Annotated in this window: 42 protein-coding genes and 1 pseudogene (2 of these 43 cut by a window edge); 5 read left to right on the forward strand and 38 right to left on the reverse strand. The window is 46.5% G+C overall.

Translation table 11 applies throughout. The annotated features are described in order from the left end of the window. The 3 genes from D829_RS0112735 to yicI all read right to left on the reverse strand — a co-directional run. Positions 1 to 111: the 5' portion of an MFS transporter gene (locus tag D829_RS0112735; protein ID WP_017689283.1), read on the reverse strand. The gene continues 1,191 nt to the left of window position 1, outside the view; 111 of the gene's 1,302 nt are visible here — the first part of the coding sequence; its start codon is at positions 109 to 111; its stop codon lies off the left edge, out of view. 162 nt (positions 112 to 273) lie between these two features. Beyond that, positions 274 to 1,284: an aminoglycoside phosphotransferase family protein gene (locus D829_RS0112740; protein WP_017689284.1), complete on the reverse strand. Its 1,011-nt coding sequence runs from the start codon at positions 1,282 to 1,284 to the stop codon at positions 274 to 276. Positions 1,285 to 1,359: 75 nt separating this feature from the next. Further along, positions 1,360 to 3,678, reverse strand: coding sequence for an alpha-xylosidase (yicI, locus tag D829_RS0112745; RefSeq protein WP_017689285.1), 2,319 nt, complete (start codon positions 3,676 to 3,678; stop codon positions 1,360 to 1,362). A gap of 172 nt (positions 3,679 to 3,850) precedes the next feature. On the opposite strand from yicI, the gene D829_RS0112750 reads away from it, so the two are divergent. Further along, positions 3,851 to 4,771: an AraC family transcriptional regulator gene (locus D829_RS0112750; protein WP_017689286.1), complete on the forward strand. Its 921-nt coding sequence runs from the start codon at positions 3,851 to 3,853 to the stop codon at positions 4,769 to 4,771. 166 nt (positions 4,772 to 4,937) lie between these two features. On the opposite strand, the gene D829_RS0112755 is transcribed toward D829_RS0112750, so the two are convergent. The 20 genes from D829_RS0112755 to D829_RS0112850 form a co-directional block, all read right to left on the reverse strand. Then, positions 4,938 to 5,858 carry a hypothetical protein gene (locus D829_RS0112755; protein ID WP_017689287.1) on the reverse strand — a complete coding sequence of 307 codons (921 nt, stop codon included), beginning with the start codon at positions 5,856 to 5,858 and terminating at the stop codon, positions 4,938 to 4,940. Between the two features lie 385 nt (positions 5,859 to 6,243). Beyond that, complete coding sequence (locus D829_RS0112760) at positions 6,244 to 8,103, reverse strand: adenine deaminase C-terminal domain-containing protein (RefSeq protein ID WP_017689288.1); 1,860 nt, start codon at positions 8,101 to 8,103, stop codon at positions 6,244 to 6,246. A 313-nt stretch (positions 8,104 to 8,416) separates the two neighbouring features. Beyond that, positions 8,417 to 10,792 (reverse strand): RNA polymerase recycling motor HelD, encoded by a 2,376-nt coding sequence (helD, locus tag D829_RS0112765; protein ID WP_017689289.1) that lies wholly within the window; start codon positions 10,790 to 10,792, stop codon positions 8,417 to 8,419. A gap of 244 nt (positions 10,793 to 11,036) precedes the next feature. Further along, a complete protein-coding gene (locus D829_RS0112770; RefSeq protein ID WP_017689290.1) occupies positions 11,037 to 11,528 on the reverse strand; it encodes a hypothetical protein in 492 nt (163 codons plus the stop codon). A gap of 288 nt (positions 11,529 to 11,816) precedes the next feature. Beyond that, on the reverse strand, positions 11,817 to 12,884 hold the full coding sequence (locus D829_RS0112775) for an aromatic acid exporter family protein (RefSeq protein WP_017689291.1): 1,068 nt from the start codon (positions 12,882 to 12,884) through the stop codon (positions 11,817 to 11,819). A gap of 301 nt (positions 12,885 to 13,185) precedes the next feature. Continuing rightward, positions 13,186 to 13,908: an HD domain-containing protein gene (locus D829_RS0112780; protein ID WP_017689292.1), complete on the reverse strand. Its 723-nt coding sequence runs from the start codon at positions 13,906 to 13,908 to the stop codon at positions 13,186 to 13,188. Between the two features lies 1 nt (position 13,909). Continuing rightward, positions 13,910 to 15,349 carry an NAD-dependent malic enzyme gene (locus tag D829_RS0112785; RefSeq protein WP_017689293.1) on the reverse strand — a complete coding sequence of 480 codons (1,440 nt, stop codon included), beginning with the start codon at positions 15,347 to 15,349 and terminating at the stop codon, positions 13,910 to 13,912. 207 nt (positions 15,350 to 15,556) lie between these two features. Next, a complete protein-coding gene (locus D829_RS0112790; RefSeq protein WP_017689294.1) occupies positions 15,557 to 17,629 on the reverse strand; it encodes a beta-galactosidase in 2,073 nt (690 codons plus the stop codon). Positions 17,630 to 17,715: 86 nt separating this feature from the next. Next, complete coding sequence (locus tag D829_RS0112795) at positions 17,716 to 18,801, reverse strand: arabinogalactan endo-1,4-beta-galactosidase (protein WP_017689295.1); 1,086 nt, start codon at positions 18,799 to 18,801, stop codon at positions 17,716 to 17,718. A gap of 32 nt (positions 18,802 to 18,833) precedes the next feature. Then, positions 18,834 to 19,712 (reverse strand): carbohydrate ABC transporter permease, encoded by an 879-nt coding sequence (locus D829_RS0112800; protein WP_017689296.1) that lies wholly within the window; start codon positions 19,710 to 19,712, stop codon positions 18,834 to 18,836. Between the two features lie 29 nt (positions 19,713 to 19,741). Continuing rightward, positions 19,742 to 20,632 (reverse strand): ABC transporter permease subunit, encoded by an 891-nt coding sequence (locus D829_RS0112805; protein WP_017689297.1) that lies wholly within the window; start codon positions 20,630 to 20,632, stop codon positions 19,742 to 19,744. Positions 20,633 to 20,822: 190 nt separating this feature from the next. After that, positions 20,823 to 22,508 (reverse strand): extracellular solute-binding protein, encoded by a 1,686-nt coding sequence (locus D829_RS0112810; protein WP_017689298.1) that lies wholly within the window; start codon positions 22,506 to 22,508, stop codon positions 20,823 to 20,825. A gap of 123 nt (positions 22,509 to 22,631) precedes the next feature. After that, a complete protein-coding gene (locus tag D829_RS0112815) occupies positions 22,632 to 24,260 on the reverse strand; it encodes a response regulator (RefSeq protein ID WP_017689299.1) in 1,629 nt (542 codons plus the stop codon). A 73-nt stretch (positions 24,261 to 24,333) separates the two neighbouring features. Then, a complete protein-coding gene (locus tag D829_RS0112820; protein ID WP_017689300.1) occupies positions 24,334 to 26,088 on the reverse strand; it encodes a sensor histidine kinase in 1,755 nt (584 codons plus the stop codon). A gap of 300 nt (positions 26,089 to 26,388) precedes the next feature. Continuing rightward, positions 26,389 to 27,087, reverse strand: a complete 699-nt coding sequence (locus tag D829_RS0112825; protein ID WP_017689301.1) for a hypothetical protein — start codon at positions 27,085 to 27,087, stop codon at positions 26,389 to 26,391. Between the two features lie 181 nt (positions 27,088 to 27,268). Further along, positions 27,269 to 28,801 carry an ABC transporter substrate-binding protein gene (locus D829_RS0112830; protein ID WP_017689302.1) on the reverse strand — a complete coding sequence of 511 codons (1,533 nt, stop codon included), beginning with the start codon at positions 28,799 to 28,801 and terminating at the stop codon, positions 27,269 to 27,271. A 133-nt stretch (positions 28,802 to 28,934) separates the two neighbouring features. Beyond that, entirely contained in the window at positions 28,935 to 29,843 is a 909-nt protein-coding gene (locus D829_RS0112835) for a carbohydrate ABC transporter permease (protein ID WP_017689303.1), read from the reverse strand. A gap of 17 nt (positions 29,844 to 29,860) precedes the next feature. Next, positions 29,861 to 30,847 (reverse strand): ABC transporter permease subunit, encoded by a 987-nt coding sequence (locus D829_RS0112840; protein WP_017689304.1) that lies wholly within the window; start codon positions 30,845 to 30,847, stop codon positions 29,861 to 29,863. A 180-nt stretch (positions 30,848 to 31,027) separates the two neighbouring features. Further along, positions 31,028 to 32,641 carry a helix-turn-helix domain-containing protein gene (locus D829_RS0112845; RefSeq protein WP_017689305.1) on the reverse strand — a complete coding sequence of 538 codons (1,614 nt, stop codon included), beginning with the start codon at positions 32,639 to 32,641 and terminating at the stop codon, positions 31,028 to 31,030. Next, positions 32,616 to 34,415: a sensor histidine kinase gene (locus tag D829_RS0112850; RefSeq protein WP_017689306.1), complete on the reverse strand. Its 1,800-nt coding sequence runs from the start codon at positions 34,413 to 34,415 to the stop codon at positions 32,616 to 32,618. Before D829_RS0112850 ends, D829_RS0112845 begins: the two co-directional genes overlap by 26 nt. A 343-nt stretch (positions 34,416 to 34,758) precedes the next feature. Between D829_RS0112850 and D829_RS0112855 the strand changes: the two genes are divergently transcribed. Then, positions 34,759 to 36,201 (forward strand): membrane protein, encoded by a 1,443-nt coding sequence (locus tag D829_RS0112855; protein WP_017689307.1) that lies wholly within the window; start codon positions 34,759 to 34,761, stop codon positions 36,199 to 36,201. 17 nt (positions 36,202 to 36,218) lie between these two features. Here D829_RS0112855 and D829_RS30960 read toward each other — a convergent pair whose 3' ends face one another. The 5 genes from D829_RS30960 to D829_RS0112880 form a co-directional block, all read right to left on the reverse strand. Beyond that, positions 36,219 to 36,818, reverse strand: a complete 600-nt coding sequence (locus D829_RS30960) for a DUF4269 domain-containing protein (RefSeq protein WP_017689308.1) — start codon at positions 36,816 to 36,818, stop codon at positions 36,219 to 36,221. A gap of 2 nt (positions 36,819 to 36,820) precedes the next feature. Continuing rightward, entirely contained in the window at positions 36,821 to 37,027 is a 207-nt protein-coding gene (locus D829_RS0112865) for a YwbE family protein (protein WP_026081155.1), read from the reverse strand. A 213-nt stretch (positions 37,028 to 37,240) separates the two neighbouring features. Then, positions 37,241 to 38,029 carry a polysaccharide deacetylase family protein gene (locus D829_RS0112870; RefSeq protein ID WP_017689310.1) on the reverse strand — a complete coding sequence of 263 codons (789 nt, stop codon included), beginning with the start codon at positions 38,027 to 38,029 and terminating at the stop codon, positions 37,241 to 37,243. Positions 38,030 to 38,095: 66 nt separating this feature from the next. Beyond that, the gene (locus D829_RS0112875) at positions 38,096 to 39,034 is read right to left on the reverse strand and encodes an aldo/keto reductase (RefSeq protein WP_017689311.1); all 939 of its coding nucleotides are present in this window, start codon (positions 39,032 to 39,034) and stop codon (positions 38,096 to 38,098) included. A 109-nt stretch (positions 39,035 to 39,143) separates the two neighbouring features. Further along, positions 39,144 to 41,168, reverse strand: coding sequence for a Na+/H+ antiporter (locus D829_RS0112880; protein WP_017689312.1), 2,025 nt, complete (start codon positions 41,166 to 41,168; stop codon positions 39,144 to 39,146). A 214-nt stretch (positions 41,169 to 41,382) separates the two neighbouring features. Here D829_RS0112880 and D829_RS0112885 point away from each other — a divergent pair, with 214 nt between their 5' ends. Beyond that, a complete protein-coding gene (locus tag D829_RS0112885) occupies positions 41,383 to 41,682 on the forward strand; it encodes a hypothetical protein (protein ID WP_017689313.1) in 300 nt (99 codons plus the stop codon). Positions 41,683 to 41,779: 97 nt separating this feature from the next. Here D829_RS0112885 and D829_RS0112890 read toward each other — a convergent pair whose 3' ends face one another. Beyond that, complete coding sequence (locus D829_RS0112890) at positions 41,780 to 42,262, reverse strand: MarR family transcriptional regulator (RefSeq protein ID WP_017689314.1); 483 nt, start codon at positions 42,260 to 42,262, stop codon at positions 41,780 to 41,782. A gap of 271 nt (positions 42,263 to 42,533) precedes the next feature. Here D829_RS0112890 and D829_RS0112895 point away from each other — a divergent pair, with 271 nt between their 5' ends. Then, positions 42,534 to 43,649, forward strand: coding sequence for an FAD-dependent monooxygenase (locus tag D829_RS0112895; protein ID WP_017689315.1), 1,116 nt, complete (start codon positions 42,534 to 42,536; stop codon positions 43,647 to 43,649). Between the two features lie 116 nt (positions 43,650 to 43,765). Here D829_RS0112895 and D829_RS30965 read toward each other — a convergent pair whose 3' ends face one another. The 8 genes from D829_RS30965 to D829_RS0112935 all read right to left on the reverse strand — a co-directional run bounded on the left by D829_RS30965 (position 43,766) and on the right by D829_RS0112935 (position 55,813). Continuing rightward, a complete protein-coding gene (locus D829_RS30965) occupies positions 43,766 to 43,996 on the reverse strand; it encodes a hypothetical protein (protein ID WP_017689316.1) in 231 nt (76 codons plus the stop codon). Positions 43,997 to 44,211: 215 nt separating this feature from the next. Then, positions 44,212 to 46,788, reverse strand: a complete 2,577-nt coding sequence (locus D829_RS0112905) for a glycoside hydrolase family 2 protein (protein ID WP_017689317.1) — start codon at positions 46,786 to 46,788, stop codon at positions 44,212 to 44,214. Positions 46,789 to 46,878: 90 nt separating this feature from the next. Beyond that, positions 46,879 to 48,465: a helix-turn-helix domain-containing protein gene (locus tag D829_RS0112910; RefSeq protein WP_017689318.1), complete on the reverse strand. Its 1,587-nt coding sequence runs from the start codon at positions 48,463 to 48,465 to the stop codon at positions 46,879 to 46,881. After that, positions 48,462 to 50,243, reverse strand: coding sequence for a sensor histidine kinase (locus tag D829_RS0112915; protein ID WP_017689319.1), 1,782 nt, complete (start codon positions 50,241 to 50,243; stop codon positions 48,462 to 48,464). Before D829_RS0112915 ends, D829_RS0112910 begins: the two co-directional genes overlap by 4 nt. Positions 50,244 to 50,273: 30 nt before the next feature. Further along, positions 50,274 to 51,128 (reverse strand): carbohydrate ABC transporter permease, encoded by an 855-nt coding sequence (locus tag D829_RS0112920; RefSeq protein WP_164783106.1) that lies wholly within the window; start codon positions 51,126 to 51,128, stop codon positions 50,274 to 50,276. Positions 51,129 to 51,164: 36 nt separating this feature from the next. Beyond that, complete coding sequence (locus D829_RS0112925) at positions 51,165 to 52,046, reverse strand: sugar ABC transporter permease (protein WP_017689321.1); 882 nt, start codon at positions 52,044 to 52,046, stop codon at positions 51,165 to 51,167. 101 nt (positions 52,047 to 52,147) lie between these two features. After that, positions 52,148 to 53,461: an extracellular solute-binding protein gene (locus D829_RS0112930; protein WP_017689322.1), complete on the reverse strand. Its 1,314-nt coding sequence runs from the start codon at positions 53,459 to 53,461 to the stop codon at positions 52,148 to 52,150. 258 nt (positions 53,462 to 53,719) lie between these two features. Then, positions 53,720 to 55,813 carry an acyltransferase family protein gene (locus D829_RS0112935; RefSeq protein WP_017689323.1) on the reverse strand — a complete coding sequence of 698 codons (2,094 nt, stop codon included), beginning with the start codon at positions 55,811 to 55,813 and terminating at the stop codon, positions 53,720 to 53,722. A gap of 525 nt (positions 55,814 to 56,338) precedes the next feature. On the opposite strand from D829_RS0112935, the pseudogene D829_RS30970 reads away from it, so the two are divergent. Next, positions 56,339 to 57,294: pseudogene (locus D829_RS30970) on the forward strand (IS30 family transposase). 113 nt (positions 57,295 to 57,407) lie between these two features. On the opposite strand, the gene D829_RS0112945 reads toward D829_RS30970, so the two are convergent. Next, positions 57,408 to 57,671: the final stretch of a flavin reductase family protein gene (locus D829_RS0112945; RefSeq protein WP_017689324.1), read on the reverse strand. Its footprint extends 297 nt past the window's final position; the window shows 264 of its 561 coding nt (coding positions 298-561); the start codon falls outside the window, past its right edge; its stop codon occupies positions 57,408 to 57,410.

A 57,671-nucleotide genomic window follows, 5' to 3' on the forward strand; every position in this document is an offset into this window, starting at 1 on the left:
CTTCAACTCACGTTCAATCTGTGGCAGGATCGGTATAAGCATGGAGTTACCCAAGGTCATAATTAAAGGGATGGAAGCAAGTGCGACGAGGTCCCACTTTTTATCGTTCATACCACAACCACCTTTACAGATTCTACACACAACAGCATTATTGTGCTTGTTTCGGAGGTTGATTATTCAGGACATGTTGGATGTTACCACTTGTTCACACAAAGAAGCTGCCTGCACAAATATGTGCAAGACAGCTCATTCACCTTATTAGGCGCCTACGAATTAGTTATATCCAAGTTGCTTCCATTGCTCCAGTAAATCCAGCGTGCGCTGGCGATACTTCTGACCATCTTCAGGTTGATTGACCTGATGTTCATGAACGTAGGCATTAAAATACGAAGACAGTATTCCGTACGCAAGCCTGCGTGTCTGTCCTTCAGCAGACGAGTCCAGAGGACGATCATATCCTTCATGAAAAGCCGCTGATTCTGTCGACAATATGGCTTCAAACTCCCTGTCGGCAAACATGGAACGATCTCCGTCAATGATGGCCGCAATGTTCAGCTCACCATTTACCTGATGAACAAGTACATTTGCTTCCCACAGGTCATTATGAACGAGTACCGGACGGGTCACTTGATCAAATAAGTCTTTATTTTTCATGAATATAGCTGCGATCTCTTCTCCCACACCTGACATATAATCGGCTCGTGCCGCTTTAAGTGCTGTTTCTTCTGCGAAAGAGTGCAGCACCTCGGACCATTGATCCGAGCCTTTAATCGTCCCATCTCCCTGCGGCCAGCCAAACGATGTACCCTCGATCTGATGCATGATGGCGGTATAGACGCCAAGCTGATGATACAATCGCTCTTTGTCTATGTCTGAAATTGATGCGTGATCCAGCTGCTTACTTGGGATAAACTCCATAAACATGTACGTTCTTGGGATGATTGATCCGCTGTCATCACAGGCGATAATGTTTGGAGCAGGAATGCCTGCCTTACGGTAATATTCATATACAATCGGTTCAGCCGCCATCATGGTGCGTTCGAACGAAAAAAGGGAATCACTCGCAGAACCAGTCGCCATCTCTCCCCGTTCTGGAGCCAAACGTAAAATCACATCCGTATAGGATGTATGTTCAAGTTGAATCCGATAGGTTGTATTAAAAAGTCCACCTTGCAGGAGACCAAACTCCTTTACTTTGGTATCGCTTCCAAAATTAATTTCTACCAGATGATGCAGCATCTCAGCTGATATCGAGCAGTGCAAACCGGAATTCATTGTACTCATTTCATTCAATCTCCTATCATCGTAGACAAACAGACGGCACCTTTCGGCACCGTCCTTTTCTTTTACTATATCATTTTACAGTTGGATTGTAAGCGAGGTTGCGCCTGTTGCTGCCGTAACAACAACACCATTTGCACCAGACAATTGGGAACCACCTTCAACGCTGGATACACTCTCAATGCCGCGAAGCACGATGTTCCAAGGTTTGCCTGCACCTTCAGCACGAACATCCAGCACTGATCCATTACGTGTAACGTTAACTGTCAGCTCCTGTTCAGCAGCTTGGTTCACAACTACAGCTTGAGTCGTTTGACCATCAGCCAGTTCGAACAAGTGCAAGGACACATCATTTGCAAAGTCATAATCCGGTTTGCTATCTACAGCACCCACAGCGATCAGACTGTTTGGCTTAATCATCATTGGCAGTGTTTTGAAGTCATGGTTTTCACTGATCCAGCGTCCACCTTGTACTTTCGCTCCTGTCAGATAGTTCGTCCAAGTTCCTTCAGGCAGGTAATAACGCACATCTCCCTCCTTGTTGAAGATTGGAGCCACCAGGATCGAGTCACCAAACATGTATTGCGTATCAAGGCTGTATGTTGTTGGGTCCTCTGGGAAGTCCAGCAGCATAGCGCGCATCATCGGAATACCTTTTACCGTCGACTCTACCGCAGAATTGTACAGGTACGGCATCAGGCTGATTTTGAGTTTGGTAAAGTCACGAACAACGTCCACGGATTCCTCGTCAAACAGCCAGGGCACACGATACGAAGTGCTTCCGTGCAGGCGACTGTGTGAAGATAAAAGTCCGAATTGTACCCAGCGTTTGTATACGTCAGGGCTAGCTGTGCTTTCAAAACCACTGATATCATGGCTCCAGAATCCGAAACCGGAAAGTCCGAGCGAGAGGCCACCGCGAAGCGATTCAGCCATGGATTCATACGTGGAAGAGCAGTCACCGCCCCAGTGAACCGGGAACTGTTGACCACCTGCTGTTGCAGAGCGTGCAAACAGGGCAGCTTCGTTTTTGCCAATTTTCTCTTCGAGCAATTCAAATACAGCTTTGTTATAGAGCTGTGTATAATAGTTGTGCATTTTAACGGGATCAGAACCATCGAAGTACACAACATCGGTCGGAATTCTTTCACCGAAGTCGGTCTTGAAGGAATCTACACCTTGATCCAGTAGGACTTCGAGCTTACTCTTATACCAATTCACAGCATCCGGATTCGTGAAGTCAACCAGAGCCATACCTGCTTGCCACATATCCCATTGCCATACACTGCCATCCGCTGTTTTGACCAGATAACCGTTCTCCATACCTTCATCGAACAAGTAGGATTTTTCTGCAATATATGGATTGATCCAAGCACAGATTTTAAGACCCTTTTCTTTCAGACGTGCAAGCATGCCTTTCGGATCCGGGAACATCGCTTCATCCCATACAAAATCAGACCATTGGTATTCCTTCATCCAGAAGCAGTCAAAATGGAATACAGACAGCGGAAGATCACGTTCAGCCATGCCATCTACGAAATGGTTAACCGTTGCTTCATCATAATCCGTTGTGAATGAAGTTGTCAGCCACAGACCAAAAGTCCATGCCGGTGGAAGCGCCGGTTTACCTGTTAATTTCGTATAATTATCAAGTACATCCTTAGGATTGTCACCGCCGATAATGAAGTACTCCAACGTCTCGCCTTCTACGCTGAACTGCACTTTAGATACATTCTCGGATGCAATCTCATACGATACGCGTTCAGGATGGTTTACAAATACGCCATATCCTTTATTGGACAGGTAGAACGGAATATTCTTATATGACTGCTCACTGCTTGTACCGCCGTCCTCATTCCAGGTATCGACGATTTGACCATTCTTAACAAACGGCGTGAAGCGCTCACCGAGTCCGTAAACATATTCACCAATACCGAGATCAAGCTGCTCGCGGAAGTACGCTTCCTTGCTTGGACCTGTAATATAACCAGCCGCTCTTTGACCACTACCTGTAATACGTTTTCCTCCATATAGGAAGCTAACGTCCCAACCGTTTGTTTTGTCGATTTGAACTTCCAGGTTGCCGCTTTTCAAAACTGCGCCTTGTTCATTTTTTGAGATCTCAACGTTCGCATCTTGCTTGTTAAGCTCAAATACAGGCCCTTTTTTCACTCCGCCTTTATGATGATTCAAGGTTACACGAATAACGTTAGGCATAGGTGAGCTGTATGTTGCTTTAAGCAATGTACCGTTCAACGTGTCGCCTTTGCTGCGAATATATTTAGTTGCCGCGTATACGGTCAAAGAATTATCTTTTTGCACAATATCACGAATGTCAGTCGGGTTTTGAATGTGGTACCCTTCACGAGTCATCCAGAATCCATCAGTAAATTTCATGTTTTCTTTCCCCCTTTAGTTATACTATAATAATATTGATATTAATAATGAATTTCTTCTCTTATTTTGACCAAATATATCACGATTTTGATATTAACCATCCGATTCTTGAACATCATCACCAATCTATGGAAACGATTACATTAATAATGATATAAAAGGAGAATCTGATATGGAACGTGAACGATTACGGGAAGACCGGATTCACGGCAATGCCATGTATCCCGTCAGTGTGTACCCGGATATTCAGCAACTGAACGGAGATAGCATTCTGGATTGCCACTGGCATGATGAGATGGAGTTCACCATGGTTACCAAAGGCTGCGCGGTCTTTCAGATTGATATGAACACCGTTGAAGTTCAAGCTGGAGAAGCGATTTTCATCAATCGAGGCGAGATTCATGCAGGGTATCTGAAGGGCGATGTGCCCTGCGTATTCTCTTCCATTGTATTTAATCCCGAGCTGCTTGGCAGCCGCACCTTTGATACGGTCCAAGAGAAATTCATCGGTCCACTGGTACACAAAACGGTGATTCCCCCTTGTCATATCAAGGCAGATGAGGATTGGGGACAAGAAATTCTGGATCTCCTGAAACGTATATTTGCAGTCCATGCTAGCCGAACCGAAACGTGTGAAATGTCAACGAAAGCCTACCTGTACCTCATATTTGCCCGAATGTTCGAACACATGAGACCTGCTCCGCTCAAAGGCGCCGTAGCTACAGGGAGTCATGACAAGGTAGAGCGCCTGAAATCCGTGCTCAGTTATATCCACAAACGTTATCCTGAACCATTAAAGCTGAAAGAACTTGCTGATGAGGCCAATATGAGTGAAGGGCACTTCTGTCGTTTCTTCAAACAGATGGTGCAGAAAACCCCAGTTGATTACATTAACTATTACCGTGTTCAACAGGCCTGTGTTCAGCTTGAGAATACGGATCACAAAATTGTAGATATCGCACTGGATGTAGGTTTCGAGCATCTAAGCTACTTCATCACTACATTTAAAAAGCATAAAGCCACCACACCTTCACAGTATCGCAAAATGTTCTATGAGAACGTAGGAATGGAGTCTGCCCTGGTTCAGGTGTAAAAGAAGAAGGTGCTCACAGCTATTCAGCTGCAAACACCTTCTTTATCTTCTTTATCAACTTTCCTGGGAACGAGTGGGGTAACGATCTGATCTGAGCCACATTGTCTCAGTTAGAACTCATTTCATTGGCTGCTATCAGCCTTACGCTTTGAAGCTTAACAGTATCTCACTTTTTCAGTGTCTTCCATGAAGTGTATTCATGCACGGAGAAACCGTTAAAGGACGTATGGGATGAAGCCATTTTTTCGACCAACTTTAATTGTGCTTCCATATAAGCAGATCCCTCTTCATAAAAAGTAATGAAGTCGCCTTCCTTACTTTGCTTTGTTTCCACGGCGATTGAGATCGTCTTGCCAAGCAGAGCTGCTTCTGCAAGTTCATCCTTCGCTACACTATAGATTGCAGCAGCTGTATCGCGGTAAGCCATAATAGTGATGGAATCAAACTTGCGAATCATCCAGCTGCTTACGGCCATCGTTGAACCCGGAATTTTGTAGTTATCGAGCCAGAAAGGCAGATCAGCCGCTACCGGCATCTTCATCCGTGATGCTCGCTCAACAATATACTCCACATTTCCTTGCCACTGGGTAATTACACTGGCCTGATTGATTTTCCACTGTGGGTGCACATGTGGCTCAATATCCAGATGAATACCAGCAAACTTCTCATTAAGCAACGCCTGCGCCTGATATGCCTCGATCCAGTCCAGGAAAGATGCAATCTGCTCCCGACTTTCCGTCAAGCCCCAGGCTGATCTTCCATCCATGACGTCAACCGCAATGTTCTTGGCTCTCGCCTGACGGATAAAACTTTTATACTCAGGAATTTTTATATCCCGGTTCATCTGCAGATAGATCGTATTGATCTTGTTCGCTGTAGCGTAATTTAACACCTCTTGAGGATTGCTTCGAATCTGGGTTGTGTCCCACACCCACGTCGCTCTTACCGGCACAACAAGTTTTCCATGAATCGTTGCATAGCTGTCGACTGAACCATCCGCTATGGCTTTGGAAGAACAGGCTGTACTTGCACACAGGATCAAACAACTCAGTAATACGATAAAACGGTAACCCCTTTTGCTTTTCATATTTGTACACTCCCTCTGAAGTTATCAGCTCTGACGTGCAAATCTGGATGAAATTGTGTCGTTTCATATTCATTTAATGGATACTTATTAGGTACGACGAATTTGGATTGCTTTTATATGCAATATCATCTTTAAGACTTACGACGAAAGAATCATATAACTATATTTCGGGAATTCGTAGTTCTGTATGTATAGTTCAAAAGTCGCAATTATTCATTATTTTCAAATTCAATCCTTATTCCAGCATGACTTCAGTCATTATGGCCATATGTACACCAAGCTCCAGAAGACCTAGAAAGCGTTTTCTCTCAAAATACACCAAAAAACCGCCCTAAGGCGGCTTTATATGGAACCCTATTTAATGATGTCTAGTCGACATTTCCGTTCATTCATTACCCGATGGAGCTACAGGTGTATTATCAACCACTTCATCGAAAAGAGACACCAGTTCAATACCTTCTGCCGAGATCCGCACAAGCCCCTTGTCGGACAAACGTAATTCTGGAATCACAACCAGCGCGAGCAACGAAAGCGTCATGAACGCATTATTCAACGTACATCCTGCGGACTGTAAAGCTTCACTGACTGCTGCCGATTGGGCTGCAACGACTTCAAAAGATTCGGTTGACATCAAACCTGCAATCCGCAGCGGGAATTCGGTTCCCCCTGCTGCCGTTACCACGGCCACCCCGCCCTGCATACGAATGACGCGATTACCGGCTTCAGCCATTAACGCATCATCATTACCGATAATCAACAGGTTGTGACTATCATGAGCAACTGTCATCGCAATCGCTGCAGGTGATGTGAAGCCGATGCCTCCAACAAGCGCTACCGCTCGATTCCCGGTTTGTTTGTGACGCTCCAATACCGCAATTTTGCATATTTCCCCTGAAGTTGAAACTACAACCTTGCCGTTCTCTACGGTAACAGGCAGATGTTTCTCCTTTGTATCCACATGGTTCTCTGTCACATGAATGATTTTGGCACCAATCGTTCCCTCTGCAATCGGTGCAGCCAATTCCAGATCTTCTGGCTGAATATTAGCTTCTAACTTCACCGTGTTCAGCGCTTCCTCCGGGTAGGTGAAGTTGTCCCAGACCGCCGTCATTTTCCCATTCTCCGCTACAACTTGCCCGGCAGCAATCGTCATGCCTACACGTACATCCGCCAACCGACCGTCCAGCAGAATAATATCGGCTATATTGCCCGGAATGACCGCACCAATGTCGCGCGCAACTCCGAAGCGCTCAGCCGTGTTAATGGTTGCCATCTGGAAAGCCGTGACCGGCTTCACCCCTTGGGAGATTGCTAGACGAACAACAAAATCCATATGTCCTTCTTTGAGCAGCGACTCAGAGCTTCGGTCATCGGTCACCAGCATCATCCGGCGTGTATCCAGACCAAGCTCAGTGCAGGCTTTGATCGTCTCAGCCACATCATGCCATGCCGAACCTTGGCGCATCTTCGCGTACATTCCGAGTCGCAGACGTTCAACCACATCTTCCTTGGTCACACATTCATGATCCCCTGTAACACCACTCGCTGCGTAGGCTGGCAGACGCCAGTCATCTGCTGCCCAGGTGAAATGACCGTCTGCCACTTTACCTGCCCGGAGCGTTGCCTGTATCTCACCAATCATCGTCTCGTCCCCATAGACTACCCCAGGGAAGTTCATCACTTCACCAAGACCAATCATGTCCGGACCCCAGGAAAGAGCCTCAGCTACCTCTTCAGGTCCGATATAAGCACCTGTTGTCTCCAATCCTGGATGCGTGGAAGGCACACAGGAAGCCACCTGCATATAAGCAGCCATCGGTGTGGTCCGCGCTTCATCCAGCATCATTCTCAGACCTTTGAGACCAAGCACGTTAGAGATCTCATGTGGGTCAAAGAAACCTCCGGTCGTGCCTGAAGGCAATACCGCTCTCGCAAACTCGGTTACTTTCATCTGTGTACTTTCGATATGGCAGTGTCCATCCAGCAGACCAGGAGCGATATACTTACCGTTTGCTTCAATGATCCGGGTATGTTCTCCGATGGTGTGGCTTACATCTTTACCGACATAAGCGATTCGAGCTCCCTGTACAGCTATGGACATCCCAGGCAAAATCTCACCCGATATCACGTTTACCAGCGTACCTCCCCGAATGACCAAAGTCGCTGGCAAATCTCCCCGTGCTGTAGCGACCAGATCCGGTACACAATCGGCCATAAGTGGCCGTTCAAAAGATGATTTGTTCATTTTGTTGCCTCCTTTAATAAACGATCCAAAAAAAATATATTGTTACGATTATATGAGTCCGGACCTCATGTGTAAAGAAAAATCACATCCATTGTCCTTGAATACAAATTATCAAGTAATTTTTATCCACGGGACTCAATCCTTACGAATTCACGTCAAGTTTTTTTGTTCAATCCGATCACCTATACCTGAATGCAACCTCATCACGTATACTTCCCTCGCTAAGCTAGCTTCTTCCTGATATATGTATCATATACAGAAAAACTCCCGTTCCATTGAACGGAAGCCTTCTTCATGCATATGAAGTGTTATGTCAGTCCACTTGCACAGTAGACACCTTGCCAAGATCATACTGTTCTTCCGACTGGGCGGTAATGAACGGACTCGGTGTGCCCACGCAGTAAACGTGCAGCAGATGCATCGCTCGTGTGCAAGCCGTATAGAACAACTTGCGTTCATGCTCCTGAGCATACTGCTCCGCAGAGCCGTCATAGATCAGGACAGCATCGAATTCCACACCTTTGGCCAGATACGCCGGAATGACATGAACACCCTGCTCAAAAGCCAGCGTCGTTTTCTTGATTAACTTCGGTGCTGTGGGCAGCGCCTTGCTCAATGCAGCATGTACGTCTCTGCTCTCTTCGGCGGTTTTGCAGATAACTGCAACCGATTCGTACCCTTCCTTAATCAAGTGCTTGAGGTCTGTCGTGATGACATTCATATGACGCTCTGAATCAGAAGAAACGATCACTTTAGGTTTCTCACCGCTGCGGTTAAATGGAATAATCTCTTCCCCACCAGGCACCATGCCACGTGTAAACTCTACGATCTCCCGGGTAGATCGATAACTTCTGGTAAGCTCAATGACCTCTGTATTGTCTGGACCGTACAGGTTAGTCAAAGGTCCTGTTCCACTAAGTACTGAAGAGTGGGCATAGATTGCCTGATTAAAGTCACCAAGTGCTGTTATTTTCGCCCGTGGGAACAATCTCTTCATAAATGCCAACTGAAACGCAGAATAGTCCTGGGCTTCATCAATGATGACATGACGAATATTCGAGTTAATATGGAATCCAAGCATAAGCTCACGCAAGTACAAGTATGGCGTAATATCTTCATATGCCAACTCCTGAAGCTTCAATCGGCGTAAGGTCATTTTACAGATTTCATCCCATTGAGCAGGCAGCGCTTCGTCACCCAGCAATCGCTCCATCTGAGCCTCATCGTTGAACAGATGTGCATATAATTGTCTTATATCAACAAATCGTAAGGACTTGATCCATTTCCGCAATGGTTTGAGTCGGTCACTGACCACCATACGTGCCAGAATTTCTCTTTCCTGCTCGAAGTCATTAAACGTATGGGTCTTTCCTTTTTGCTTGCGCTTCAACCGTTGATACGCACGTTGCAGATCCTCCGGCTCCATCAGATCAAGCTGCTGATCAACCCAAGGCGCATCCAGTTCACCTTTACCAAAGGCAGACAGTTCTTTCAGCATCCAGTCCCGTAACATCTCCAGTCGACTCACCAGCTTAACGGACGACTCGAAGCTGTAGAACTTCTCAGCCATAGCCTCTGACGTGACAATCGCTCGGCCCTGGAAGCGAACCGGCTTGAATTTCATACCACCTGATAACATACTTTCCTTATAACGTGTAATCACCTTGAGGAAAGTTTCGGAGGACTTGAAGCGAATGCTGGACATGCGAACATCGTAATCGGGATCTTCCGTCCCCGTAAGTACATATTCGAGTTGAATAAACGGATCTTCCAATTGATATTCACGACCCAACCGGCGCTCCAGATACTCCTGGAAGGTCGTTTGCAACATGTTCTCCTCCCCAAGCTCAGGCAGTACCGTGGAGACATAACTGTTGAACATTGGATTTGGTGAAAAAAGAACCATCTGATCCGCTTGCAGATGCTCGCGGTATTTATAGAGAAGATATGCCACACGCTGGAGCGCCGCGGATGTTTTGCCACTGCCGGCTGCGCCTTGCACAATGAGCATACGTGTCCGGTCATTACGGATAATCCGGTTTTGCTCCTTCTGTATAGTCGCTACAATACTCTTCATCTGTGCATCCGAAGTTCGGCTTAGCACGGCCTGCAACAACTCATCGCCAATCGTAACCCCCGTGTCAAACATAAACCGGATACGTCCGTCCCGAATGACAAACTGCCGCTTCATCTCTATGTCACCACTGATCTCCCCGCTTGGTGTCTGGTACGTAATTGGGCCTGGGGCTCCGTCATAATACAGGTTAGAGATCGGCGCACGCCAGTCGTAGACCAGAAAGGATTCTTCCTTCTCATCCAGCAACGATGCAATACCTAGATAAATGCGTTCTGCATTTGGATACCCGTCTTCCTTAAAATCAATGCGGCCAAAATACGGTGAATGATGCAGTCGTTTCATTTTGTCCAACGCAGCCGCTGTATTTAGATGGCTACGCTCCCGATCGGACAGTACCTGTGACTGCTGCCGCATGCTGGTTGATGTCTCTCCGACATCGTCCGCTTCACTGAAGTTCATCGTAACTTCGTCCCAGAAGTCTTTTCTCATGCCAACCACTTCGTCACGGAAGGAACCAACTTCATCTTCTAACGTTGTAATCTTGCGTTCAATCTGATCGGTCACCGTGTTGACCCGTTGTTGTTCTTCACTCCACTGCTGCTCTGTACTCATATGTTAATAGCCCCTCTTTCCCCGGATTGTGTCCTCAAAATCCCATTTGACAAGCCCGAAAAGGCAATGGTATAATTATTAGAAAGTAAACATTTTAATTATATGTTAATTAGTTCTAATTTTCTGAAAACCATTTTTTATTGTACCAGTGACAACGTCCCGATGCAAGCGGAGGCGTTTTTTGTTGTTTTCTTCTTCATTATTACCCAATCACCATGTCCTCAACTGACTTGGCTACTCCTGCCTACTTTCGTAATTCTTCAATCGTCTCTTTCCAGCGTGTAATTGCTCCAAGTTCATCTTTTAATTGAAAGGTTATTCCTGAAGTGATCTCCGCATATGGCGCGTGATCCACACGTACTTGGAGCACTTGTGCTTCAAAACGATCTCTTGGATGAACAGCCCCCTTCATCTCAGGCAGCCGTTCTACTTCTATACGGATATGCAACAATCGATGTCCTTGAACCGCAATCAAGGTAGCCTTGCCTGTTTTGCTCATGTTCATACTGGTCTGTGTACCTTGCCATAAAGCAAATCTAAGCTGATGCGGATTTATCGCAATCACTTCCCCCATACTGATCATCGCCTGATGCGGCCACTGATCCTCAGATACGGTCAGCAGTTGCATGGCTTCATGCTGTTTATGCTCCAGATTTGTCCCACTCAACCATTCCATTAGTTCAGCGTCCAATTCCTCTATAATCATGTCTCTATCCCTCAGTTCGTTAATATTCATTCATGCCCTTCAGCCATATGTATAACAAAACAACCCGGACACGATTGTCCGGGCTATGTTGTAACTACATTGTATATGATCGCCAATCAGGTGCGCAATCCGCACTTAGAGAGGTTGTTCAAAAAGTCTACTTTTGATTACGAATCATGCCTAACGGCATCATCAGCATCGAATATGAAATTCAGCCGAAATGTCCGTTGCTCACGTAGTTTTCCTACGCTCCGCTACTCCATTTCTATCTTCATTCCATCTTCTCGGTACTGAAAACCAGACTTTTTGAACTTGAATTTAAGGCCACTTAAGCCAATTCAAAATTTTGTCCTGTGATTCTTTGTCTTCACTGGCGCTATGCACATGTTCGGCAAGTCGATTTAGACGTTCCAACTGATATCCATAATCATAAATCGCAGCAGCCACGATGGACAATCGTAACATCCCTTCCTTGTCGATATCAAACTGGGTGATCGCCTGCTCCATGAAACGGTCATTATCCAATACAAACTGTGCGGCCTCTTCCCCATTAGGTTTCAGCTTATCCTCGAACTTGAGCAGTGCATGCTCATGGAATTTGATAACCAGTTCAAGATGTGAGTCAAAAAACTGATCCATGGCCGTTGTCCGCGGCGCCTGGAAATAGTGGCGTTCCACCGAATCCAGCACCTCATACCCTTTTTGCAGACTCAGCAGCATCTGTTTGTAAACCACCATCTGCCGGGTTTCGCTGAATTTTGAACGCTTCATCTTCTTCTGTTCCTCTTCGAACAAGTTATACTTGTCAGACAGAGACTTAATGGAACCGCCCAGGTTGCTTTTCTCCTCCCGGAATACAACTTCCTTGATCTCATCCGAGATTGAAGTTCGCAGAAGCAACGACATACCGCTGAATACACTATGGATCTGCTTCACGAACTGAACCTTTGGTTTCGGAGGAAATACCGTAATGTTGATGAGAAACGCCGATACAATACCCACCAGTGTCAACAGAAAACGATTGAGTGCAAAATGCCAGTCACCCGAGGCTTCCATAATGGATACGACCGTGACCAGTGTCAGGCCAACCGTCTCACCCATATTCAATTTAAGACAAATCATGATGACAAGTACAATAATTAATCCAACAGCGATTGGCTCATTGGACAACACCATGCCTCCCACCAGGGCCACAATAGCTCCGAGTGTGGTCGTTTGCAATTGATCCAGGAAGTATTTCCAGGAACGATAGATGGAAGGCTGCATGGCGAATATTGCCGCGATTGCGGCAGGCACGGGAGATTGCGGGTTCAAGAACAGGCTGCTAAGGTACAAGGCGAGCGTAACCGCGATCCCCGTCTTAAGTACACGTGCACCAAACGACATGGTGGTGACCCCTCCTCTTTACCGAACCTGAGATTTTACATTTGATAATCATGTTCATTATTACCCCATATTTCTTTTTTGCCTGAATTCATTCAGGAGAACGATTTATTGTACCATGTAAGGTCTTCCGTTGCCATGTCATAAGTCAGAGGTATTATGAAATTGATTTCTTTATGTATGTTAATACACATGATTAACCCAAAAAGAAGCAAATCTTCAAAATGGATTTTCGCCACTTCAAAGATTCGCCTCTGTTACTTATGATACCTCTGTGGAATGCTCATGCTTATTAACCCTGCCTCTAACGGTCTGTGCCCTCCCATTCCCTTTTGAACTGGTCCACAAACTGCACCATATAATCATGACGCTGCTCCGCCAGCTCCTTGCCATAGGAGGTATTCATCAGATCCTTGAGCTTGAACAACTTCTCGTAAAAGTGATTTATCGTTGTGCTGCGCCCATTGCGATATTCCTCACGGGTCATCTGCTCCCGTGGGGGAAGGGACGGATCGTACATCTCGCGCCCTCTGGCGCCTGAAAAGGCAAAGGTTCGCGCGATCCCAATCGCACCCAGTGCATCCAGACGATCTGCATCCTGTACAACCTGTGCTTCAAGCGAACTGACCGCAGGACGCTGGCCTCCCGCATATGAGATGGTGCTAATAATACCCACAACCTTGTTACGTATATTCGGGTCAAGAGGCTGGGTATCCAGCCAGTCATTCAGTTTGGCCATCCCGGCTTCCAAGCTCTCATTCAGCTTCTCATCCGGTACATCATGTAATAATGCAGCCAGTTCGCAGACAAATGGATCTGCACCCATGCGGTGAGCGAGTTCAACCGCAAGTGCGGTTACCCGTTCAATGTGCGGCCAGTCATGACCATCACTATGCTTGGATGAGTCCCCTTGAACAAAAGATCGGGCGGCGCGCAGAACAGCCTCTCCTGCCGTTATTCCATCTATATTATGCATGTGCCCTAATTCTTGCAGATTCCCACCAGGTTGAAGAGGGTTCTCTGACATCTTACGATTCCCCGCCTTCACGGGCCTGTTCACGAGGAATACGTCGAGCTACACCCGTCTTAATAGCTGCATCAATTACGCGACTGCGCATCGATTTGACTACTTTATCATTGAACACACTCGGAATAATATAATAGCGTGTACGCTCTTCGTCCGTAATGGCCGAAGCAATCGCTTGAGCGGCTGCCAGCTTCATTTCTTCATTAATTTCGGTGGCTCGGCAATCCAGAACTGCCCTGAAGATGCCCGGGAAACATAACACGTTGTTGATCTGATTCGGATAATCAGATCGTCCTGTTGCCATTACAGCCACAATGTCTTCCACCAAGGCAGGCATAATCTCAGGTACCGGGTTTGCCATTGCAAACACGATTGGATCTTCTGCCATGGTCTGTACATCTTCGCGAGTTAACAGATTCCCGCGGGACAGGCCAATGAATACATCGGCTCCACGAATGACATCACGCAGCGAGCCAGTCTCCAGTTCGGGATTAGTACGAGCTGCATAATCACTCCAGACTTCATTCTCATAGGTTTGTGTCCGTACAATTGCACCCTCACGATCGACACCTATAAGCCGGCTGGCTCCAGCGGACAATAATATATTGCTGCATGCTACACCTGCTGCACCGATACCACAGACCACAATCTTCACATCTTCAATGGACTTGCCCACCAGTTTGAGCGCATTGATCAGACCTGCATATAACACAACCGCTGTGCCATGCTGGTCATCATGAAATACAGGAATGTCCAATTCCTCATTCAGACGACGTTCAATTTCAAAACAACGCGGTGACGAGATATCCTCCAGATTAATGCCGCCAAAACCAGGTGATATCGCTTTCACAGTACGTATGATTTCCTCGGTATCCTGTGTGTCCAGGCAGATTGGGAAAGCATCCACACCAGCAAACTGTTTGAATAACATCGCTTTACCTTCCATGACAGGCATCGCTGCACGAGGCCCAATATTACCAAGCCCAAGCACCGCACTACCATCAGATACGACGGCCACTGTATTCCGTTTAATTGTCAATGAGAAGGCTTTGCCGGGTTCTTCTGCAATGGCCGAACATACCCGAGCCACATCCGGGGTATACACACGCGACAGGTCTTCCCGATTCTGAATCGGGGTCTTCGGTGTAACTTCGATCTTGCCGCCCAGATGAAGCAGGAAAGTCCGATCCGATACATTAATAATGGACACACCTTTAAGCTGGCGCACCCCTTCTATAATTTTACTGTTATCTTGTGCATCTGTAACTGCGACCGTCAAGTCGCGCACGCTTACATCCTGATTGGTGGAAATCACGTCGATGGCAATGATGTCTCCCCCAGCTTCCGAGATGGCCGAAGCCACTTCGCCAAACTTGATATCCTTAGTTGTCATTTCCAGTCGAATAATAATGCTGTTACCATCCAGATTTCTTTGATTCATTTCCATTCCTCCCAGACTGAAAGTCTTGAGTTACATGTTACGTGTTTGTCTTCGCTACGCGGACACGTTTATCCTTTATCTTGTCCAGAAAAAGTGGTTCAACAGCCAACTGCATAAATTAAAAAAGATGCCCTGAACACCAATGCAGGCGTTCAGGGCACTCTTTGTCTATCCTAACTCCGTTTATAAAGTAAGGATGAACCTATATTATTTCCGGGCAGCCGGTCTGCGCAGAACACAAATGTCGTATGGCTTCAAGCTGAGACTTGCTTCCACAGCATCACCACTGAGCAGATCGGTATAGGATTGTCCATCTAGTTCAACCAGCTTCTCATCTGGTGTGTAGTTCTGTACAAACACATAATCAGCCGTACCATCTGTACGCGTATGTGCCGTTGTTCCGGCAGGCAGCTCGGTTTCAAGTCCACGCTCAATGTTCAGGTCAGCGATTAGTTTCGCATAGAAATCATCATAGAATGGTGCTTTCAGCCGTGTCGCTAGATAATATGCTTTTCCTGAACCTAACTGGTTAACCGTCAATGCCGGGCGTCCAGCATAGAAGTCAGAACGGTACGTAGCCAGGGACTTCGCGCCTTCCAGATGAATCAGATCACACAGTTCAATTGCATCATATGCTGTATTGAGCTGAAGCTCATTGCCCTTCTCCGGAATGATTCCGTTCAGATCACGATCATGCAACCCGTCAATTTCCTCGGACCAGATCCCAAGTGTTTTACGCAGTGGGCCTGGGAATCCACCCAGGAAACACAGATCGTTTTCGTTAACAATACCAGACCAGTAAGTTGCTACAAACGTACCACCTTGTTCTACAAACTTCTCAATACGTTCCCCGACACCTTCACGTACCAGATAGAGCATTGGCGCAATCAGCAGCTTGTACTTGGACAGATCTGCATCCATATCAATAACGTCTACAGCGACTCCCTTTTTCCAAAACGCTTCATAATGCTCTTCCACCGTCTGCTCATACTTCACACCGATATTGCGTGGACCTTGGGAATCATTAACGGCCCAGCGGTTTTCCCAATCAAAAATGATTGCAACTTCTGCCGGAACCGCTGTTCCTACTATGGCTTCCATGCCTTCAAGAGCCGTTCCTACGTCGGTGACATCTTGGAACACTCGAGTGTGTTCCGTTCCTACGTGGTCTACCACCGCACCATGAAGTTTCTCACTGGACCCCCGGCTTTTTCTCCACTGGAAGTACTGAACACTATCGGAACCGTGTGCCACAGCCTGGAGAGAAGAGAGCAGATGCATGCCCGGTTTTTTCAGCTTGCTGACATCTTGCCAATTCGTCGAACTTGGAGTACTCTCCATCAGCAAGAACGGCTGACCGCCTTTGATGGAACGAACGATATCATGCATCATTGCGATCCGGGATGCCTGTTTCGCGTCGTCATCTGCATCATGCCAAGTCGGATAACTGTCCCAAGAGAGGAAATCCAGAATATCAGCGAACTTCCAATAGTTCAGACCGCCATAAAATTCCATCAGGTTCGTTGTGACTGGCAGATCAGGATTCTGAGCTTTCAATGGTTTTGTTTCATGCACGATAAAATCAGCTGTCTGATCCGTAACGAAACGGCGCCAGTCGAGATTCATTGCGTGTACCTGTGTCTCACCGTGTGGAGCCGGAGATTCCACTTGACTCCAGTCTGTAACCGTATGGCTCCAGAATGTGGTCCACCACGAATGATTCAGTTCATCGAGTGTTTTATACTTCTTCTGAACCCAACCACGGAATGCTTCCTGACAATAATCACAATGACAGTCTCCGCCGAACTCGTTCGAGATATGCCAGCCGATTACAGCCGGATGATCCGAATAACGTTCTGCCAGTTTTGTGTTAATCGCAGTAACCTTCTCACGGTATACCGGGGAAGTATAACAATGGTTGTGACGGAAACCATGCAGATTGCGGACACGCTTCTCGGATACACGGAGCACTTCCGGGTACTTCGCGGACATCCAAGCAGGTCTGGCACCACTTGGTGTAGCGAGGAATGCATAGATACCGTTTGCTGCAAAACGATCCAAAACCTGATCCAGCCATTCAAACGTGTATACACCCTCTTCCGGCTCAAGGGACACCCACGAGAAGATACCAATGGACATCACGTTACACTTGGCAAGCTTCATCAAGCGAATATCTTCTTCCAGAACTTCAGGATAGCGGAGCCATTGCTCCGGGTTATAGTCTGCGCCATGCAACATGTGCGGGGCTTTGGAACTTACAGGTGGAAATTTGTATGTCATAAGGACAACTCCCTTGCTTTAATTACTGTTTTTTTAGTTTATATACGATAACAACGACTTCACAGAACGATACGTATTACGCTAGATTACACATATGTCACGACATCTGATTCTTCAACAGCAGCAAGTGCTGTAAACGATTCCAACTTGCGACCTTTAAAATCAAACATGGTGAGGTTGCCCCAGTTATTCGGATGACCGACGGACCATTCTTCTTTACTTGGTATCCAGGCAGGTTCCCAATAATAGAATCCGTGCCCCAAACCACTAGGAACTTCGCGAATAATCTGCAATAGATCCTTCAGATATTTGGTCTGTCCCTCTACACTTGCAGGGTATCCTGGTAACAACATATCTTCCTGATTCAAAATCCATTCAATGCCTTCCGGCTGCTCCAGCGTCCATGGATAAGCGGTTTCAACTACATTGATAGGTTTGCCATAACGCTCAGCCAGATCATGAAGATTGTCACGTAACGCATCGAGTGTTCCATGCCACCAAGGGTAATACGAGAGACCAATGATATCAAACTCCACACCCAGTGCTTCAAAGCGATCGTAAAACTTGCGGCTCTCGGCGTTATCTCCACCACGATCAATATGTATCATAATCTGAATATCCGCGTCAACGGATTTGACCGCAGCAATTCCGTACTTCACAAGGCCTGCAAAACGCTCCCACTGTTCATCCGTATCATGCTCTTCTCCACCTACACGTCCCTCATTCCATAACATGCCTGGTGTAATCTCGTTGCCCACCTGCACCATGTCCGGAAGCGCATCGTGTTCCTTCAACGTTCTCAGAACGTCAGCCGTATACATGCATACCGCACGTTGAAGCTCTTCATAGGACAGGTGCTCCCATGCTTTCGGCTTCCATTGATTGGCTGGATCAGCCCAGCGATCAGAATAATGGAAATCAAGCAAAAATTTCAAGCCCTGTTCCTTGATCCGTTTGGCTACCTCCACCGTCCGCTCCAGATTGCAGAATCCACCAACAGGATCATTCCAGATTCGAAGTCTTATCGCGTTAGCGTCATTAATCTTCAGGATGGACAGCAAGTCTTGTTCCTTGCCATCCACATCACTATAACTCCCGCCATGCTGTTCGATTTCATCCATAAAGGACACATCCATTCCCAGAATGAATGTCTTTTCCGTCAAGTTGCTCACTGTATCAACCTCCATTAATTTGGGGTACAGGCTCAGCCTTTAACTGAGCCCAACGTCATACCTTTGACAAAGAAACGTTGCAGGAAAGGATACACAATCAAGATTGGTGCACTTCCGATGAAGATCTGAGCTGCCCTTACCGTAGTTTGAGAGAGAGCTTCCATTTCTTTTGGATTCATGCTCATGCTACTCATATCACGTCCAATAATGACCGTTTGCATAAATGTAGCAAGTGGGTAATCCTTGGCGTTATTCATGTAGAGCAATCCATCAAACCAGGAATTCCAGTGGAACACCATACTGAACAATGCAATTGTTGCAATGGACGGCATCGAAATGGGAAGGAAAATCCTGAACAATGTTCTGAAATGGTTAGCTCCATCCATGAGGGCCGCTTCCTCCAGCTCTTTTGGAATACCGCGGAAGAAGTTCAGCATCAGAATGACAAGGAATGTGTTAACTGCTCCTGGGAGTACCAGTACCCAGAAGGAATCCATCAACCCGATCTTCTGGATAACCATGTAGAACGGCACCAGTCCCCCGTTGAAAATCATACTGAATACAAAAATCCAGGAGTAGATCGTTCTGCCTTTGAATTCACTATTCTCTTTGGACAACGGATACGCCGCCAGGAACGTAATCAGCAATGTAATAGCTGTACCAATTACTGTACGTAGAAGTGAAATCCATAGCGAGTTCAAGAAAATTGGATTGTTCATCGTCTTTTTGTAAGCCTCAAGTGAAAATCCTACAGGCCAGAGATTGACCAGATTGGCGTCGGCAGCAGCCTTTGTACTAAAGGATACAGCCAGTACATGAACCATCGGTATGATACACATAATGGCGATCAAAATCAGAAAGCAGGTATTGACTATATTAAACACGCGATAAGGCAATGATTTATGATACATCGTGGTCCCTTCTTTCTCTGTTCATTCGTTTAGAATATGCGATATCCAGCGTACTTTTTGGCTAAGCTGTACGATACAAGAATCAAGATCATACTAATAACCGATTTGAACAATCCGATCGCGGTTGCAAAGCCCATCTCACCATTTTGCATTGCGGAACGATATACAAATGTATCAATGATGTCACCCGTTTGATATACGAGCGGGTTATACAAGTTGAATATCTGGTCAAATCCGGCATTCAGTACGTTACCAAGCGCCAGTGTTCCTACAACCATCAGCATCGGCACAAGCGAAGGAATTGTAATGTGCAGCGTCTGTTTCCAGCGTCCTGCTCCGTCAATTTCCGCTGCTTCGTACAATGCTGGATTAATTCCGGCAAGGGCAGCCAGAAAGACAATCATGTTATAGCCAAATTCTTTCCACACATCTGTCAGAATGACCGTAGATCGGAACCAACTGTTGTCTCCAAGGAAGAAATATGGCCCGAGTCCGAAGGTTCCCAGAACCCGGTTAACCAAGCCGCCTGTTGACAACAGATCTATCAAAATCCCGCCCAGAATGACCCAGGACAAGAAGTGAGGTAAATATACGAGTGTTTGAATCGTTCGCTGTACAGCCATCTTGCGAACCTCATTCAAAAGAATGGCAAAAACAAATGGAACAAATAAATTGAAAATCAGTTTAAGTACAGCAATAATCAATGTGTTCCAGATGACCTGTAAGCTGTCTTCACGTTCAAACAGATATCTAAAGTTGTCCAGCCCAACCCATTCAGAACCGCTAATCCCAAGCCATGGCTTGTAGTTCTGGAACGCCATAATGATTCCGCCCATAGGCACATAACTGAAGATAATCAGAAAGATAATGGCTGGCAACAGCATAACGTGGAATGGCCAAGTGCGTTTCAAAGTTCTCATGATTGCTCCCCCTGTATTTCTTCCTACTCAAGTACTCCCTGAGTGGCTTATAATGCGATTATATCAACCTTTTACGGGGTCCAAACAGCACATAAAAGCAATATAAATGGCACAAATTCAACCACTTTGCCTCAGCTTGAATAAACAAAAAAAAGCGCCCAGACGTTAGTCGTCTGGGCGCTGCTTGTAACTATTTTTTCACACTATCATACCATTCGTTAACCTCTTGCGTAATTTGGTCACCGCCACCGGATTTCCACGTTTGTACAAAAGTATCAAACGCATCAACCGGATTTTTGCCATAGATAATTTCGTTAAATGCCTGATTCTCGATTTTGTTCAGATAGTCCAGCTTGGATTTCATCGTCTTTGTTGTCGGACCTGTGAACATGTTCTTGAAGGAAATTTCTTCTTGGCTCAGCAACACTTTCGCTGCTGCTGGAGTTTCTTTACCGTAGTTGACAGCAACATCTTTTTCAAGCTTGGTTTCAGGCTCTTTGCCATTGGCCAAGTTCATCAGAGCTTTCATCTGTGCATCTGGAATACGAGCACCGTCACGAACAAGCAAATAACGTACAACGTTCACGTATCCGCCCTCGATCTCGTCAATCGGCATTTGTTTTCCATTTGCATCCAATTGATAGTCATAGCCTGCAAACAGACCGTTATCATAAGGGCTACCTGGTGCCGGGTCTGCATAATTGTCGAACAGGTAGTTCTGGTACGTAAAGAATGCTTCTGGGTGCGCCATATCTTTTTTGATCAACGTAACACCATTAACGAACTGTGTTCCGTGACGCATCGCTTTGCCTTCAGGGCCAGTTGGAATTTCAATCGGTTTCCAAACCGCACTCGGTACATTTTTCACTGTATCGAGAAGTGGCCATCCACTCATCCAGTAAGGTCCTGGAATAATACCTGCAGTTCCTGCAACTGCTGGCTCTGCTGTTTTGTTCTCATCCCATAGAGCTGCTTCCTGCGGGATATATCCTTTTTTGAGCCATTCGCTCAATTTGGTCAGACCTTGTTTCATACCCGGATTGATGGAGCCATACTCCAGCTTGCCGTCTTCCCCCAGATTCCATTGGAACGGCAATGTTCCATATGCTCCGAAGATCCAAGATGGGTCTCCCATCCATGTATTCATGGAAGTTTTGAAACCAATGCTGAGCGGAGTGACTTTATCAGGAGCCAAGCCGTCCGGATTATTGTTTTTGAATGCTTCCATAACAGTTTCTAGTTCGTCGATGGTTTTTGGTGCCTTCATGTTCAGCTTATCCAGCCAATCCTGACGAATCCACAATAGATAATCATTGTTGTAGGCATAGTCCAGAACAGGGATACCCATTCTTTTGCCATCACGACTATATTGGTTCCAGACGTTTGGATCTTGTTCAATTGCTTTTTTCCATGTATCCGAAGCATACTTATCGAATAGTGGACCTACTTCTTGATACATTCCAGAATCAATCAGATCCTGAGCAAGCAGATTATCACCCACGTTTACAATATCAGGCATTTCCTGTCCTGATGACATGGCAAGACGAAGCTTGGTTGCAAATGCTCCATTTGTGTCTGTTACTGACCACAACGATTTGATTTCAATCCCGAATTGATCCTTGGCCCACTTGGTTGCCACGTTATTTTCCATGGATTCGCCATTTTTGAATTTCAGCTCTGGATCAATTCCCCAGGCTGTTGTAATCGTAACTGGCGGATCATACTTTTCTTTGTATTCGTTTTGGGTTCCAGATGTACTTGGTGTTGCACTATCTCCGCCCCCACTGCCTCCTGAACATCCTGCAAGAACGACAGTTAGACTCAGCGTTGTAGCGAGAAGCGACAAGAATCTCTTTTTTGTTGATTGCGCTCTCATGTTGTTCCCCCTTAAATCGTTTTGGTTACCCTTTCATTATAGGCTGACCAGGCCTTTGAGCCTATGATACGAAATCAAGATTTCTGCACCTTTGCCAACCTATATTCTGGAATGTTGTTGTAATTATGCCTGATCCCGAAATTCATTTGGTGTCATACCATAATGCTTTTTGAACATTTTGCTGAAATATTGCGGATTTTGATAGCCAAGCTCACTCGTAATCTCGTATATTTTTTTATTGCTATTCTTAAGCAGATACAGAGCACGCTCCATGCGCATACGAATCATGTAGTCCCCAAGACCTTCCCCAGTCTCTGCCTTGTAAATTTTCGATAGATATACAGGATGCAGATATACCTTGTCCGCAATCATCTTCACCGACAGATCCTGTCCTGTATCTCTTGTCACCAGCTCCTGAACCTGCTTGATTACATGCCTACGGCTCTGCACACCTTCCTGATCGGACAACTCTTCCTGAAGCTTCGCCAGCATCTCGGTTGCCCAGCGCCGCAGCTTCTCGGGGGATTGAATCAACTGATGAGCAAGGAGCAGATCGAATCCCGCATGATCAATCTCATGCACCAGATGCCCCTGTTTATGGGCGATATACATAAATGCATTGGTTACCGACAGATACATCTCATACACATGTTCTCTGGACAATCGAACCTGTTCTGCCGCGTCAAAGACCGCGTTCAGCTTACGCGCTGCCGCTTCCCATTGCTTGGTCTCAAGCAATTGCGGAAGTACAGGCGGTTTGTACAGCTCTTCGAGCGCCTGTGTCGCATCATTCTCCGGTCTTTTGCTGAGTGCCTGATCCATGTCCATATATATAATCTTGTGTTCTTCCGGTCCTGAAAGGACAAGCGAACCCAGACTTTTCCGATAAGCTGCTGTCAGCTCATTAAAGGGAAATGACGGTGTAACTACCATGGACAGATCTCCCTGCAAATATCGAATGACATGTTCACGGAAAGTTTCAGCTGAGATTCTCAACGTCTCCAAGTTCATCTGCGGAGCTTCGATCTGTTCTTGATTCTGCAAAAACATTACCAGACACTCATGGGGCCCGCGACCAAACCACACGTTAAATTGCTCTCCGAGTACTTCCTCTGCAATATTACCTACCGCAAAATCCATCAGATCCAAAGACTGCTGGTCCATTGATGAGAAGCGTCCTGTAAGGCGAATCAGCATCATTACAGCCGGTTGTTCCGGGTCAATATGAATCTCATATTGTTGCAGTTGTTCCCGAAGTGCCCGCGCCGTGATCTCACGTCCCAGCAGCAGATCATGCATGAGATTTTCCCGTAAAATTTTATAGTCAGACTTCCGACTGTATAAAAGCCGGTGATATTTATCGAATTCATCCCACTCATCGCGAAGAGACGTAATGGCTGCCGACACCGATCCCATAAACTCATCATCGTTTACGGGTTTCAGGATATAATCCGCTGCCTGCAATTGAATGGCTTTTTTAGCATAATCAAAATCGCTGTGACCGGTCAGTAAAATACAGCGAATATGAGACCAGCGCTTGCTTACCTCTGCAATGAGATCCAGTCCGGACATGCCAGGCATGCGAATATCGGTAACCACGATGTCTACTGCATTTTCCTCCATAATCTCCAGCGCTTCTTTACCGGAAGCGGCACGAAGCACGGTCGTTACTCCAAGCTCTCCCCAAGGGATTGTAAGTTCCAGACTTTCTGTTACATACGTTTCATCATCTACCAGCAGTATATCAATCAAGTGATTCACTCCCTATTTCGTTCATTCTGCAATTGGATTCCATCCTGCATCATGCGCTACACATTCCAAGTGCTTATCCTTCGTTCTCCAGAAGAAACTCCTGCTCGGCAGGCCATGACAGTGTAACCCGTAATCCACCAAGTTCCGATTCCGTTACATCCAGCCCTGCCTGCTCCCCATATCGAAGCTGGAGTCTCTGATTCACATTCCACAGGCCACAGCCCATCTCCTGATCCATCGTTCCCCTGAGCTTATTCAGAAGCGCCTCACGTGCCTCCTGCGTCATGCCTTGCCCATCATCTTCAACCACAAGAACCATGACACCGCCCTGTTTTTCCCCGGATACTCTTATTTCTCCGGCTTCCGCGTCCGCTTCGATACCGTGAATCACCGCATTCTCCACTAGTGGTTGCACGATGAGTGGCGGTACCTCCTGTCTTAACATCTCATCAGACAGATCAATCTTGTAATGAATGCGGTCCATACGCATCCGTTGGATCTCCAGATAACAGCTGACAAATTCAATCTCTTCTGTCAACGGTACCACGTCCCGCTCCTGTCTTGTCGTATACCGATAATATCGCGATAGATTATGTGACATCGCTACAACAGCGTCCATACGCTTCAGCTTCGCCATACTTGTAATGAAGGAGAAACAATTATAGAAGAAGTGCGGGTTAATCTGCGATTGCAGCTGCTTCAACCGAGCTTCACGTACATGAATCTGTTCCAGGTAAACGTGTTCAAATAACTGCTGGATCTGCTCCACCATCAAGTTGAAACGTTCGGACAGGAAACTGAATTCATTGCGGCCCTTTGGCTTAATCCTCACGGAATAATCTTCCTGCTTCAATCGCTGGAACCCACGAATGAGTTGTTTCACTGGTACCTGCACCTGAACATATAACAAGTACGCCACACCAAAACTCATCAGTAACAAACAAATCATGGAAGAATAGAACAGCATATTGGATTGATGAATAGGCTTCAGAATATCTGACAGGGGCATGTAGTCCACCAAATACCAGCCTGTTGTACTGGATTTTACGGTGTTAACCATGTAAGGCTCGTCCCCGATCACCACTGTACGATTATCAACGTCCTGAAGTTTATGGATGGACAGTTCTTCCATCAACTGATTCGTTAATGAACGATCTGAAGTCCGGTTATAGATAACCCCCGATTCTTCACGGAAATAGAAGGGGTCATGCCTGCCATCGTCTTTGAATTTGTCGAGCATATCCCGAATGTTGTCACTATCAAACTCCAGTTTAATAATCGTTTCCGCATTATTAGCCGGGTCTTTAATACCGTATGGAGATACCGTAATCCAGCTAAACATGAACCGATCATCTTCCCCATCCTGAATTTTGCGTACATCCCAGCCGGAAATGATATTTTCCCTTAGCGCTTCTTTATCGTAAGAACGTGCGTCCCTTTCGGAAACCACCCTGCCCAGCGAAGGAGAATACAGATATAATTTCGTGGCCCAATTGGATGAGCTTTCCTGAATACTCAGCTTATTCTGAATACGTTTGACCAGGTTGATCGCATCCAGATCAAAGTAGTTACTGTCCGCATAGATTCGCCGGAAGCTGCCAATATCAGGATCATGTATGAGCAGATTCGGCCATGAGGATAACAGTTCGATGTGTGTGTTCACTTGATTTTGGAAAAATTCAAGCTGGTTACTATTCGATCGATTCAACTCATCTCTGAGAACAGCTGTTGTTTTGTGATTGGAGTACCAGTACAAAAGCACTACAGGAATCAGCATAATCAGAATAAGAATGACCATTTTGGAAAACAGGTTTGTCCGATATGACATCTTTTCATCTCACCTTGTCTTAATTTGTCGTGACATTAATTGTAATGATGTAAGCGCTAAAGACAAACTATTTTTTTTGAGACAAACTGATTCATTATCTAGCGTAAGCGTTACCAATCCAAGGGGAAAGGAGATAAAACCAATATTTCTGCACTAAATGCAACTTCCACGCACAAAAAGAGCCAGCGATTAGCCAGCTCTCTATCTAATTTCAGTATATATCTTTAATCTTTCTATTCAACTCAAACCTTATTCCACTTCTGTTTATGTAATTATTCTTTTTTCCTATAAAAATATCAACTATGGAATATCATAATCAAATACCGTATTCGCTCCATCCACGCCTACATCCAGCACAATATCCATAAGTTTCCCATTGACGAACAGAGGGGATTCCGCTTTCCCGTAAAACTCCAACTTGCCTGTAAACGTTCCATGGCGTTCAATCTCAACATGTACGGGCCTTAATTGGACAGACTGCAAGGCTTCCAATAATGGATCGTCCTTAAACTTATAACTACGTGCGAGATCAGGCAATAACACGGCGGATACGGAATCTCTGCCGTAATTTTTGAGTGTCAGGTCACAGGTTGCTCGGGTCTCACCCGTCTTCAGCACATTAAAGGTACAAGAGCTTGCATTCTGTACATAGGATACCCCATCAATGCCTGTAGCTCCCCACTTGGCTATATACATGAATTTATCTGTCATGTACGAATAACTGAGAACGATAGCGATAACTACGATCCATAACCCTTTTGCAAGACCGGGGAACGATTTCCCGATTTCTTTGCGTGTAAGGTAGAAGCCGCAAGCGAAGATCCCCAATCCTAGGAAAAGTGTGATATGTACACCACTTAAATAAGACGTAGTATACGGTGATATACCTATTGCTGACAGCATGGTATCCCCAACAGAAAAACCAAGATGATGGTTAACTGTAAAGATGATAGCAAAAAGCAATAAAGCCCCAGAGAACACAAGTCTGGTTCTCGACACACGAACACCCCCTAATCAACCACCTGATTATATCATATTTTTCCTAATTATAGTTAAAAATCCAAATCAAAAAAACAACAATAAAAAGAACGCCTTCGGTTGTTTACCGAAAACGTCCTCCATATTTGCCACCGACAAGAGCTTGTAGAACACAAGTCTCTCTATCATAGCTGATAATTATTTACTTCTGGGCAAGGAATGCATCAAGTTGTTTCTGTTTGGCTGCAATAATTTTATCAATTCCCGCTGCTTTCAATTTCTCCAGATATTTCGGAATCATCTCATTTGGATCAACGGCGCCCGATGTCATACCCGGCTTGAACTGTTTGTTCACGTTGTTGACCGCAGCAATTTCATTTTTGACAGATTGACTGTTGAATGTAAAGCCCAGTGCTGGAGACTTCACACCTTTGGCGTTAAATTCTTTGAACTTTTCCCACTTCTGCGGATCTTCATTATCCCATAGGAAGTTCAGGAACTGATTACCAAGCTGCCATTGGGCACCTGGGTTATAGGTACGACTGTTGGCATCAACGCCTTCAGGGAGAGTAATGATATTATCCTGTCCGTCTTTTTTCACATAATGAGTACCTTCAATTCCGAAGTTCAGCAAGTTGTTAATTTCCTTGTCGGAATGCAGCAGGTTAATGACCTGCATCGCTTTCTCCGGTTGCTCGGAAGAACGGGAGATTGCAAGCATCGCTCCAGACGCATCACCCGTCGTGATTGTCGGCTGTGTCATCTCAATCTGAGTCAGTGGGAAACCCACATATCCTTCTTCTTCTTTATCCTTGCCTGGCTTCATGCCATCTGTCCAGAGAAACGCTTTTCCAGCCTTCGCCTGGTCTTTCGGGAACACATTAGAAGTAGCAGCATCACTGTTGATATATCCCGCTTGATACCACTTGCGAGCGAGTTCAGCCGCTTCTTTGAATTCTGGGGTCTCCACTTCATTCAGCACCGTTGTTCCGCCTGCTGTTTTGGAGATGACTCCAGGTACGGAAGCATCACCGAGATAATCCCAATCCAGATTCTCCAGCAGTCCGTTACCATTGGTGTTGGACATATAGAATGGTGTGATGGCTGGCTCGTTTTCCTTAATGGTTTTGAGCAGTGGTTCCAGATCAGCCCAAGTCTTAACAGCCGTCAGGTCCAGCTTATACTTGTCAGCCAGATCTTTGCGCACCAGCACACCACGTGTGGCAGCGAGTTCCTTATTCGTAGGAACCCCGTAATTCACGCCGTCCACCTGGGAACCTTCCAGAAAGGCAGGGTCAAGGTTTTTCTTGATATCCTGACCATGTGCATCAAGCAGATCATTCAATGGCAAGAATGCGCCTTTAGCTACATTCACCGTGTAGTTCTGCCAAGCTGCTGTGAAGATAATGTCTGATTTTTCACCCGAGGAGATCATGAGATTCAGCTTGTTATCCCACTGACCCCAGTCAATCGCATTGATCTTAATCGTGGCCCCGATCTTCGGTTCCATCTTCTTGTTAATCTCGGCTTCCACCAGAGCGACATCCTTCTGTGGTGTCCCTGGATAGAACAGTGTCACTTCATAGGGTTTGCCCCCGCCTTCACTTGCTCCTCCGCCTTCTGCGCCAGGTGTTGTCGTTGTTCCACCTTTGTCTGATGAGCAAGCTGCCAGCACCAGGCTCAGCGCCATAACCGTTGCCATCATGCGTGACCATACCTTTAATGATCTAACCAATTGAACCCCTCCTGTCATGTGTTGAACCATACAACCGAATTCCCCAATTCACAATTAAACCGATAACTACTTCTGTATATGCCCTTTCAGTCCATCTTCATTTACCTTGCCCACTCCGCTAACCGGTTCAGAGTTATCCCTTCACAGCGCCAACCGTAAGACCTTTGATGAAATAACGCTGGAAGAATGGATATGCCAGTACAATTGGACCAATACCGACCACAGCCATCGCCATTTGCAGAGTTTTGTTAGGCAGATTCAGCAATCCACCCTGCGACGAAATCTGTGAAGAGACGTTGGAGTTGGTTGTTAAATATTGAATATCGAGCAGCGTCCGGTACATAAGGTACTGAAGGCTGATCGTCCGGTTATCTGATATAAAAATCATGCTAAGGTACCAGTCATTCCAGTAATTCAATGTACTGAACAACGCGACGGTTGCCATTACGGGAAGAGAGAGCGGAAGCACGATACGTGCAAACGTTCTCAATTCTCCCGCACCATCAATCCGAGCCGATTCCAGAATAGACACCGGAATGGAGTTCGCGAAGAATGTACGCATGACCAGTACAAAGAATGGGGATAGCAGTAGCGGCATAATGAGTGCCAGTAAGGAGTTTTTCAGATCCAACACGTTGACATAGACCAGGTACCAAGGTACCAGACCCCCATTGAACAACATCGTGAAGAAGATGAAAAAGGCGAACCAGCCCCGGTAAGGCAGATCTCTCCGTGAGAGCGGATACGCATACAATGCGGTCAGCGCAACACTTGTAATGGTACCTACAACGGTAACGATAAAGGATATACCATACGAGTGAATGATCTGATCCATATCTCTGAACAGAAACTCATAAGCCGTCAGGCTGAATTTCTCTGGAATAAGCTTATATCCATTGGCAATTACTGTTGTCTCGTCCGAAAATGAGATGGCGAAGACAAGCAGGATCGGCACGATACAGGCAATGGCATAGAATAGAAACATCGCATGAATAACGGATGCGGAACGCTTCGATACGGCTAGTGGATCACGTGATTTCACAGCTGACTTGCCTCCTCTCAAAATAATGCATTATCTTTATCTATTCGCCTTACGATGGTATTGGATACAAGCACCAGCACAAATCCAACGATTGCTTGGTATAGACCGGCTGCTGATGACATCCCGATATCTCCACCGATAAGGAACGTACGATATACGTAGGTATCCAGTACATTCGTTACAGGGAACAGCGCCCCCGATTCCAATGGAACCTGGTAGAACAGACTGAAGTCTGCATAGAATATACGGCCAATTTGCAATAACGTCATAATGACGATTAATGGGATGAGAAACGGAATGGTAATGAAGCGTATCTGATGCCATTTGGTTGCGCCATCGAGCACAGCTGCTTCATAATATTCTTCATCGATACCCACGACAGCTGCCAGATAAATGACGGCATAATATCCAATATTTTTCCATGTGTTCACCAGTGGTAAAATATACGGCCAATACTTCGGCTCTGAATACCAGTCGATCGGCTGACCGCCGAACATCTGCAGTATAGTTGAGTTCATGAAGCCTGAATCCTTGCCCAGGAAAGCCAGTACCAGATAACTGACCACAATCATGGACAGGAAATACGGTAATAGCATAAGTGATTGATATAACTTGGACATTGCCTTGTTCTTCACTTCATTGAGCAGAATAGCAAGCCCGACACCTACTAAGAGGTTTAGTGCAATAAACACCGTGTTATACGCGAGTGTATTTCGGGTAATTTCCCATGCATCACTGGTTGAGAACAAATATTTAAAATTGTCCCATCCACTCCATGGGCTACCCCAAATACCATCAGCATAGTTTACATTTTTGAATGCGATCAGAACGCCGAACATGGGCATATAGTTGTTCACCAGCAGAAACAGGACCCCTGGCAAGAACATGAGATACAGCACCTTGAATTTGCCAAGATTGTGCCACACAGACTTGCGCTTTCGGACTGTTTCTCCCGGTATTTCCGATATCCGTACTCCCTTACCCGCCTGGGGTTGTGTCTTCATAACTTGTTCTCCCTCACTCCTCTTGAATTCTTCCTCAGGATGAAGCTCCGTTGCGGCTCCTGTGGTTCAAGTATACGGCGGGGCGAGTAAGACCTCTATCTGCTGTGGTGACCTATTGACTTATCAAATTATGACTTTAGTACCAAAAAAAACAAAAGACGCAGCATGCTGCGCCCTGAACTATACGGTACGTGACTGTTTTCGAAACTCCTGTGGCGTTATACCCGTGCACTTTTTGAACATTTTGGTGAAATGCGAGTAATTGTAGTACCCCACCTTGCCAGCTATATCCGTCACTTTGACGGTGGACTGGGACAACAATGTCTTCGCTTTGGCTACTCTGCCTTGCAGGATAAACTCAGATAGGGACATCCCCTTCTCTTTCCGAAACAGACGTGATAGATAAGCGGGATTGAATCCGGCAAAAGCTGCAAGTTCCTCTCGCATAAGTTCTTCACCAATATGAGTTTCAATATAAACGCACAACTGATCCACAATGGTCATAGGGCTATGATCGTCCGGGTACAACACCGGGATAACACGATCAATCAGATCAGACGTCCATTGCTTCAACTGCGGCAACGACCTTGTCACCATACCCTCTTCCGGCTCCCGTTCACCCGGATAAAGACTCCGTATTGACACGTTTTTCTGATGAAGCAACGGATAGACCACATGCAGCATGGCATGATAGTAGAGATGAAGCATTTCAGGAGACAATCCCTCCTGGGCAGCAAGCAACTCAAAAATCTCATCCACACGTTCTCGCAAATCCCCTACTTTACCTGTCTCAAAAAGAATGGATAATTCCGAAAACCATGGAATAGGCAAAAAGCGATCTTCCTGATCTCTTCCCCGCTCATCATAGACAAATACTTCTTCAAGCTCCTTAATATTGCGCCGCTCCATATCCATCAGTTCATTTAACATGCCTTGCAGCTCAGTTACAGCAACCGGGGCACCAACATAACAGGACAACCGACAGTAGAAATACGTACCACATTCCTGAATATACCCCTGACAACGTTGTGCCACTTCGCTCGCACTCGGAATGATGCCATCTTGCTCATAAGCAAGCACAATATTTAATCCACTTTGATCCTGAAACACCTCACCGGGCTTGTCGCCAAGCAGCATCTCTTTGGCTGCATTACGAAGGGCATATTCCAATACCTCTTCGTCACGCAAATCAAAATCACGTACCCATTCCTCTACCGAGATCACAATGGGTAACACACGAGCCTGCGGATCAATCTCGGCACCATACAATTCTGCGAGCTCTTGCAACCGTTGTTCGGTTAACGTGATACGCTGAGAGATGGCATCTTTCCAGAAGCGTTCCGTCAGTAGCGGTTTATGGGTTTTCCAACGTTTGTATACGGTCTCATAAACTTCGTTGGTACGGGTACGCTGCTCTCCATCCTTGATCTTCTCCACCGCCTGGGTTACTACCTTAATCAATTGATCCGCTGGAGCCGGCTTCAACACATAATCAAAGCTGCTTAGCTTAATGGCTGTCTGAGCATAATCGAATAAAGCATGCCCTGTCAGGAAAATGGTCAGTATGCCTGGATCATGTTTCAACACCCAACTTTGCAGGTCAAGCCCTGTTTCACCAGGCATCTCGATATCACAGATCATGATATCAATAGCATTTCCCCTTAAAATCTTCCGTGCCTCTTCGGCATCACCAGCACTGTATACCTGGTCAATGCCTGCTGCTTGCCAATCGACTCCTTGCACCATTGCTTGTAATGCATACACTTCATCATCCACGATCAACAGGTTCCGCATAGGCTCCCCCTTCTTCCTCTTCGGTCTGAGCGGGTAAATCGATGATGACTCTGGCGCCATGATCCACCTCATTGCCAAACTGCAAACTGGCTTGATCACCATACTTCACTAAAAGCCGATGAGCCACGTTCCATATACCGATATGCTGTCCACTCGGATCTTCAGCGTAGTGTCCATGTTGCAGACGCCCCAACAATTCCTCTTCAAATCCGACACCATTGTCCACAATCATCAGTTGAAGCACCGTCCCATCGATCTGAACGGACGACTTCTCACCGAGGCGCGCCACGATCCGAATGACAAAGGCTTGTGTCCGGCGCTGAAATCCATGAATAATGGCATTCTCCACAAAAGGCTGAATGGTTAATGGCGGAATCACATAATGTCCCAGATTCGGTTCGACATCCAGTTCAAAATCGAATCTGCTTGGAAACCTCAGCTTTTGAATTTCTAAGTAATGACGAATGTGCTCAAGCTCTTCATCCAGACGAATAACACGTTTGCCTGCACGCAGACTGAATCGAAAATAATCGGCCAGATGACCAGCCATCTGCTGCACCAACTCATGTTTTTGCAAGGAAGCCAGACTATGAATAATATTGAGTGAATTCAGGTAAAAGTGAGGATTGATCTGCATCTGCAGTTGTTTGAACTCTGCCTCTCGCGTCCGCAACTGTTCCTCATACACATCAATCTTCAGATGCCTGATCTCACTGGTCATTTGATTGAAACTTCGTGTCATAAATTCAAGCTCCGAAGAAGATGGCGGGTCCAGCTTCACATCGAGATCTCCACGGCTCACCCTTCTCATGCCTCGGATTAACGCATTCATTGGGCGGAATAACAGATGCCGCAAAAAGATCAGTGCAGTAACCAGAATTACTGCAGCACCAATGGGAAGCAGACGAATGATCTGCTGGAAAAACGGGAGGTTACGCATCATGTCTTCCTCAGGCAGCAGCACGATATAATTCATCTCGGACATGGCCGAAGCAATACCCAACATCAAATATTGACGCGCTTCGCCCTTGTTCACAACTTCAGAGATAACCTGATACGGATTCTTCAGGCCGGGAAGATGCGCTGCAGCCAGCTGAATCTGTGCAGTATTTAATGTGGAATCCGATAGTGCACCACCGTCTGTTCCAACAATGACTGCGCCTCCCCGATCTCCGGATTCAGTGAATTGTTGTGTATGATTCAGTGCATTCATATCAACAAGTGCACCTGCATAGAACTGCTGGTTGATTCGCACCGTTTTCACCAGCGCATTCCACGTCCCGCCACGCACGATGCTCCATTCCGGCTTCTGGATATCCCCTTCCAATTGCTGCATCTGGACTGGCATACTCTCCTGCACAACCGACTTTTTGACATCATAATTGCCTGAAGTGGCGAGCAGCAGATCATCATTCACAGCATCATATAGAAAAAAAGAATCGATTAGATTATAAAAACCGATATCTGTCATGAATTTGTTCATAATCCGTTGCTTTGCAATGATATAATCGCCACTACCGTATTTCAGAAAAAACAGAGAGATAATATCCGGGTCCCGCTCGCCCAAACTATATAAATACCGATTCGTCTCCTGTAATACACGTTCATTCTGCTCCACACTCTTGGCGAGATGATTCATATTGGTGAGGGATACTTTGTCACGTACAACTTTCATGGCGTAGACATTGTTGTAATAAAGCAGCATGAATAATGGCAGCATGATCAATGTAAGACCCACTATAAATTTAAAACGAAGTGAACGGATCAAATTCATGGATTATGGATTCCCGCCCTTTTAGTTCAACATAGTTTTTTCTATTTTCTTCCTTATGATGGCATGTTTATTGTAATCACCCCTGCTTGCCATTGTCTATGGGGTCCCGTGACCTTCACATATCAATTCTGGTGACTTCCATCCGCTCCAATTTCAAGAGTAACAAGCTTCATGTTGTAATAAATTCTCCAGTTGTAAAAAAAATCCTTCATTTATAACTCAGAAGCTTCTCCCTAAAAATAAATGCTGCGGCAAGCCCCGGACTCCACGAACGCCCGATCTTGACATGCATACGATATATCACTCCTCGGGTTAGTCACCAGGATGTAGGGAGGCCTGTTCGATGAATATTCAACTCACTGCGTTACACTATGTCTATCTGGCATTTATCGTCTTGATCATCGCCGTTATGATCCGGCGCAGGGACACCACCATCATCTGTGTCGCGGGTATTATGACCATTGGACTTCTGGCAACCGAAACCTTAAGCGGGTCAGCTGCTGGGATCTTCAGCAGTTTTATCTATGCAACAAAAGAATTGTTAAGTACAATCTTCATCATCTCGATTATTGTGGCGATGAGCCGTGTTCTGATCAGAACCGGCATTAATGAGGTCATGGTAACACCTGTCACCCGGTTTATCCGTTCTCCTCAGGTCGCATATTGGGGTATCGGATTGATCATGATGGTAGTATCGCTATTTTTCTGGCCATCCCCAGCAGTAGCTTTGGTCGGTGCTGTACTGCTTCCTGTAGCCGTGCGTGTAGGCCTTCCTCCGATTGGAGCTGCTATTGCCATGAACCTGTTCGGACATGGGATTGCACTGTCGGGAGATTACATTATTCAGGGGGCTCCCAAACTTACGGCTGATGCAGCCGGTCTACCCGTTACTTCTGTCATGACGGCCAGCATACCTCTGGTCATTGTCATGGGCACCGTATCTACACTTACAGCCTTCTGGATGCTGCGCAAAGAGATGAAATCAGGTTCACCTGTTCATTCCCCAAACGTTATATCAGGCACCGTGAGCACGGAACCTTCTTCCTCATCAGAGGCTGTGTCCACCTCCCTACCCACTGATCAGCCTGTTCAACATCAAGTCATGTCACCCCGTTTGCAAAAGGTGTTCGCTCTGCTTATCCCTCTGTTATTCGCAGTTGATGTGATTCTGATGTTTGTATTGAAGTTGCAAGGTGGTGACGCAACAGCTCTGATTGGCGGAACCGCTGTGGTCATACTGATCGCTGTTACCCTTGCCGCACATCGACATGCGGGACCAGAGGAAACGACCAACTATTTAATAGAAGGATTTCAGTTCGGTTTCAAGGTGTTTGGACCGGTTATTCCTATAGCCGCATTTTTTTATCTGGGAGATGCTGCGATTACGGAGTTGTTCATCAACCCTCTTCCTGAAGGTTCACACGGGATTGTGAATGATCTCGGGGTCGCACTTGCTGGACTGGTGCCATTAAATGATACGGTGGGCGCCATTACAATGACGGTGACCGGAGCAGTGACCGGAATGGATGGTTCGGGGTTCTCGGGGATTTCCCTGGTTGGCTCGATTGCGTCCATGTTTGCAGGTTCGGCAGATTCCGCACCTGTACTGACAGCACTCGGTCAGGTTGCAGCCATATGGGTAGGTGGCGGAACCCTAATACCATGGGCATTGATCCCTGCTGCTGCAATCTGCGGAGTCAGCCCTTTTGAACTTGCAAGACGCAACCTGAAGCCTGTACTGCTGGGACTTACGGTAACAACAATTGTAGCCATCTTTCTGATCTGACCAAAGGTCTAGACATTTTAAAAAGACGTGCGTGAACGCGCCCAGTTCCAGAGATCTTCACGTTTCATCTCGGCCAGATGCAGCATGTCCACATATGGATCTCCCTGTAATCCAAGTACAGAAGCAAAAGCAGGCTCCGTCTTCCACCCTGCCTGTTTCAGTCTGCGGATCTCACGGTGTCCCGCGTCTCCCCACAGTTGCAACAATCTCCACTCTACGATCATATGTAGGTATGCATTCTGCCTGTTAACTGGCACGGATTGGGCAAAAATCTCCACAGGCCAATGTCCCACTGGCAAATTACAAGTCACATAAGGACGTTGGTCTGGAAGATCCCCGCCACGAACACATTGAAACTCACCAACGGCTCCGATCTGACCATACATCTCAGCTTCAAAGGCATCCAGATCCGCTGCATAACACAGCAGATCCAGATCACTACCCGGAATATCAATATCAATCGGTACCGTTCCTGCTGGAAATGGGTGATAGTCAGCTAATATATCGAGCAATCCACTGCTCTGTAACACATGATACGCGTTCTGCTGACGTGCATTACCCGAAGCCAGATGTGCCATTACTTCTGCGGTAGTAATCATCTCCCCGTCTTGGGCCACAGTTAGTTTGAGCCTCCTGTAATGACCTGTTTCACACGTCCCACTTGACCGCTCGTCAGTCTTACTTTGATTCCATGTGGATGTGTCGGTGACTTGGTTAACAGATCCTTCACAATGCCACGTGTCAACTTGCCTGTAGCTTGGTCCTGCTTCAGCACAATGTCCACTTCAAGACCCGGTTTAATATTCACTCGTTGTTGTCCATTCATCATATTCACTCTCCTCTATGTTGTAATTCATATCTTGTATCAAGTAGCTCTTCATCACAAAGCTCCATCTATTGTAGACGTTTTGGTTTCAAAACAAAAGGGATACACACAACAACCTTCACTCGTGGTTTCATGTTTCATATCGTGATCAATATAAAGAAACCGCAGGTCTCTACATACCGAGGCCTGCGGTTTCTAATTGAATCGCAATCTTTAGGGCTTCACGTGCTTCAACGAAGAAGAAGGTGAAGTCCCATCTTTCGCAGCTTCACGTGCCTTCACAGCAAGCAGCTCGGACACCGTCACGAATCGATATCCCTGCTGCTGTAACTTCGGCAGGATTGTTTTGAGTGCAGTTACCGTATGGGACTTGCCTTCCACCTTATCGTGGAAGAGTACAATATCCCCATTGCGTGCGTTATTCAGTACTTTTTTAACAATGACCGATACACCTGGAGAAGCCCAGTCCCGTGTATCCTGATGCCAGGACCAGAGTACAATGGTATACCCTTTTTGTTTGGCAGCCTGAATGACCATGTCATTGTAATAACCGCCCGGTGGCCTGAACAACAAGGGGCGCTCCGCACCCGCTTCAATGATGGAACTTTCCGCTGCATTCATATCCTTCATGTACTTGTCCGCACTAGTTGATCGAACTGCATACGTGTGCGCATACGTATGATTGGCGATTTCATGCCCTTCGAGCTGTTCCTGCTTAATCAGTTCAGGAAATTTATCTGCCCATTTGCCAAGTACAAAAAAGGTTCCTTTGGCTTGGTATTGCTGAAGCAACGCCAGAATCTGCGGAGTCTGAATCGGATCTGGTCCATCATCAAAGGTCAGGGCGATGAGTTTATCCTGTGTGGGAACCTCCCACACGATCTCTCCTCGTTCCTCATAATACTGTCGGTTCTTCTGTACAGGCTTCGCATAGGCAGAACTGCTGCCCAGCGCAATAATTAGCGTGAACAATCCGATGAATCGGGCTGCCTTCAGGTTCATGTTGTGTCCTCACTTTGTCTTCATACGTAAACTCCCTGTTAGCATTTCCCGATTCACCCGAACTCATTAACGAAAGATCTGATCCACGACTGCAATTTCCTCAGCAGTTAATTCCACATTTAATGTTTGCAGATTGTTAATGACCTGCTCCGGTCGCTTGGCACCCGGAATCAATGCATCAATAGAAGGCTGAGTCAAGTACCAGGCCAGAACCAGATGAGCAACCTCAACATCTTTGGATTGAGCTATGCTGCGCAGTTGCTCAACTTTATCGAGATTGTCAATAAAAGCTTCACCTGTGAACAGCGGGTTCTTCGCCCGTCCATCCTGAAAGGTTGTATTGCGATTATATTTACCGCCCAGCAGTCCCGCAGCCAGTGGGAAGTAGGGCACAAAAGAAATGTTATGCTCAGCCGTATACGGCAACAGCTCTTTCTCCGCTTCTCTTTTGAACAGATTATATTCAGATTGCAGTACGTCTACATGCCCGTCCTTGTTGGCTTCACGCAACTGATCAATGGAGAAATTAGATACGCCAATGGCACGAATTTTGCCAGCGTCTTTCAATTGTTTTAACGTATCTACCGCTTCATCCTTAGGCGTATGTTCATCCGGAAAGTGGATGTAGAACAGATCAATGTAATCGGTTTGCAGACGTTTCAACGCCTCATCAACGGATGTTTTCAGAAAAGCAGGAGAGTTATCTATGACAATCTTGCCATCCACTAATTTGTGAGCTGCCTTGGTTGCAATGATGGTATTCTGCCGCTGACCAGTTTCCTTCAATACTTCGCCGATCAGTCGTTCGGAATGCTCCGGTCCATAGATGTATGCCGTATCCACAAAGTTAATACCTTGTTTCAAAGCTGTACGAACTACTTCCTTACCTGTCTCATCATTCAGCATGTCCGGATAGATATTATGTCCGCCTACTGCATTCGCACCCAGTCCAATAGGATTCACGATCAGATCTGTCTTGCCCAACCGAATTTGTTGTTCTGCCATGTCTCATCTCTCCTTCACTGATCTAATAAGTACAATTTAGTTGTAACGTCTTTCTTGTCCCATATTATATCAAACCGTTTAGCACATTTAAAATATCGGATTTATCGGGTTAGGTGTTTTTCAGCGCAGTCGCTTCAACGTCGTTAATAAACCGGCGCAATTTGGCAGCCACATCACGGGTGATTTCACCGTTTTCATACAGTTGTTGCACTGTATTACGCTGTTCCTGAATCGCCACCATCTGCAACTCCAATTTCTCCTGATTAAACGGATCTTCCGTTTTCCCTTGGTTCAAGGTTCGCAATTTGGCAATCACACGCTCATACTTGGCGATGACCGACAGAGCTACAATTCGATTCCCATCGTTCATATGGGCACGTATAGACTTAATTGCCGCTTCAGAGGTACGTAGCTTCACCTGACGGAACAGTTCTGCATTTTCAAGCATGAATGGTTGACTCGGCTTCTGGGATCGATTGGCGAACAGATGACCCAGCACACGCCCGATCTCGCTGATTGATGTCATAATCTGAGTGTCTGCGCGATTGGCCAGCATCATTTCCTTGCGATCCAGCCAGCTGTCACATTTGAAGGCCGCATCAGAAGCAATTGCATTTTCGTCCAGCATCACTTCGATTTCTTTACGCTCCGCACGAGTGGCAATCAGGTTAATAGCCGTTTCTTGTTTCTGAATATCTTTGCGTTTACCGGCGGTAAGCTGACCTGCGGCCTGCCTGATGTATTTGGACAAGTCGGAGACAACCGCGAGAGCCGCAGCTTTGTTCTCATCGTTCATTTCGGATTTGACAGCCCGTATTGCCGCATTCAGCATAATGTCATGTGCTTTTCGTTCTGACTTCTGCGGTGTTTCTTCTATGGATTTCCCATCGTCCTTGGCCAGAACCGGAAGAAACACGCTCGCAGCAATCAGGGAAAAGAGGATAACCCCTGCCGCTAGGAAAATAATCAGATCCCGCTCAGGGAAAGGTGATCCATCCTGAAGCACATAAGGAATGGAGAAGGCACCCGCCAATGTTACAGCCCCCCGCACCCCAGAGAGGGAAATGATCGTAATATCCTTGAATCTGGGCCTGCCAATTGAGGATTTGGTACGCAGCAATTCATTCCCTTGCCAGAACAGATAGATCCAGAGAAAGCGCAGAACCAGCAGTAACACCGAGATCAAGCCCACATATCCCAACACCTGCAGATTATTAAACGAAACATTTTCAAAAATGGTACTCAGCACATCCGGGACCTGTACACCCAGAATAACGAACACCAGACCATTTAGTATAAATAAAATGACTGACCATGTGCTCGCAGATACCACCTGCATTTTCAACTGAACCGATTCAGCACGGTCACGCTCAATGGCGTGGATAATACCGCCTGCCACTACCGCAAGAATACCTGATACCCCAATTTCTTCACTCACCAGATAGATGATAAATGGCGTCAGGATTTGCAGCAGCATGTGAATAGTTACATCTTCCATGCCCAGCCTGCGAATCCACATCCCAAGCCTGATTAACAGAAAAGATAACAATGCCCCGACGAGAAGTCCGCCAATAGCAATGAGAATAAAACTGAAGGTTGCCTGCGCCAGGGAAAACACACCTGTAACCGTGGCTGCAATGGCGAATTTGAAGGCGACCAAGCCGGATGCATCATTCATTAATGCTTCACCTTCAAGAAGCCTATGTATTCCTTTGGGCAAATGTACCCGCCCTGCCATGGCACCAACAGCCACAGCGTCTGTCGGGGACAATATGGCTGCAAGAGCAAAAGCAGCAGGTAACGGAATCGAAGGAATCAGCCAGTGAATGGCATATCCCGCCACGACCACCGTCACGAACACAAGTCCCAGCGCAAGCAGAAGTATCGGTGCACGGAGATTCCATAATTCATTCCTTGGTGTTCGTTTACCGTCGTTGTATAACAAAGGTGCGATGAACAGCACAAAGAACAATTCCGGATTCAACGGCAGGTGAACACCTGCGGGAAGCAAAGCTATAGCTACACCAAGCACGATTTGAATGAGCGGAATGGGAATAAAGGGTACAAACCGGTTCAGGATGTTCGATAAACCGATCAGTACCAGTAAGACAAGTACGGCAATAAATATTTCCATGATGACAATCCCTTTCCGCTATAGAGGTGGTGAAACCTTTGTTGTATAGGTTTATTTTAACATAATCCAACCTTTATTATAAAAATGTTGTCATATACATATACCCATTCAACTGGTCTCAGACCAGTCTGAATGAAAGAATTCTGATGAATTCTGTATATAAGATGTTACAATATGCTCAGGACAATACCCGTTTGGAAAGGAACTTGCATCTATGGCATTTGGAATTAAACGACAAGAGCTTGCTGCGTGGAAGGAACAAGTGGCTCGTGGTGAGATTGCGTACCTCACTCATTTCTGGATTGACAACCGATTCCCCGGTATCACCAGTGTCACCAAAGTTGGCTGCGCAGATCTGGAACGTCTCGAACGTTGGTGCAACCATCATGGGCTGGACCCGCGATACATTCATCGGCGGCAGCCATTTCCCCACTTTGACCTGATGGGCAGCAAACAAAAAGAAGTTTTGATCCAGAAAGGCTTGACGGATCATGTGGTTCGCTTTCATTTATAAACAAACTCAAAAACGCCAGTCTTCAAGGCTCACCCCTCCGCAATTAGGGACGAACTCATGAGGACTGACGTCTTCAAGGAATCAAGTCATATATGGACTACCGGTGGATCTGCTCAAACGACTTCATGTTCTCCAGCAGTTTCAGTTCAATTTTCTTCAGCATGCCAAACATCTGCTGTTGCTCCTCTTCGGAAAGTGCTTGCAACAATTCCCACGTCATTCGGCCGCGATTCGCATTAAGTGTCTTGGCAAGCTGCGCGCCTTCATCCGTTAAGGACAGCCACACAATTCTCCGATCTTCTTCACTGCGCACACGCTGGATCAACCCTTCCGTCTCCAGTTGATTCAGTACAATGGTGGTTGCGCCGGAAGACAAACTGAGTTGTCTGGCCACATCAACCGCCATGCAGCGTTTTTCACGTAAAATCATGCCCAATATATGACTTTTTGTCGGATTCAGTTTACAGTTGGTTTCGTTCTTCTGCTGCTGATCCAATACTTTATTTTTATATCTGAAGAAGGCCTCCAACAATTGATCTACATTTGCCAATTGAGAGTTTCGCTCCGTATCCGGGCTCATAAACGTTCCTCCTGCCTTTCATCATAACCTACCTTATATTGTAACATATTTACACTATGATGTTTGTGAAAAATACGCTTGCATTAGACACCCTTTACTCGACCGGAAGACTTGTGTTTTATTTTAGGTTTCACCTATTGCATTATGGCAACGGGTTTGTTTATAATAACCTATATCTTTAAAGTTACTTTTAGTTACTTAATGATTTTAATAAATCTGTTGTTATAAAGTAAATAAAGCGTCACCATTATAATGCAAGGGACTTATGCACATGAATCAGAATACACAATCACAATTAAAAACGGATGTTTGCATCGTCGGCGCTGGACCTGGCGGTGCTTTGCTTTCTTATTTACTGAATCAAAAAGGAATCTCCACGATGCTCATTGAGCGGCAGCCCCACCTGCACAAGTCGTTTCGCGGGGAGTTGCTCAATGTGGACGGCGAATCCATTTTAAATAAACACGGCCTCTATTCCCTCATCCAGGAACGCGGAGCGTTACTCTTGGAACAGATTCAGTATTGGGAGAACGGGCACATTATTTATACGGTATCACCGGGCAATGGAGAATCTCATGTTGGTATTCATGTACCCCAAGATCATCTCCTGGAAGCCATCGTATCGCATGCTCAGCAGCACAACTCAAATGAACAAGTACTGTTTAATACCATCATGACCGGTTTGCTACGAGACAAGAAAGGCCAGATCGTTGGTATTAACATTCGGCAGAGCGGCGTTCCTGCCTCCATTGAAGCATCTGTTATTGTCGGTGCTGATGGCAGATACTCTGCTGTACGCAAACATTCCGGTTTGACACCGGAGATTCGCAAGCACGGGTATGATCTGCTGTGGGCGCGCATTCCGGCACCTGTAGGTTGGGAACCCGCTGTTCGAATGGCCAGCATGGATGGGCAACAGCTCGCACTGTTCTCACAATTCGGCGGTTATGTTCAGATTGGATGGAACATCCCCGAAGGAGCTTACTCCAAGCTGCGAGAGCAACCGATAGCTCCATTTGTAGATAAACTTGTATCCGCATTTCCTTGCCTGTCTGATTCTGTAGCTGCCAACATTCAGAGCTGGAGTGATTTTGTTCTGTTATCTGTCGAAAGCAGCTATTGCCAGTCGTGGGCACAAGACAATGTTGTTCTCATCGGTGATGCCGCTCATACCATGACCCCAACCGGTGCGTTTGGACTTAATGCCGCGCTCGAAGATGCGGATGTGCTCTCGGAATTGCTTGTTCAAATGGCTGCAGATCAATTCAGTTCCACTGCACAACTTCAGAAACTTAAGACGATTCGCGGTGCAAAGGTACAGCAGCAACTTGCACGACAAGTGGAGATGGAATCCTCTTTCCAACAGCGTTATGAATCTTTTCTTTAAAACCCATTAAACCGGATATATGCCTACATGCCCAAACAGCCGATCACTTCATCATAGAGAAGAATCGGCTGTTTGGTTTGTTGGTTTATCTTTTTTATGTAATTCTGTATCCTTCTTCATTTTCGTTTGCGTGGAGCAAACGTGTCTTCTTTGGGTGCTCCTTCTTGTACAGTATCAACGTCCTTCGGATAGGATGAGATGTTATCTTTTTCATATAATGCTTTCTCCAGATTGCTTAAGCGGCGCAATACTTGTTTGCTTTTACGAACGATATATACAATACCAATAATCAGCAGGATCAACATCAGAATGAATATAACCATCTCCGGATAAAAGACAAATGACATGAATCCACCTCCTTTTGAAAACGATTTCTTTATCATTCTAACCCGAATGTGCCAAGATGTGAACCCGATTGGAAGTTCCGCTTGTGGAATAAGGACAAGATCACCTGACACAACGACATGATCTCAACTGCTCCAAAAGCAAAAAAAAGGTGGCCTCCCTGATCAGGATGACCACCTTAAACCTCGAATAAGAATCGAAGTCTGTTATTAATATCTTATCCTTCTCTGCCGTTCATGGCACTAACTCGAAGTTCCGTCAGAGGCAGAGACGACTGCTCTGGATGACGAAGTCTCACTGTTCGGCTCTCACCGGGGAGCAGATCGAAATAATTGTCACTGAATCGGACACGTCCAAGGGGAAGCTCCAGCTTCACCAATCGTGCAATCGCACCACTGGCCGTAACCGTAACAGACTGCTCCTCCTCGTTCACATGTACACTCAATTGAGACTCCGGCAATGTCACGTCTTTAGGATCACGTAAGAAGTACCGATTGATCGGCGCTGCAAACCCTTCGGATACCAACTCAACCATTACTTCCTCCGCATGTCTGCCCTGTAGCACCTCTGCCTCAGTTAATTCAGCAATACACAGTGAGGTTTGAGATGTTACTTCAACAGCATGTGTGCTCGAATAGATCTTCTCTCCATGCAATTCGTAGACATTGATCCGCAGCTGGCCTTTCATGACGTCCCGAGTATCATTCACAACCCACAACGCAAGCGGCTCCCCCGGCTCATGCTCCAGTGACAACAGAACAGGATGAAAGAATATTTTCCCATAATAAAAAGATGCCTTCGGCAGCAGTTCATAATCAATCATGGACCAGCTTGTTCCTGGCCAACTATCGTTCAATTGCCATACAAGCGCACCGCTGTTACGGTGATTGATGCGCCGGAAATGCTCAATTCCATATCGCAGCCCTTCCGCTTGAGTCAGCATGGAGTAGTTCATATACTCTTCTATATTTTGGGGAATGCCTGTGTAACCCTCCATTAGCAGAATACCTTTCTGGTGATTGGTATCTTTGTTACGATAGGCCATCTCCGGACTGCCCCAGTAAAACTGACCAGCGGGCATATTTTTCTCCAGTGTGTAACGATTGGCCGAGGCGTGCATACCAAATTCACTGCTGAACAGCGCATGATCCTTTTTATAATTTTTGAACGCTACACCTTCAATGCTGTAGTCCAGCAGCGGCGGCTCTCCATGCTTCCTTGGATAGACCGAACCATGCCATACCTGCCAGTTGTGGCGATCCCCGACATCGGGATCATTGGCGTCCTGACCGTTGCTGTCCCCGAACGGCGAAGAAGGCCAGTATGGACGAGACAGATCCAGTCGTTCCAGCACCTCAGGGATCAGCTCATGATAGATAAGTTCGCCGTAGAACGGGCTGGTAATATCTCCACTTGCCAACTTCATATCATAGAGCCAATCTATTTCATTATTCCCACACCAGATGGCAAGCGAGGCACGGTTACGCAGGCGCAGGACATTGTTTTCTACCTCTTGCCGTACATTATCCATGAAATCACGATTGAAATCCGGGAACAATGCGTTCGCGAATGCAAAATCCTGCCACACCAACACCCCTTGCCGATCACACTCATCGTAGAAGACATCCTTCTCATATATACCACCAGCCCAGACACGCAGCATGTTCATATGCCCTTCCACCGACAGCTCGACAAGCTCACGATACCGGGAGTTCGGGATGGCGCCAATCAGATGATCAGCCGGAATCCAGTTGGCACCCTTGGCATATACTTTGACTCCGTTCAGAATAAAAGTAAATGTATCTTCACCCCGTTCATTGTGAAGAGCCAGCTCAATCGTTCGTAACCCATAAGGCTCGCTATAACGATCCACCTCAACGCCATCTGCGTATAATGTAACCTCCAGCGTATACAGATACGGCTCACCCAGATCATGAGTCCACCATAACTGCGGTGACGTAACGTTTAATGTGGTATCCGCTTTCCCACCCTCTACGGGTAGTTCAGTGACACCTGCCACCTCGTGTCCGCTGCGATCCAACAGACGAACATTACAGGTCGCAACCACAGCCTGCTCACGTTTCTGTCTGCTACGGTAAGACAAGACCGACTTCACATCCGCCGTGACATGTAAGACAACCAGCTCTGAACTGACTGATTCCGTACAAGCATACACATTTTCCAGCTTGGCGATTGTTCGTTTTTCCAGCCGTACAGCACCCCAGATCCCCACCGTAACCATGCGTGGACCCCAGTCCCAGCCAAAGTTCATCGCTGCTTTGCGCAACCATGGCCGTTCCTTCGTATACGAGGACCAGTCAAAGGTTTCTTTGTCCCGGTGATGCAGGTGAAGCGGGTCAAACTTGACAGCAATCGCATTCCAGCCGCTGCGTACCAGAGACGTTACATTAAACGTATGTGACATAAGCATATTGGCCGTTTTCCCAACCTCATGGCCGTTGACATATACCGTTGCAAACGTATCCAATCCTTCGAACACCAATTCAAAGTGCTCCTCCGTCTCTGCATCTATCACCAGATTGAAGGTTGTGCGGTACCACCATTCCTTTTGCTCAATCCAGCGACTTTTGGCATCATTATGTCCGTAATAGGGCGGATCAATGATACTGCGCTCAACTAGTGCAGCGTGTACATCGCCAGGCACTTCAGCCCCAATCCAGAAACGGTCATCCAGTGCAGCAGCTGCCACATCCATTGCCCGCTTCTCTCCAACTTCAAAATGCTGTATCTTCCATTGTCCCGATAAATCCTGACTTGAACTATGGATCTTCATCAGTACGCCCTCACTCTCCAGGAAACCTGAGTAATACCATATCGAAAACGTTTGCAGAAATGCAAGGCCTGCTTCCTAATCTGCTCATTTCTAACTTCCCGAAGGCTTGAACGACAACGCCTCTTCGCGATATTCACTCGGGGTCTTGCCCGTATGTTTTTTGAACAGCCTGCTAAAATATTTCACGTCTTCGTAGCCGCTGATGGCAGCGACTTCACTGACCTTCGCTGGAGACACCGCGAGCATATCCATCGCTCTTCGTATACGCATATCGGTGACAAAATCTCCGAAGGTCACACCCATTTCTTTTTTAAACAGTTCACTGAGGTGACCGGGATGCAAATGAACATGTCCAGCTACCAGCTGCAAATTAATATCGTGTGCCAATGATGATTCAATATAACCAATAGCCTTTTGCACATGGGCAGCCTGTCCCTGACCCATTCGGCTATGATAGACATGCATCAGACCATACAGATGCTGGAACAACATATCCCCAAGATCTACAGGTTCGGCATCCGGTTCGGGCATCCAGGGTTCGAGCCTTGCGGTTTCTTCACGCCCTGTAGCTCGCATTGTGCGGGTAAGCCAGCGATGACCTGCAATGACCGCTGAGTGCAGACAAGCACTGAACGATTCTGGTGTGACCTCCGGTTCTGTAATCAGATTAGCCACAAGTTCTCGCGTCCATGTCGTTAACGTGACTGAATCATTATCCAGCAATAATGTGCCAAGTGTGGTCTCCTCTTCGTGTGTAAGTACAGTTTTACCACCTTGGCGATCCTGAACGTGCTCATAATGCCATACTTTATAATCCATCAAACCCCGATATCGGAATGCAGTTGAAGCAGTTCTGTAGCTTTCGTGCAGATCTGCATATCCACGCACAGGCAGACCTACCGCTGCGCGCAGGGTGCACTTCAGTAATTGCTCCAGCCGACGTAATGCACTCTCCAGCCTGAACGGATATTCCTGATCCACAGACGGCCATGAAACTACACAGATAATTTGCTGTTTCTCTACATGAGCAATGGCACCAGGTAGCATATCCTCCAGGGTATTCTGCATCGCAAATCGTAATAGCGCGTCCGAGGATTGATCCCAACCCTCTGCTCGAAGAACAATGACTTGTCTGAGAATCTGTTCATCATCAAGGCCATCAACCGCTGCCTCTAGTCCAGCATCAGATCGCAAAAATGAAGGAAAATGACCCGAAGCGGTGTCACCATCAATGATCCACCCGGCAAATAACCGCTCCCGATTCTCCCGCATAAGCTGTCCCTCTCTGGACTTCTCTGCCCAACGTTCCGTGATTCGCTGTTTGGCCTGTAATACGGTCTTGATGATCTCTTCCGGCTTACTTGTTTTGAGCAGATAATCTGTAACACCTTGGCGAATCGCCTGTTGGGCATAAGAAAAGTCATCGTATCCGGACAAAATAATGACCTCCAGCTCAGGTAACAATCGCAGTCCCTCTTCTGCCAGTTCCAGCCCTGATCTGCCTGTCATCCGAATATCCGTCATCAGGATATGCGGACGTTCCTCGGCCATGCGTGTTAACGCCTCCTCTGCCGAGGCAGCAGGTTGAAGAAGTTCAATTCCGAGTTCATGCCAAGCGATAACGCTGGCAAGCCCTGTACGGATAATCACTTCATCATCAACAATTAATAGTCTCATGGCGAACCCTCCAAGATTGGAATGGAAAACGAAATCCGGGTACCTCCTCCAACCCTGCTGTCTACTTCAAGCTGTGCATCCGCTCCATAATGGAGCAGCAGTCTCTCATTCACATTGCAGAGCCCATAACCGCCTTGGTTTAGCTTTTTTTTCGGCTGTTTTCCCTTCCATTCCCTAATACTTATCCTTAATTGTTCCAGCCTGTCCGGCTCCATGCCGACACCATCATCCAGCACCAGCACATTCATCTGTTCATTATCCGGGTCCTTGCGAATCATTATGGTGATAGTACCCATGCCTGCTTTGGGCTGAATACCATGAATCATGGCGTTCTCAACAAGCGGTTGCAGCAATAGCTTCAGCATCATTCGCTTCTCAAGCGCTGGATCTACGATATAATGCAACACAAATTGATCAGGGAAACGAATCGACTGCACACGCACATAATGGCGAATATGAGCAATCTCCTGTTCCACAGGGCAGTAATCCTGACCATTATTCAAGCTGATACGCAGAAAATCACTCAGGCCCTCAACCATATCCGCGATCCGCTTCTCTTCAGACATCAAGGCAATCCAATGAATTGAAGAGAGTGTGTTATACAGAAAGTGCGGGTTAATCTGCGCCTGAAGCACCCGAAGATCCGCTTCTTTTTTGCGAGCTTCACCGCGAATAACCTCTTCCTTCAATAACTGAATATGTGCACCAAGCAGATTATAACTCTCCCCAAGCCTGCCAATCTCGTCATCACTTTCGGACCGGAACAGCGGAAGAGGACGTTCCGGATCAATTCGGGACAGATGCCGGGTAAGCACGCGAAGCGGCCTCGTCACACGCCGTACCGTAAACCAGACCAAGCCAGCACTGATCGCAGCAGACATGGCAACGGCGCAACCGGTCAGAATAAGAATGTACCGATTCTCGGACTTGTACTGGTCGTAAGGGACTGTTCCAACCAACGTCCACCCCGTCAATTCTTCCGGATAATAGAGCAATGTCCGTTTATCGTCACCACTGCCATATGTGGTTGTTCCGCTACCGCCATCCTGAATTAACGTTGTGACTCCTGGTTCGACCTGCTCCAACTTAAGTCCAAGCCGGGATTTGTCCATTGAAGACAGAATCTCTCCAGAACTGCCGATGAGCTCCAGTCTGCCTTGCCCTCTGCCTAATCCCAGAGCGGCCCATCCCTTAGATATGGCCTTCTCATCCAGACTAATGGCTAACCAGCCGATGGGTCGATAATCATGGATACTGCGGATTGGCCGAACCAATGTGATCACATTTTGTATACCCGCATAATTCTGGACCAGATATACCCCCGTCCATTTTTTCACTGCTTCTCCGTTCGGTACCAGTGGATAAGATAAGCTTGAATTATTGTATTCATACCAGGTAGCCGTAGACAATGTAGCATCGAATCGGCTTGGATATATGGCGATGTTCGCAATATATTTCTTGGAAGCAGCCAGATTGGTCATCCTGCCCAGGATATCCACCCGGTCCAGCTCATGATCTTCATTGTGGCTAAGATACTGCTGGATGTCCCGTTCTCCAATCAGAAAAATCGATAGGTTCTCGGCATCTTGCAGCATATAACGAAGATTTGCTTCCACCTGTTTTAGCGTATCCATGCCGGACAGTTTTGTTTTTTGCTCTGTAATGCGGGAAGAGATCAGAAAGGCGAACAGACCCAAGGCCAGCAATGGCACAATCATTGAAGCAGTCACGACGACCGATAGCTTCCTTTGTAACGAAGATGTGAGCCAGCGTGCCAAACGTTTCTCCTCCTCTGGATGCGCTTTCGCTTATCCTTTGACCGCTCCGGCTGTCATGCCTTTCATAACCTGTTCCTGGAATATGAGATACAAGATAATGGTTGGAATGACCGAAAGTGTCATGGCGGCAAGTGTTAAGCCGTAATCGGTTTGATACCCATCCGCAAAGTTCGCAATGGCCAGCGGTAACGTTTTCAATCCGGTTTTGTTGATGAATACAAGCGCAAATGAAAAGTCATTCCACGCATGCAAGAAACTCAGGATCGTAACCGTAGACAACGCAGGGACGGACATCGGTAACATGATCCGGGTAAACAGCCCCCAAAGTCCTGTTCCATCAATGAAAGCTGCCTCTTCAATATCACGTGGAACACTTGTCAGATAAGCAGTAAGCACAAAAATAGCCGTAGGCAATGCAAAAGCCGTATAAGGTAATATTAATGCCCAGTACGTATTTAGCAGGGACATCTGTTTCATTAAAATAAATAAGGGGACAAGTGTACTATGGATCGGAATGAGCATACCAACAACAAAAAAGGTCATGATTAACCCTTTCCAGCGAAACTGGAAACGAGCCAGGATGAATGAAGCAAGCGCTGCAATGAACAGCGTCAGAATAAGTGACCCCACCGATACGATTAGTGAATTGCCAAAAGCAGTCCCTAGCCTGGAGCTTTCCCATGCATTGCTGAAATTGGCAACATTCCAGTTTTCCGGCAGACCAAAGGGCCTGCTATAGAAATCTTCATTTGTTTTGAATGCACTAATCACGAGCCAGTAGAACGGATACAATGTTAAAATACCATAGACCGTTAGCAGCGTCCAAACAATTCCGCTACGTAGGCGGCGAATCGGATGGCCCGAGCTGCTTCGTGGTGATGGCATGGATACAGGTGTCACGCGCATGATAGCTCCTCCTCTCTACTGATTCTCTTTTCGTTTGCGACTGGTCGCCCACTGGCTTGTTCCGATCAGCAGCAGGGAGATCAGTACGATGGTTGTGGAGATCGCACTACCAAAACCATATCGATATGTTGTAAAGGTTGAATTGTACATATACGTTGCAAGCAGTTCCGTCGCATGTGCCGGACCACCCTTGGTCATGATGTAGACCAGATCGAATGATTTCAGACTACCCGAAATACATAGAATGATTGCAACCTGAACTGTACCCCAGATTATGGGCAAAGAGACCGATACCAGTTTCCGGATTCCTGAAGCACCGTCTATTTTGGCAGCATCATGAATCTCGCCTGGAATATTCTGTAGTGCCGAGATAAAGATAATCAGATACAACCCGACAAAGCTCCAGAGCAGCGGCGGTACCAATGAGAAAATGGCAATCTTGTCATCGGAAAGCCATTGCAGCTTCCAACTTTCCAGCCCCAGAGCGTCCAGCAGAAAGTTCAATATCCCGATCTGCGGATGATAGATATACTGCCAGATCATACCGATAACTACAGTGGATAACACCATCGGCAGAAATACGGCTGAGCGCAGAAACCGCTGTAATGGATTACTTTTGTGTAATATGACCGCCAACATCAACGCTAACGGAATTTGTCCAAACACAGATGCCAACACAAAAATAACGTTATTTTTCAGTGCCCGCCAAAACACAGGATCATGCCAGATCTCCACGTAATTATCCACACCAATATATTTGGATGCGCCAATGCCGGACCAGTTGAAGAAACCGTAGTATGCCGACCACACGACCGGTACAAATACAAACAATGCATAAATGATGACTGCCGGGGCCAGCCCCAGCATAATAAAACGCCGACTGCGCAGTGCGTTCATCTGTTCACTTCCCCTCCATAAATACCTTTACCAAATTGCAACTGACTATCCCATCCATACTTAAAACCCCTCCCCTGCCGGGAAGGGGTTTTAACGAATCGTTACTGACTAACTGCATTGGCTTGAGCCGCCTGAATTTTGGCTGCGATCTCTTCGGCCTTGCCGCCCATAAGCAACTCTTGCAACGCATTGTTAATAACCTCAACCGTTGCCGATCCCAGCTTGGAATCGTATACTGGCGTAATCTTCACTTCCTGCATCAGATCATATAATTCTACGAACAATGGATGTGCTTTGGTTTTGTCCAGATCAATCTTGTAACTCACCAATGTGCTGCTATCCAATGTGGCCTTCTGACCATCAGGTCCTGCCAGCGCGTAGAACAGCTCCATCGCTGCCTCTTTTTGCGCACCGCTCAGCTTTTTACTTACACCCAACCCGGTTCCTACAACACCGGATGTTGTTCTTGGTTCACCCTGACCTCCGTCCACTGGAGGAAGAATCGTAATATGTGTGTTGTTCAACACCTCTTCAGGTGCATTGTTCACCAGATTAGCCAAGGCCCATCCGCCGTTCATGACCATCGCTGCCTTACCTTGGAAATAAAGCTGCATCATCTGTGTCTCGTCGATACTATTGAATCCATCTTGGAATGCTTTGGTGTTGCCAAGCTCCTGCATCTTGTTCAAGGCTTCAATAAATTGTGGATCGGTAAAGCTTGCACCCTCTTGTGCTGCCGCTTTCAGGAACCAGTCTGTGCCGGTAATCCGATCAGCCAGTGTACTGAATATCGTTGATTGAGCTACCCAGTTGGCCTTGTTGCCAAGTGCCATGGGAATGACTTTATTTTGATTAAAAGTAGCAATCGCTTGTTCCAGTTCCGCCCATGTCTCAGGCACTTTTACGTTGTACTGCTTGAAAAGAGCTTCATTATAATAAATGAAGGAACTCGGCGCCAGATTCATGGGCACGGAGTAGATATTCCCGTCTACGGTGTATCCGTCCAATGCATTCGGGATAAAGTTATCTTCCCACTCCGGCTTTGCGTCCAGCTCTGCATTAATGGGCTGTAACAGATCCCCTTTTACAAATTCCTTAGTCATAGCATCCGGCCACATCACGAACAGGTCTGGCATCTCGTTGGCAGCTGCCACCGTGCGAAGCCGTGTTTTGAGACCATCTGTTGGCAAGCCTTCATCCACAACTTCAATATCTGGATGCGCAGCGCGAAAATCTTCAATAATTTGGCGCATCGCAACCGCCTTTGCATCCTGTCCGGTCCAGTTGTGCCAGAGAGTGACGGTTACTTTGTCATTGCCGCTGCCTCCTTCTGAAGTGTCCCCACCAGCACAGCCAGCAAGAATAATGGAGAACAATGCTATTACCAGGAAACCCGAAAGCCATTTTTTCAACATCTCTATATTCCCCCTCGGCGATTTGAATACACTTATTGTAAATGGTAACGCTATCATACCGTAAGGTGACGATCCACGGATGCAGGGGTGAAAAATATCGGTTCCCCTGTTTGGAACTTACTTTGCTGACTTATTTGTTCATAACAACTAAAAAGAGCCCTCACAATGAGAGCTCTTTCTTGTTGCAGCCGTCGGCAGCTTCACCCCAGGCTATATATAATGAATAAGTGCTAAATCGTATTAAATATGGATTGCGTATTATTGGATACTGTTTTTCACCAGATCTGCAAAAGCTTCGGACCCTTGCGTAGTGAGATGTACGCCATCTTTTTCAAAATATTCGTCATGTCCCTCACTTGCACTGTTCCAGTCAATCAACGAGACATTGCTGTATTTGGATGCTGCCTCATTCAACGCCCTGTTCACCGTTCGTTCCCACGGACGAGGTACTCGCACAGTAACCAGATATACCCGATCCTCATCCTTCAGATAATCAAGCACAGCATTCAAGTTTTTGGAGTTAAAGGAACCATTCGTCCCGAGCTCCAGCACCACCTTGCTGCCCATTTGGTTGTTTCGCTTCAGACCTTCCAATACATCACCAGCCTGCCACATCTGACGACCGACATGTCCGTCCACGTACACACCAGATATACTTTGCTCCAGATACGGTTTTGCATCCAAAATCACCGAATCTCCAATGACGGTATAATGAATCTTGCCATCCTGGGCAGGAGGCGCTGTTTCTTCATTGTCCTGAGATGAATCAGGTGCATCATCCGTATGATCTGTATCATCGGATTGATTCGCTCCAGCGTCATCCGATGTATCATTCTCGTTAGTCACGGAGTCATCAGCCGGCTTATCTTCAGACTGACCATCCTTGCCAGGATTCACTGAATTGTCTTGGTCACCAGGTTTCGAGTCTGGAGCAGACTCTCCTGTTGGCTTCTCATTTTTCCCCAGATCATCTTTTGTTCCTGCTTCCGGTTTATGGGTATGAGCATCGTTCTTTTGCCCAGAGCCTGACGTCGCTGTAATAGCTGGCAACACATCCTGCCCCTGTTCCTCTGCTACGGAATTCTCTCCATTCAATGTGTTGGACATCGATACCGAATGGGAGTCGGAGTTCGCTGCATGGGAGACCATCATCTGAGATACCGTATAGGACAACAGCAGAATTGTCATCAACAGACCTGCACGCTTCCACCATACGTTACGTATACCGATCGATGACCGTCCTCTTCCCCATAATCGGGACCAAGAATCACGGAATCCATTGTACCGAATCGGATTTTCAATATATTTAAGGGACAATGAGGCCAGCACAACCGTTGCAGCAACCTGTAAAATGATTCGTACAGGATGTGCTCCTCCCGTATCCACCGCGGGATTGGTTAAAATAATAACAGGATAATGCCACAGATATAATCCGTAGGATCGCTCTCCGATCCAGCGTAATGGCTTCTCGCCAATGATACGTGCCAGGAAAGACGATGGGTGAGCCAACACCGCTACCAGCAACGTTGTTGCTATAGCCTGAAGCACCATGCCCCCTTGATACAGAAACGGATCATATTCACTGCTGTTCAGCATCATGTAGATTAATAAAGCGAGCGCAGCAAGTCCCGACACATCGAGCACAAGCCGATTCATGCCAGACAGAGAGTTCGACAGCTTGCGACTAGGCCACACCACGGCAAGAGCAGCACCAGCAAGCAGTGCAAATGCCCGCGTGTCTGTTCCATAATATACACGGCTCGGGTCCAAATCGGGATTATACATGATGGCCATTGCGCCAGCAGATAATTCAGCTGCGACAACAATGAAGACGACCAGCCATCCCTTTCTTTTGAACACTACGATTGCTGCGATCAGTAGAAGAGGCCATATAAGATAAAATTGCTCTTCCACAGCCAGTGACCAGAAATGTCCAAACGGTGATGGAGGGCCAAAACTTTCGAAATAGGAAACGTTGTGAAAGATATACCACCAATTGCTTATGTATAATACACCCGAAACGATATCACCACGAAGCGCAGCGAGCCGCGATGGGTCTGTACAGGCCAACCAGATCATCACCACAGCTGTCATGGTCAGCATGCCTGGAAGCAGACGCCTTACCCGTCTCACCCAGAAATCACCGAGAGAAATGCGTCCATGTTCCTGCCACTGTGACACGAGAATATCTGTAATCAAATATCCTGAGAGAACAAAGAATATCCCTACACCGAGCAGTCCGCCCGGAATAAAATCCAAATTCAGATGATACGCGATTACTGCAAGTACAGCGATGGCTCGCAAGCCGTCAAGTCCGTTCATATGTCTCTTACGATTTAACGATTGTGACATGCATGCCCCTCCTTGTTACTGTGAGTCAACAACATCGGTGTTGGGGGCATAAAGGAACTCCTGATCGTTCTGGTTGTCATTAACATACGTATTGCACCTTCCATCTTTCATTTACAACATAAAGAAGACGTATTGTCTGTCCATTAAGTTTTAATTATTACAATATTCCTAATATTAATTCGTGAGTTCACGTTTAGCATTATACGCCCGAAATAAGCCTCATACTTTACAGCAATAGTTACAAACGATTAAATCGATGTAACCTTTCCTGCCAGCTCATATAGCTGTAAAATCATACTCTAATTTTGTCGTTAAATATAGTGTTTTTCATCGAGTGGCTAAAATTACCTGTCCCGCTTGCGCAAACCAGCATACCCACGCACACATCGATTGAAACAATTGAATTCATAAGACGGATTGTAATATGAAGTGCGACACCTACTGGAAATAAATAAAAAAGGGCCCATGGCCGGATTCGTGTAGAATGAAAGTTCTCACACCCCATTCACACAAGGAGAATCCACCATGAGCTACACACATCTTAGCATAATCGAACGCAGCAAGCTAGAAATCCTCCACCAGCAAGGCAAAAGTTCACGCGCAATTGGAAAAGAACTGAGCAGACACCCTTCGACCATTTGCCGTGAATTAGAGCGTACCGCTTCATCCGAAGCCTACGAAGCGGAAACAGCCCAACATGCTTATCATGAACGTCGTAAAGCCTCGATATCCAACGGTAAATGGTCCGATACACTGGCTGCTTCGCTTGAGGAAAAACTCGACGCCACATGGTCTCCTGAACAAATCACGGAACGTTTCCGCGTCGAGGGTCTGCCGGTGGTCTCCTTTAAAACCATCTATCGCTGGATCTACGCAGGACGTCTGGTTCAAGGCACATTACAAGTCTTACGTCACAAAGGGAAGCGTCAAAAGCCCGCAGAAACCCGCGGTAAATTCGCCATAGGCAGAACCATTTCAGAACGTCCGAAAGAGGTCCGTTTTCGTAAGACGTTTGGACACTGGGAACTGGATACCGTCGTATCGGGTCGAGGAAAAAGTAAAGGCTGTGTGGCCACACTCATTGAACGTAAAACGCGTCTGTATACCGCGATTCTCATGCCAGATCGTACCGCATTGTCCATGGGATCGCGCTTGGTGTAGCCATCTCACAGTACCCCACAGGGACGTTCCTCACGACTACAGCTGACCGGGGCAAGGAGTTTGCTTGCTATGCCAACCTGGAAACGACCCATGGTCTGCATGTTTATTTTGCTGATCCGTATTCATCGTGGCAACGCGGATCCAACGAAAATGGGAATGGGTTACTTCGAGAGTTCCACCCCAAGGGTACCGATTTCGCTCAAGTGGAGGATGAAGATCTCGTCCACTCCCTGGATTTAATCAATAACAGACCCCGAAAATGCTTGGGGTGGAAAACCGCTCACGAATCTTTCACAGAGGAACTGTCGCACTTGACTTGACAAACCGTCATAACAAAAGGCTGCCGACTTGCTCAGCAGCCAATATCCATTATAAACCTATGTCAGACCGGATTGAAAGTTTTGCTCATAATTGCTTCTTCTTGCCTAGGACCCTAGAGGTGGAACGGGTGAATCTTTTCTTCTGTCCTCGCATCTATAATCCGGTATGCTGAACGCCCTGTGTACATTGGGATTTGCAACTTCTCCAGATCAACCATTCCATTCTCCAGAAAGTACTTCTGATCCTGATATCGCTGCAACACTTCGCCTGCAATCCATTCATGGTCACCATATGTCGTAATCTCCATAACCTTGCACTCATAAGCAAAATAAGCGTCTGTCAAAATGGGTACACTTACCTTGATTCCTTCCTCATA

Origin of the sequence: Paenibacillus sp. PAMC 26794 (genome assembly GCF_000316035.1) — a bacterium.
Classification (GTDB): Bacteria; Bacillota; Bacilli; order Paenibacillales; family Paenibacillaceae; genus Paenibacillus.

Excerpts from the sequence above, each read along its gene's own strand:
- D829_RS0112855 (WP_017689307.1), top strand. The coding sequence starts at position 34,759 with ATGAATATTCAACTCACTGCGTTACACTATGTCTATCTGGCATTTATC.
- D829_RS0112760 (WP_017689288.1), bottom strand. The coding sequence starts at position 8,103 with ATGAACAAATCATCTTTTGAACGGCCACTTATGGCCGATTGTGTACCG.
- D829_RS0112770 (WP_017689290.1), bottom strand. The coding sequence starts at position 11,528 with ATGAATATTAACGAACTGAGGGATAGAGACATGATTATAGAGGAATTG.
- D829_RS0112740 (WP_017689284.1), bottom strand. The coding sequence starts at position 1,284 with ATGAGTACAATGAATTCCGGTTTGCACTGCTCGATATCAGCTGAGATG.
- D829_RS0112905 (WP_017689317.1), bottom strand. The coding sequence starts at position 46,788 with ATGAAGATCCATAGTTCAAGTCAGGATTTATCGGGACAATGGAAGATA.
- D829_RS0112890 (WP_017689314.1), bottom strand. The coding sequence starts at position 42,262 with ATGAGCCCGGATACGGAGCGAAACTCTCAATTGGCAAATGTAGATCAA.
- yicI (WP_017689285.1), bottom strand. The coding sequence starts at position 3,678 with ATGAAATTTACTGATGGATTCTGGATGACTCGTGAAGGGTACCACATT.
- D829_RS0112885 (WP_017689313.1), top strand. The coding sequence starts at position 41,383 with ATGGCATTTGGAATTAAACGACAAGAGCTTGCTGCGTGGAAGGAACAA.
- D829_RS0112850 (WP_017689306.1), bottom strand. The coding sequence starts at position 34,415 with ATGAATTTGATCCGTTCACTTCGTTTTAAATTTATAGTGGGTCTTACA.
- D829_RS0112875 (WP_017689311.1), bottom strand. The coding sequence starts at position 39,034 with ATGGCAGAACAACAAATTCGGTTGGGCAAGACAGATCTGATCGTGAAT.
- D829_RS30965 (WP_017689316.1), bottom strand. The coding sequence starts at position 43,996 with ATGTCATTTGTCTTTTATCCGGAGATGGTTATATTCATTCTGATGTTG.
- D829_RS0112880 (WP_017689312.1), bottom strand. The coding sequence starts at position 41,168 with ATGGAAATATTTATTGCCGTACTTGTCTTACTGGTACTGATCGGTTTA.
- D829_RS0112800 (WP_017689296.1), bottom strand. The coding sequence starts at position 19,712 with ATGTATCATAAATCATTGCCTTATCGCGTGTTTAATATAGTCAATACC.
- D829_RS0112895 (WP_017689315.1), top strand. The coding sequence starts at position 42,534 with ATGAATCAGAATACACAATCACAATTAAAAACGGATGTTTGCATCGTC.
- D829_RS0112790 (WP_017689294.1), bottom strand. The coding sequence starts at position 17,629 with ATGACATACAAATTTCCACCTGTAAGTTCCAAAGCCCCGCACATGTTG.
- D829_RS0112780 (WP_017689292.1), bottom strand. The coding sequence starts at position 13,908 with ATGTCAGAGAACCCTCTTCAACCTGGTGGGAATCTGCAAGAATTAGGG.
- D829_RS0112925 (WP_017689321.1), bottom strand. The coding sequence starts at position 52,046 with ATGAACGCACTGCGCAGTCGGCGTTTTATTATGCTGGGGCTGGCCCCG.
- D829_RS0112810 (WP_017689298.1), bottom strand. The coding sequence starts at position 22,508 with ATGAGAGCGCAATCAACAAAAAAGAGATTCTTGTCGCTTCTCGCTACA.
- D829_RS0112930 (WP_017689322.1), bottom strand. The coding sequence starts at position 53,461 with ATGTTGAAAAAATGGCTTTCGGGTTTCCTGGTAATAGCATTGTTCTCC.
- helD (WP_017689289.1), bottom strand. The coding sequence starts at position 10,792 with ATGAGTACAGAGCAGCAGTGGAGTGAAGAACAACAACGGGTCAACACG.
- D829_RS0112865 (WP_026081155.1), bottom strand. The coding sequence starts at position 37,027 with ATGAATGGACAACAACGAGTGAATATTAAACCGGGTCTTGAAGTGGAC.
- D829_RS0112870 (WP_017689310.1), bottom strand. The coding sequence starts at position 38,029 with ATGAACCTGAAGGCAGCCCGATTCATCGGATTGTTCACGCTAATTATT.
- D829_RS0112820 (WP_017689300.1), bottom strand. The coding sequence starts at position 26,088 with ATGTCATATCGGACAAACCTGTTTTCCAAAATGGTCATTCTTATTCTG.
- D829_RS0112840 (WP_017689304.1), bottom strand. The coding sequence starts at position 30,847 with ATGAAGACACAACCCCAGGCGGGTAAGGGAGTACGGATATCGGAAATA.
- D829_RS0112805 (WP_017689297.1), bottom strand. The coding sequence starts at position 20,632 with ATGAGAACTTTGAAACGCACTTGGCCATTCCACGTTATGCTGTTGCCA.
- D829_RS0112750 (WP_017689286.1), top strand. The coding sequence starts at position 3,851 with ATGGAACGTGAACGATTACGGGAAGACCGGATTCACGGCAATGCCATG.
- D829_RS0112775 (WP_017689291.1), bottom strand. The coding sequence starts at position 12,884 with ATGTCGTTTGGTGCACGTGTACTTAAGACGGGGATCGCGGTTACGCTC.
- D829_RS0112920 (WP_164783106.1), bottom strand. The coding sequence starts at position 51,128 with ATGCCATCACCACGAAGCAGCTCGGGCCATCCGATTCGCCGCCTACGT.
- D829_RS0112845 (WP_017689305.1), bottom strand. The coding sequence starts at position 32,641 with ATGCGGAACCTGTTGATCGTGGATGATGAAGTGTATGCATTACAAGCA.
- D829_RS0112910 (WP_017689318.1), bottom strand. The coding sequence starts at position 48,465 with ATGAGACTATTAATTGTTGATGATGAAGTGATTATCCGTACAGGGCTT.
- D829_RS0112755 (WP_017689287.1), bottom strand. The coding sequence starts at position 5,858 with ATGAAAAGCAAAAGGGGTTACCGTTTTATCGTATTACTGAGTTGTTTG.
- D829_RS0112935 (WP_017689323.1), bottom strand. The coding sequence starts at position 55,813 with ATGTCACAATCGTTAAATCGTAAGAGACATATGAACGGACTTGACGGC.
- D829_RS0112785 (WP_017689293.1), bottom strand. The coding sequence starts at position 15,349 with ATGAATCAAAGAAATCTGGATGGTAACAGCATTATTATTCGACTGGAA.